The organism is Dehalococcoidia bacterium, from assembly GCA_040902535.1.
Taxonomy (GTDB): domain Bacteria; phylum Chloroflexota; class Dehalococcoidia; order DSTF01; family JACRBR01; genus JBBDXD01.
In genome coordinates, this window is record JBBDXD010000014.1 from 97,162 (window position 1) to 143,966 (window position 46,805).

Annotated in this window: 52 protein-coding genes and 1 pseudogene (1 of these 53 running past the window's edge); 21 read left to right on the top strand and 32 right to left on the bottom strand. The window is 66.6% G+C overall.

What is annotated here, in order from left to right; translation table 11 throughout:
* Both WEB52_06815 and WEB52_06820 read right to left on the bottom strand, forming a co-directional pair.
* Positions 1-440 carry the 5' portion of a hypothetical protein gene (locus WEB52_06815; protein MEX2226142.1) on the bottom strand. Its footprint begins 91 nt before the window's first position, so 440 of the gene's 531 nt are visible here — the first part of the coding sequence; it begins with the start codon at positions 438-440; its stop codon lies off the left edge, out of view.
* Between the two features lie 6 nt (positions 441-446).
* Positions 447-1,292, bottom strand: coding sequence for a PfkB family carbohydrate kinase (locus tag WEB52_06820; GenBank protein ID MEX2226143.1), 846 nt, complete (start codon positions 1,290-1,292; stop codon positions 447-449).
* Positions 1,293-1,401: 109 nt separating this feature from the next.
* On the opposite strand from WEB52_06820, the gene WEB52_06825 reads away from it, so the two are divergent.
* Together WEB52_06825 and WEB52_06830 are read left to right on the top strand one after the other, a co-directional pair.
* Entirely contained in the window at positions 1,402-2,658 is a 1,257-nt protein-coding gene (locus tag WEB52_06825) for a competence/damage-inducible protein A (GenBank protein ID MEX2226144.1), read from the top strand.
* A gap of 54 nt (positions 2,659-2,712) precedes the next feature.
* Positions 2,713-3,057: a cupin domain-containing protein gene (locus tag WEB52_06830; protein MEX2226145.1), complete on the top strand. Its 345-nt coding sequence runs from the start codon at positions 2,713-2,715 to the stop codon at positions 3,055-3,057.
* Positions 3,058-3,331: 274 nt separating this feature from the next.
* On the opposite strand, the gene WEB52_06835 is transcribed toward WEB52_06830, so the two are convergent.
* Complete coding sequence (locus WEB52_06835; protein ID MEX2226146.1) at positions 3,332-3,544, bottom strand: hypothetical protein; 213 nt, start codon at positions 3,542-3,544, stop codon at positions 3,332-3,334.
* On the opposite strand from WEB52_06835, the gene WEB52_06840 reads away from it, so the two are divergent.
* Complete coding sequence (locus WEB52_06840) at positions 3,506-3,745, top strand: ankyrin repeat domain-containing protein (GenBank protein MEX2226147.1); 240 nt, start codon at positions 3,506-3,508, stop codon at positions 3,743-3,745. The two genes, WEB52_06835 and WEB52_06840, sit on opposite strands and share 39 nt — an antisense overlap.
* A gap of 108 nt (positions 3,746-3,853) precedes the next feature.
* On the opposite strand, the gene WEB52_06845 is transcribed toward WEB52_06840, so the two are convergent.
* Entirely contained in the window at positions 3,854-4,333 is a 480-nt protein-coding gene (locus tag WEB52_06845) for an NUDIX hydrolase (protein ID MEX2226148.1), read from the bottom strand.
* Positions 4,334-4,396: 63 nt separating this feature from the next.
* Here WEB52_06845 and WEB52_06850 point away from each other — a divergent pair, with 63 nt between their 5' ends.
* Together WEB52_06850 and WEB52_06855 are read left to right on the top strand one after the other, a co-directional pair.
* Positions 4,397-5,158: a PIG-L deacetylase family protein gene (locus WEB52_06850; GenBank protein MEX2226149.1), complete on the top strand. Its 762-nt coding sequence runs from the start codon at positions 4,397-4,399 to the stop codon at positions 5,156-5,158.
* A 78-nt stretch (positions 5,159-5,236) separates the two neighbouring features.
* Complete coding sequence (locus WEB52_06855) at positions 5,237-5,818, top strand: hypothetical protein (protein ID MEX2226150.1); 582 nt, start codon at positions 5,237-5,239, stop codon at positions 5,816-5,818.
* Between the two features lie 74 nt (positions 5,819-5,892).
* Here WEB52_06855 and WEB52_06860 read toward each other — a convergent pair whose 3' ends face one another.
* On the bottom strand, positions 5,893-7,857 hold the full coding sequence (locus WEB52_06860) for a M3 family metallopeptidase (protein MEX2226151.1): 1,965 nt from the start codon (positions 7,855-7,857) through the stop codon (positions 5,893-5,895).
* Positions 7,858-8,197: 340 nt separating this feature from the next.
* On the opposite strand from WEB52_06860, the gene WEB52_06865 reads away from it, so the two are divergent.
* From WEB52_06865 to treZ, 6 genes are all read left to right on the top strand, one after another.
* Positions 8,198-9,826 (top strand): carbon-nitrogen hydrolase family protein, encoded by a 1,629-nt coding sequence (locus WEB52_06865; GenBank protein ID MEX2226152.1) that lies wholly within the window; start codon positions 8,198-8,200, stop codon positions 9,824-9,826.
* A gap of 22 nt (positions 9,827-9,848) precedes the next feature.
* Positions 9,849-10,463: an RDD family protein gene (locus WEB52_06870; GenBank protein ID MEX2226153.1), complete on the top strand. Its 615-nt coding sequence runs from the start codon at positions 9,849-9,851 to the stop codon at positions 10,461-10,463.
* Entirely contained in the window at positions 10,460-11,302 is an 843-nt protein-coding gene (locus WEB52_06875) for a hypothetical protein (protein MEX2226154.1), read from the top strand. The genes WEB52_06870 and WEB52_06875 overlap by 4 nt, the downstream gene beginning before the upstream one ends.
* A gap of 153 nt (positions 11,303-11,455) precedes the next feature.
* The gene (locus tag WEB52_06880) at positions 11,456-12,001 is read left to right on the top strand and encodes a DinB family protein (GenBank protein ID MEX2226155.1); all 546 of its coding nucleotides are present in this window, start codon (positions 11,456-11,458) and stop codon (positions 11,999-12,001) included.
* Positions 11,998-13,200 carry an alkaline phosphatase family protein gene (locus WEB52_06885; protein MEX2226156.1) on the top strand — a complete coding sequence of 401 codons (1,203 nt, stop codon included), beginning with the start codon at positions 11,998-12,000 and terminating at the stop codon, positions 13,198-13,200. Before WEB52_06880 ends, WEB52_06885 begins: the two co-directional genes overlap by 4 nt.
* Positions 13,201-13,308: 108 nt before the next feature.
* Complete coding sequence (treZ, locus tag WEB52_06890) at positions 13,309-15,282, top strand: malto-oligosyltrehalose trehalohydrolase (protein MEX2226157.1); 1,974 nt, start codon at positions 13,309-13,311, stop codon at positions 15,280-15,282.
* Positions 15,283-15,314: 32 nt separating this feature from the next.
* On the opposite strand, the gene WEB52_06895 is transcribed toward treZ, so the two are convergent.
* Positions 15,315-15,548: a hypothetical protein gene (locus tag WEB52_06895; protein MEX2226158.1), complete on the bottom strand. Its 234-nt coding sequence runs from the start codon at positions 15,546-15,548 to the stop codon at positions 15,315-15,317.
* 100 nt (positions 15,549-15,648) lie between these two features.
* Between WEB52_06895 and WEB52_06900 the strand changes: the two genes are divergently transcribed.
* Genes WEB52_06900 through purL form a run of 3 tightly spaced genes read left to right on the top strand, consistent with a single transcriptional unit; the run spans position 15,649 to position 19,792 of the window.
* Entirely contained in the window at positions 15,649-16,239 is a 591-nt protein-coding gene (locus WEB52_06900; GenBank protein MEX2226159.1) for a DUF4389 domain-containing protein, read from the top strand.
* A 24-nt stretch (positions 16,240-16,263) separates the two neighbouring features.
* Entirely contained in the window at positions 16,264-17,487 is a 1,224-nt protein-coding gene (locus WEB52_06905) for a DUF4389 domain-containing protein (GenBank protein MEX2226160.1), read from the top strand.
* Between the two features lie 37 nt (positions 17,488-17,524).
* Entirely contained in the window at positions 17,525-19,792 is a 2,268-nt protein-coding gene (purL, locus tag WEB52_06910) for a phosphoribosylformylglycinamidine synthase subunit PurL (GenBank protein MEX2226161.1), read from the top strand.
* Here the strand turns inward: purL and WEB52_06915 are convergent.
* The 11 genes from WEB52_06915 to WEB52_06965 form a co-directional block, all read right to left on the bottom strand.
* Positions 19,789-20,379 (bottom strand): hypothetical protein, encoded by a 591-nt coding sequence (locus WEB52_06915; GenBank protein MEX2226162.1) that lies wholly within the window; start codon positions 20,377-20,379, stop codon positions 19,789-19,791. The two genes, purL and WEB52_06915, sit on opposite strands and share 4 nt — an antisense overlap.
* Positions 20,379-21,269 (bottom strand): class I SAM-dependent methyltransferase, encoded by an 891-nt coding sequence (locus WEB52_06920; GenBank protein MEX2226163.1) that lies wholly within the window; start codon positions 21,267-21,269, stop codon positions 20,379-20,381. The genes WEB52_06915 and WEB52_06920 overlap by 1 nt, the downstream gene beginning before the upstream one ends.
* Positions 21,262-21,894, bottom strand: coding sequence for a hypothetical protein (locus WEB52_06925; protein MEX2226164.1), 633 nt, complete (start codon positions 21,892-21,894; stop codon positions 21,262-21,264). The genes WEB52_06920 and WEB52_06925 overlap by 8 nt, the downstream gene beginning before the upstream one ends.
* A gap of 53 nt (positions 21,895-21,947) precedes the next feature.
* On the bottom strand, positions 21,948-22,808 hold the full coding sequence (locus WEB52_06930) for a patatin-like phospholipase family protein (GenBank protein ID MEX2226165.1): 861 nt from the start codon (positions 22,806-22,808) through the stop codon (positions 21,948-21,950).
* A 67-nt stretch (positions 22,809-22,875) separates the two neighbouring features.
* Positions 22,876-24,117 carry an ATP-binding protein gene (locus tag WEB52_06935; protein ID MEX2226166.1) on the bottom strand — a complete coding sequence of 414 codons (1,242 nt, stop codon included), beginning with the start codon at positions 24,115-24,117 and terminating at the stop codon, positions 22,876-22,878.
* 37 nt (positions 24,118-24,154) lie between these two features.
* Positions 24,155-24,862, bottom strand: coding sequence for a DnaD domain protein (locus WEB52_06940; GenBank protein MEX2226167.1), 708 nt, complete (start codon positions 24,860-24,862; stop codon positions 24,155-24,157).
* Positions 24,859-26,235: a replicative DNA helicase gene (gene dnaB, locus WEB52_06945; protein ID MEX2226168.1), complete on the bottom strand. Its 1,377-nt coding sequence runs from the start codon at positions 26,233-26,235 to the stop codon at positions 24,859-24,861. Before dnaB ends, WEB52_06940 begins: the two co-directional genes overlap by 4 nt.
* A 2-nt stretch (positions 26,236-26,237) precedes the next feature.
* Positions 26,238-26,447: a hypothetical protein gene (locus WEB52_06950; GenBank protein ID MEX2226169.1), complete on the bottom strand. Its 210-nt coding sequence runs from the start codon at positions 26,445-26,447 to the stop codon at positions 26,238-26,240.
* 74 nt (positions 26,448-26,521) lie between these two features.
* Positions 26,522-27,148, bottom strand: a complete 627-nt coding sequence (gene rplI, locus WEB52_06955) for a 50S ribosomal protein L9 (GenBank protein ID MEX2226170.1) — start codon at positions 27,146-27,148, stop codon at positions 26,522-26,524.
* 285 nt (positions 27,149-27,433) lie between these two features.
* On the bottom strand, positions 27,434-28,180 hold the full coding sequence (locus WEB52_06960) for a hypothetical protein (GenBank protein ID MEX2226171.1): 747 nt from the start codon (positions 28,178-28,180) through the stop codon (positions 27,434-27,436).
* A 22-nt stretch (positions 28,181-28,202) separates the two neighbouring features.
* Positions 28,203-29,306: an HD domain-containing phosphohydrolase gene (locus WEB52_06965; GenBank protein ID MEX2226172.1), complete on the bottom strand. Its 1,104-nt coding sequence runs from the start codon at positions 29,304-29,306 to the stop codon at positions 28,203-28,205.
* Positions 29,307-29,451: 145 nt separating this feature from the next.
* Here WEB52_06965 and WEB52_06970 point away from each other — a divergent pair, with 145 nt between their 5' ends.
* Positions 29,452-31,023: an ABC-F family ATP-binding cassette domain-containing protein gene (locus tag WEB52_06970; GenBank protein MEX2226173.1), complete on the top strand. Its 1,572-nt coding sequence runs from the start codon at positions 29,452-29,454 to the stop codon at positions 31,021-31,023.
* 3 nt (positions 31,024-31,026) lie between these two features.
* On the opposite strand, the gene WEB52_06975 is transcribed toward WEB52_06970, so the two are convergent.
* Positions 31,027-31,437: an SRPBCC family protein gene (locus WEB52_06975; GenBank protein ID MEX2226174.1), complete on the bottom strand. Its 411-nt coding sequence runs from the start codon at positions 31,435-31,437 to the stop codon at positions 31,027-31,029.
* Positions 31,438-31,714: 277 nt separating this feature from the next.
* Between WEB52_06975 and fusA the strand changes: the two genes are divergently transcribed.
* Entirely contained in the window at positions 31,715-33,796 is a 2,082-nt protein-coding gene (fusA, locus tag WEB52_06980) for an elongation factor G (GenBank protein ID MEX2226175.1), read from the top strand.
* Between the two features lie 37 nt (positions 33,797-33,833).
* On the opposite strand, the gene WEB52_06985 is transcribed toward fusA, so the two are convergent.
* The 4 genes and pseudogenes from WEB52_06985 to WEB52_07000 form a co-directional block, all read right to left on the bottom strand.
* The gene (locus WEB52_06985) at positions 33,834-34,031 is read right to left on the bottom strand and encodes a four helix bundle protein (protein ID MEX2226176.1); all 198 of its coding nucleotides are present in this window, start codon (positions 34,029-34,031) and stop codon (positions 33,834-33,836) included.
* An 86-nt stretch (positions 34,032-34,117) separates the two neighbouring features.
* Positions 34,118-34,240 (bottom strand): annotated as a pseudogene (locus WEB52_06990) (four helix bundle protein).
* 49 nt (positions 34,241-34,289) lie between these two features.
* Complete coding sequence (locus WEB52_06995; GenBank protein MEX2226177.1) at positions 34,290-34,580, bottom strand: hypothetical protein; 291 nt, start codon at positions 34,578-34,580, stop codon at positions 34,290-34,292.
* Positions 34,581-34,582: 2 nt separating this feature from the next.
* Complete coding sequence (locus tag WEB52_07000) at positions 34,583-34,885, bottom strand: hypothetical protein (GenBank protein ID MEX2226178.1); 303 nt, start codon at positions 34,883-34,885, stop codon at positions 34,583-34,585.
* 172 nt (positions 34,886-35,057) lie between these two features.
* Between WEB52_07000 and WEB52_07005 the strand changes: the two genes are divergently transcribed.
* Positions 35,058-36,464, top strand: coding sequence for an LCP family protein (locus WEB52_07005; GenBank protein MEX2226179.1), 1,407 nt, complete (start codon positions 35,058-35,060; stop codon positions 36,462-36,464).
* A 6-nt stretch (positions 36,465-36,470) separates the two neighbouring features.
* Here WEB52_07005 and WEB52_07010 read toward each other — a convergent pair whose 3' ends face one another.
* Positions 36,471-37,544 carry a bifunctional phosphoglucose/phosphomannose isomerase gene (locus WEB52_07010; GenBank protein ID MEX2226180.1) on the bottom strand — a complete coding sequence of 358 codons (1,074 nt, stop codon included), beginning with the start codon at positions 37,542-37,544 and terminating at the stop codon, positions 36,471-36,473.
* Positions 37,545-37,628: 84 nt separating this feature from the next.
* On the opposite strand from WEB52_07010, the gene WEB52_07015 reads away from it, so the two are divergent.
* Both WEB52_07015 and WEB52_07020 read left to right on the top strand, forming a co-directional pair.
* Positions 37,629-38,843, top strand: a complete 1,215-nt coding sequence (locus WEB52_07015) for a CoA transferase (GenBank protein MEX2226181.1) — start codon at positions 37,629-37,631, stop codon at positions 38,841-38,843.
* Positions 38,844-38,856: 13 nt separating this feature from the next.
* Positions 38,857-39,786, top strand: coding sequence for an LLM class flavin-dependent oxidoreductase (locus WEB52_07020; GenBank protein MEX2226182.1), 930 nt, complete (start codon positions 38,857-38,859; stop codon positions 39,784-39,786).
* Here the strand turns inward: WEB52_07020 and WEB52_07025 are convergent.
* From WEB52_07025 to WEB52_07035, 3 genes are read right to left on the bottom strand one after another with little or no spacing between them, the layout of a single operon-like run.
* A complete protein-coding gene (locus WEB52_07025) occupies positions 39,783-40,691 on the bottom strand; it encodes an NAD(P)H-binding protein (protein MEX2226183.1) in 909 nt (302 codons plus the stop codon). The two genes, WEB52_07020 and WEB52_07025, sit on opposite strands and share 4 nt — an antisense overlap.
* Before the next feature lie 10 nt (positions 40,692-40,701).
* Entirely contained in the window at positions 40,702-41,031 is a 330-nt protein-coding gene (locus WEB52_07030; protein ID MEX2226184.1) for an EthD domain-containing protein, read from the bottom strand.
* 57 nt (positions 41,032-41,088) lie between these two features.
* The gene (locus tag WEB52_07035) at positions 41,089-42,444 is read right to left on the bottom strand and encodes an NAD(P)/FAD-dependent oxidoreductase (protein ID MEX2226185.1); all 1,356 of its coding nucleotides are present in this window, start codon (positions 42,442-42,444) and stop codon (positions 41,089-41,091) included.
* Positions 42,445-42,600: 156 nt separating this feature from the next.
* On the opposite strand from WEB52_07035, the gene WEB52_07040 reads away from it, so the two are divergent.
* Together WEB52_07040 and WEB52_07045 are read left to right on the top strand one after the other, a co-directional pair.
* On the top strand, positions 42,601-42,882 hold the full coding sequence (locus tag WEB52_07040) for a hypothetical protein (protein ID MEX2226186.1): 282 nt from the start codon (positions 42,601-42,603) through the stop codon (positions 42,880-42,882).
* Positions 42,879-43,322, top strand: coding sequence for a spore germination protein GerW family protein (locus WEB52_07045; protein MEX2226187.1), 444 nt, complete (start codon positions 42,879-42,881; stop codon positions 43,320-43,322). Before WEB52_07040 ends, WEB52_07045 begins: the two co-directional genes overlap by 4 nt.
* Here the strand turns inward: WEB52_07045 and WEB52_07050 are convergent, their stop codons facing one another.
* The 6 genes from WEB52_07050 to WEB52_07075 all read right to left on the bottom strand — a co-directional run bounded on the left by WEB52_07050 (position 43,323) and on the right by WEB52_07075 (position 46,691).
* Complete coding sequence (locus WEB52_07050; protein ID MEX2226188.1) at positions 43,323-43,511, bottom strand: hypothetical protein; 189 nt, start codon at positions 43,509-43,511, stop codon at positions 43,323-43,325.
* 17 nt (positions 43,512-43,528) lie between these two features.
* Complete coding sequence (bcp, locus tag WEB52_07055) at positions 43,529-44,002, bottom strand: thioredoxin-dependent thiol peroxidase (GenBank protein ID MEX2226189.1); 474 nt, start codon at positions 44,000-44,002, stop codon at positions 43,529-43,531.
* Between the two features lie 65 nt (positions 44,003-44,067).
* Positions 44,068-45,021: a mycothiol synthase gene (gene mshD / locus WEB52_07060; protein ID MEX2226190.1), complete on the bottom strand. Its 954-nt coding sequence runs from the start codon at positions 45,019-45,021 to the stop codon at positions 44,068-44,070.
* 101 nt (positions 45,022-45,122) lie between these two features.
* Complete coding sequence (locus WEB52_07065; protein ID MEX2226191.1) at positions 45,123-45,611, bottom strand: OsmC family protein; 489 nt, start codon at positions 45,609-45,611, stop codon at positions 45,123-45,125.
* Positions 45,612-45,627: 16 nt separating this feature from the next.
* A complete protein-coding gene (locus WEB52_07070) occupies positions 45,628-46,095 on the bottom strand; it encodes a metal-dependent hydrolase (GenBank protein ID MEX2226192.1) in 468 nt (155 codons plus the stop codon).
* An 8-nt stretch (positions 46,096-46,103) separates the two neighbouring features.
* Positions 46,104-46,691 carry a hypothetical protein gene (locus WEB52_07075; GenBank protein ID MEX2226193.1) on the bottom strand — a complete coding sequence of 196 codons (588 nt, stop codon included), beginning with the start codon at positions 46,689-46,691 and terminating at the stop codon, positions 46,104-46,106.
* Positions 46,692-46,805 lie beyond the last annotated feature (114 nt).

The window sequence follows — 46,805 nt, forward strand, 5'->3', positions numbered from 1 at the left end:
TCCGCTAGCAACTGCACTGTCTCCGCTCGCTGCCTTCGCGCCGTGCGCCGATTGTAATCAAGGAAGCTCGCGAGCCGGCGCCAACCGCGGTGGACGTTCGTCCGCGCGAGTTCCGCACGCACGTGTCGCTTGACGATGCGGGCGAGGCATGCACGGAGCGGTACGTCCAGCCACGCGATCGCATCGGCCTCGTCCAGCAGCGGTCTGAGCCATGCGTCGTGGTAAGCGCCCTCCGTGACCCACCCCGGCAGCGATCGTATCTCGTCGACGCGGGCGACGATCTCGTCGTGCGGGCGTTCGCCTTTCTCAACGTCGTACACGACGAAATCGAGGTCATGCGCCACAACGGCGAACGTATCACCGATCCAGCGCGCAAGCGTCGTCTTGCCGCTGCCCGCAATGCCGATGACGTGCACTTTGACGCTGCCGTCGCGAGTCACCCTCTCTCACTCCAATTCCATCTGCCATTCGAGCGGGTTGATGCCGCGCAGGACGGCCCCGCCATGCCTGCCAGCGCGCGTGCAAGCTTCGAGGAGCGGGAAGCCGCGCGCGAGATACCACGTGAGCGCCGCGGCAAACGTGTCACCCGCTCCGTATGCCGCAACGGTCCTGTCCGGTACAACTGGCGCCGGAAAGCGCACGACGCCGTCGCGTGTCTCGATGTAGCCTCCCCGCTCGCCCTCCGTCATCACGAGCGCCGCCGGCGAAGGCGTGTAGTCCGAAAGCACGCTGAACTCGCGCTTGTCCTTCGTGCTGCCGACGACGACGTCGGCGCGCACGCCCGAAGCATCGAGCGCCTGCTTGCGACGCGATGTGACGACGAGCACGCGCGCCTTGCGTGCTTCAATGAGCGTTTCAGGATCTTGGCCGGTGAAGTAGACGGCGTCGCACGTCTCGAGCACCTCCCACGGAAGATCGTCGCGCAGGCGCGGGTGCAGCGGTTCGCCAATGACGAAGATCGTGCGCTCGCCATCAGGCGTGATGACGGCGAGGTCGCGCGTGTGCGGCAGATCGCGGCGCGCGATGTGGATTTCGGCGGGGATCCTCGATAGCGCGCGCTCGACGGCGTGGCCCGCCTCGTCGCTGCCTGTTGCCGTGAAGAGATGCACCTCGCCGGGGCTGCGCGCGAGCTGATGGAACGCGATACCGGCACCGCCGCCGGCGATCGTGCACGATTCGGCGAGATGCGCAATCTCGCCGGGCGCTGGGAGCGCCGGCGCACGCCCAATCGTCACGTGCTCAACGTGGCCGATGACGGCAACGCGCAACTTCTCCGGCGCGACGTCTGTCATGCGGCGAGGATAACAGGATGGGAGAACCTCGAACCTCGAACCCGGAACCATTTGGACTCAGGTTCGAGGTTCTTGGTTCCAGGTTCTTACAAGCTGTACATTCGACGCCATGAAGGCAGAGATCCTCTCGATCGGCACCGAGATCCTGCTCGGCGAGATCACAGACACCAACGCCCAGTACATCGCGTCTCGGTTGCCCGGGCTGGGCATCGACCTGTATTTCAAGGCGGTCGTCGGCGACAACATGGAGCGGCTCACCGAGACCATCGGCCGGGCGCGTGAACGGTCCGACGTCGTGATCTGCACGGGCGGACTCGGGCCGACAGAGGACGACCTCACGCGCGAGGCGATTTCCGCGGTCCTCGGCGAAGAGCCGCACGTCGATCCGGACCTCGAGGCGACCTTGCGGTCGTTCTTCGAACGTCGCGGCTACGCCATGCCCGAAAGCAACGTCAAGCAGTGCTGGCTGATCCCGTCGGCGCGCGCAATACAGAATCCGCGCGGCACGGCGCCGGGATGGTGGGTCGAGCGCGATGGCAAAATTATCGTCGCTATGCCGGGGCCGCCGACCGAAATGACCCGCATGTGGGAGAACGAAGTTGCGCCCGCGTTAAAGGCCCGCAACCCCGGCGGCATCCTCGTCACGCGCACGCTTAAGACGGCCGGCGTCGGCGAAGGCACCGTGGACGAAATGATGAGCCCGCTGCTCAAGTCGCAAAACCCGAGCATCGGCATCTACGCGAGGGCGGACGGCGTGCACGTGCGCCTCGCCGCGAAAGCCGCCGACGAGGAGTCGGCTTGGCGATTGATCGTCCCCGTTGAAGAGGAGGTGCGGCAGATCCTGGGCGCGGCGATCTGGGGCGCTGATGATGACACCTTCGAGAGTGTGATCGGCGACATGGCGAAGGAACGCGGCGTCTCCATCGCGACCATGGAGTCGTGTACGGGCGGCATGCTGGCGAGCACGCTTACGGACGTACCCGGATCGTCAGCATTCTTTCGCAGCGGCCTGGTCTCCTACCAGACGGAAGTGAAGATCGAGTACGGCGTCCCCGCCGAGATCGTCGAAGAGCACGGCGTGATCAGTCCCGAGTGCGCCCGCGCGATGGCCAAAGCGACACGCGAGCGCTTCGAGGCCAGCGTGGGGGTCGGGATCACCGGTGTGGCCGGTCCGGAGGAGCAGGAAGGCAAGCCCGTGGGCACGATCCATATCGCGATCGACGCGATCTGGGCGGCGCCTCAGTCGATGAGTTACGTGTTCCCGCAGGGGCGCACCGCCGTGAAGCGTCGCGCGGTGACGACGGCGCTCGTGCTGCTGCGACAGTCGCTGCTGGAGTACAAGTCGGAGGACCTGCGTGAGTTTTGAGTTGTGAGTGCGTCTGACAAGGCCGATGTCGTTGTGTCTCGTCCCGGAGAGGCGATGTCCGCCACCGGTGCGGCCTTTGCACTACGCGAATGGACAGGGGGACCCGGCGGCGGTCCGCCGTTGCACGTGCACCACCACGACACTGAAGCGTGGTACGTGCTGGAAGGTACGCTTCGCTTCAGGCTCGCGGATCGCACGTTCGACGTCGCGGCCGGCGGCTGCGTGTTCGTCCCGGGCGGCGTAGCGCACACATTCAACAATCCCGGGCCAGGCGACGTGCGCTACCTTATCGTCCTAACACGCCGCATCCTGGACTTAATTGGCGCGTTGCACGAAGACATCACCCCGGATCGCGTCGCCGCGGTATACCGGGACTACGACTCGGAGTTACTCGAGTAGGATGATGGACGACAGAGCCGAACTGTTCCGCCACGTCGGACAGGGAAACCGAGACGCGCCGGCGGAGATGCTCCGCTACAGGCCAGATCCGGCACGCGCGCGCGACGCATCTTCGCTCTCAGTCCTCTCGTTCGCGAAATACATGCGTCGGCATGCGATACTCGACCTACTGCTAATCCAAACCGGCCCTCCGCTCGACATCTTCGAAGCAGCGTCCATCGACCGCGGACGACGCGCGCGACCTGCTCGCGGCGGATCGGGCGCTCGTCTATGCCTACTCTTCGGACGGGTTCACGGCGCTGCACTTCGCGGCGTATTTCGGGGCGACGGCGGCGATCGAAGCGTTGCTCGCGGGCGGTGCGAACATCGAAGCCCGCACGAAGAACTTTCTCGACAACATGCCGCTGCACGCCGCCGCGGCCGGCGGCCGCACGAAGCCGCGCGGCTGTTGCTGTGGCACGGCGCAGACCCGAACGCGCGCCAGCATGGCAAGTATACGTCCCTCATGACGGCGGCGTTCGCCAACAACCGCGAGCTCGCCGAAATGCTGATCGCCCGCAACGCCGACGCCGACATGCGCAACGAGGAAGGCAGGACCGCGGCCGATGTCGCCGCCGGAGTTGGCAACATGGAGCTTGCGGCGCGGCTGCGGCTCGCCGAGCGCGTGGTCGACCGGCGGAATGCCTGAACCGTCCGTCCACACCTGCTGCGCATCGAATCAAGACGCTCTGGATGCGTTACGCATGGACGCATTGTGCGCGACCCGAGCGGAGCAACCGTCGGCGCTCCACCAGCGCTAATCGTCGAGCCGCAGCAGGAGCGGCGTCTGGACGTCCGAGGGCCACACTTTAAGCGCCATGTCCGCCGGGAAGATGCTGAGGGACGCAGCTTCGTCGCGCGTAAACCAGCCGTGGCCGTGGAACGTCGTAATGCCGTCGCGCTCGGGGAGCGCGCACTCCTGCGGCCACCCGTCGGGTCGCGTTAGAAACGTGAAGCCCACCGCGAAGAGTTGATCCGACCGATACATCTCGAACACGGCCACCAGGCGCTCGATGCGCACGCGCAGTCCCGACTCCTCGAAGATCTCGCGGACGGCGCATTCCTCGATCGACTCGCCGTACTCGAGGCCGCCGCCGATGGAGCCCCAGTGGCGGACGTCGCCGCGCTGCTGGTCGATCAGCAGCAGCCGGCCCTCCGGGTCGACGACGTAGCCGCCGGCGCCCAGCTCGACCTTCGGCAGGTTGCGCACGCTGGCGGAAGGGATCGATTCGCTCATGGTGTCCCGATTCTACGCGTGTTCTCGCTGGAACGCGACGGTGCGCCTCGCTACGCTGATCGCATGACATCGAGCCTCGAAACACTCCAATCGACGAAGGAGACCCCCATGACCATGCCGGAGACGGACAATAAGGTCGCGCTCATCGTCGCCGCGCACCCGGATGATGCCGACTTCGGCGCGGCCGGCACTGCGTATCTGTGGTCGAAGGAAGGCTGGACGTTCTACTACCTCGTCTGCACGGACGGCAGCAAAGGTACCGATGACCCGAATATGGACCCCGCCGCACTCATCAAGATTCGGCGTGAGGAGCAGCGCGAGGCCGCCCGGCGCGCAGGCGTGACCGACGTCTTCTTCCTCGACAACGTCGACGGGGAGCTGACGTACACCCGCGGCCTGCTCGGCGACATCGTGCGGTACATCCGGATGCTGAAGCCGTACGCCGTGTTCACGCACGAGCCGGAGGCGTTCATCGTGCGAAACAGCTTCGTGAATCACGCGGACCATCGATGCACCGGTCAGGCGACGATCGACGCTATCTATCCGTCAGCGCGAGACCGGCTGAACTTCCCCGAGCAGATCGCCGAAGGACTCGAGCCGCACAAGGTGAAAGAGATCTACATTTGGGGTTCCGAGCAGGCTAACTTCGATTCCGACATCAGCGATGCCGTCGAACAAAAGATCTTCGCGCTGAACGCACACGTCAGCCAGGGATTGAGCAGCGAAGATCCGAACAGCGACTTCCTGAAGTTCGTGCGTGAACGCTGGCGTGGCGAGGACGGCCGCTACACGGAGCGGTTCCGCCGCGTGGTGCTTTTCCGCTGATCTCCTGATCTCCCCTTCACCTGATCATCGCCGCGTGCTACTATCGCGCGCGGCGGGGCGCTGGAACAGGGGCTGCGGGTGAAGTGGATCGGGACGATCCTCGCCTTCGTGTTTGCGCTCTCGTGGGCGTTCTCTCCTCACATGGCATCCGCACAGGAAGAGCGGGATCCGCTCATCTCCCCGCAGGTGGGTGAGCGCGGCTCGCGCTTTCAGATCGTCGGGCAGTTCGGCTGGACGCCGGGGGAGCAGGTGGCGCTCAGCATCGGCTTCGTGCAGGCGCAGCCGTTCGCGTTCGACGGCCCCTTCGCCTTCGAACAGGAAGTCACCGTGCTGCGAGACGGCACGTGGAGCTTCCCCGTCGTGCTTAACGATGCGCTCGGGCTGCCGCTGGCGGGCGACCCCGGCTACGTGGTCGTGCGGGCACAGAGCCCTTCGAAGACCGCCACCAACGCCTTCGTCTACACGGTCGATGGACGGACGCCCGTAGGCGCCGAGCAGATCGCGGATCTCGGCTTCGGGCCGGGCTTCGCGAACGTCGCGCTGCCGCTGGGCATCGCTCTGTTCGCGCTGGGCATCGGATCCCTGCTTATCGTGAGCGGCGAGTTGCGGCGACGGGATGCGACGCTTCTCGGCGCTGGGCGATACACGGGGCCGAGCTAAAGCGCGGCAGACAACCACCACACCTGCGTCTGCGTCGCGGGCTGAATGCCCGCGCCAACGAGCGGCACACGCACTCAGGCCGGCAGGCCGAGGCTCCGCAGGAACGCGTCCGTGTTGGGCTCCCGCCCGAGGAAGTCGCGCACGAGCACATCGCCGTCCACCGTGCCGCCGCGTTCGAGGATCGTACGCCGGTACTCACGGCCCGTCTCACCATCGAAGACGCCGGCATGCTCGAAGCGCGTGAACATGTCGTCGCCGAAGACGCGCGACCAGAGATACCCGTAGTAGCCCGCGTCGTAGCCGAACAGGTGGCCGAAGCCCGACTGGAAGTGCGTGCCCTCCGGATACGGGAAAGCCGTCGTCGGGTACAGCTCGCGCACGGCTTTGGTGGTGTCGCCGTCGAAGCCGGGGGAGTGGAACTTGAAGTCGAGCCGCGCGAAGAACATCTGACGCAGTTCGCGGAGGCCCGAGCTGACGTTCTTGGCGCGGATCATGGCGTCGAGGAGGTCCGCAGGCAGCGGATCGCCAGACTGGTGGTGCGCGGCGAAGCGATTCAGCACGTCGCGGTCCCAGACCCAGTGCTCGAGCATTTGCGACGGCGCCTCGACGAAGTCGCGCTCGGTCGATGATCCGCTGAACTCCAGGAAGTCCGCCCGCGTGAGCGTCTGGTGCAGGATGTGGCCGAACTCGTGCCAGAACGTCACGACTTCCGTGTGCCGCAGCAGCGAAGGGCTTTCCGCCGATGGCTTGGTGAAGTTCGCGACGATGGCGCTGATCGGCTTCTGGTAGGAGCCATCGTCGAGGCGGCGGCCGCTGCGCAGCGTGAAGGCGGCGGCATGATTGAACTTGTTCGGGCGCGGGTACAGGTCCATGTAGAAGCGCGCGATCGGTTCGCCGCCGGCCTGCGCGTCGAAGATGTCGTATGCCTGCACGTCTTCGTGCCAGATCGGCGCCTCTGGCGCAGCCTCGTACCGGATGCCGAGCAGTTCCTGCGTGACGAGAAAGAGGCCACGGACGGCGGCATCGAGCGGGAAGTAGTTCGCCACTTCAAAGTCGTCGACGGCGTACTCGGTCTTGAGCAGCCGGTTCGTGTAGAACCACCAGTCCCACGCATCGACGGTGGCATTGCCGGCGTGCGCTTGCTTTACGCGCGAGAGGGTCTCGATGTCGGCGGCAGCTTTCGGGCGAAGCTGCTGTTCGAGGTCGCGCAGAAACGTGTCGACGCTGTCACGCGTCTTCGCCATGCGCTTCTCGACGACGTACGCAGCCCACGAGTCGTAGCCAAGCAGTGTCGCGATCTCGTTCCGGGTGGCGATCGCTTCTTCCAGCACCTTGACATTAGGCTCGCCGCCCTTGTTCTGGTTCTTGAGGAACATCGTCCGTCGCAGGTCGCCTGATTCCGCGTTGTCCATGAACGGCATGATCTCGGGGTAGTCGAGCGTGACGCGGTACTTCGTCTCCCCGTCCTCCTCGACCGTCGTGAGCCCGTCGATCCAGCGGTCGGGCATGCCGGCAAGCTGATCGCGAGCCACCGTGATGCCGTCTTCCCAGGTGTCGATCGCCTTACGAAAGTCGGTACCAAGCTCGACGAGGCGCGAGTTGAGGTCCTGTATCCGCTTGCGCCTGTCCTTCGGCAGGTCGAAGCCGGCGCGCCGGTAGTCACGCAGCGTATGTTCCAACAGGCGCTTCCGCTCACCCTGCAACGACGCCGCTTCCGGCGACTCGGAGTACTCCTTGATTGCCTGGTACAGGTCCTCGCGGTAGGTGAGGTCCACGGCGTACTTGCTGATCTTCTCGTCCCACTCGCGGGCGGTCTCGCGCAGGTTGTCATCGAGCGCGACGTAGGCCATGAAGGCGTAGGCGCCCGACGCCTGGCCGACGTAGTCCGCGGCGGTCTCGAGCGCGGCGAAGGTGTTAGCGAAGGTGCGCTCGCCGGCCGGCACCGCCACGATTCTCGTGATGGCGGCGTCGCAGTCGCGCATGGCCTGCTCGCAGCCTGCGGCGACCTTCTCCGGCGTCAGGTTCCCGTATTCGATCATCTCGCGCTCCTTGGTCTGCCGCAGTGCCGGGACAGGCTATCGCGGGTTGAAGCGCCGCACCAACGAGGGCGCCGTTTCCCGTGCCAACTTGATTGTCTGAATTTTCCGGGAGCGATCCGCGGGCTCTCAGATACGAATCTTGATTGTCCGGTTTGATTGAGTGCGGCTCAGGGTTCTGCCGAAACGCCGAGCCGCGATCGCAGCGAACGGCGAGCCATGCGTTGGCTCGCAGTCACCCGGCGCGATCCTAGCAGCAAGGGGCGGTGAACGCCGAGTATCAGACGGCACAGTGCCGCCGCGGCCGTATTCCGGCCAGATCCGCAGGTGTTATCCTCGAACCATGGCACGCTCAGCCCGGATCGCACTGCTGCAGCTTCCGGCGTTCTCCATCGAGGACGCGGCGTCTTCGCTGGAGCACACGCTGCGCCGGATCGACGACGCCGCGCGCGAGAAGCCTGACCTGATTGCGCTGCCGGAGGTCACGTACCCGGCGTACTTCATCGGCGAAGGTGCGGCGCCGGGCGTGATCTCCCCTGGGGACGCGATGGCGCAGTTCGCCGCGAAGGCGCGCCAGCACGGGGTATACATCGCGGCGGGCATGGCGCTCGACGCCGACGGGGGCGGGCTCGCAAACGGCGCTGCGCTGTTCGGCCGCGACGGCACGCTGGCGGGCAGATACGACAAGTCGTTCCTCTGGCACTTCGATACGCGCTGGTTCGCCGGCGGCGCGGCGTATCCGGTGTTCGAGACGGACTTCGGGCGCGTGGGGATGCTGGTGTGCGCCGACGGTCGGCTGCCGGAGATCGCGCGATCCCTGGCGCTCAACGGCGCGCAGATCATCCTCGATTTGACGGCATGGGTGAGCAGCGGCCGCAGCGTCGACGAGTTGACGACGGTGCAGCGCGAATACATGATGCCCGTCCGGGCCGTGGAAAACGGCGTCTGGGTCGCGGCCGCGAGCAAGTTCGGCATCGAAGCGGAGAGCATCGTCTACTGCGGGCGTTCGTGCTTTATTGATCCGCGCGGGCGCATCGTCGCCGAACTGGGGTCGCACGAGGATGCAGCGCTCTGCTACGACGTCCCGCTGCACGACGCTGTCCCGCCGATCACGCGACGGCCGGAGCTGTACGAGGTTTTGGGTCACCCGACGGAATCGCTGCCGGTCATGCGGACGCTCGACGAGGCGACCGTCGTTCCCGAGCAGGAGCGCCGCATCGCGGTCGTGCAGGTGACGATGCCGCCGACGGGCGATGAGTTCCTGCGGTTGGCGCGGCGGCACGTCGAACGGCAGCGGCTGCAGGACGCGGATATCGTGCTCTTCCCGGCGACCCCGAGCCGCGTGCGCGCGGCATATCCGCACGACGCTGTGCTCGACGGCGTGCTGCGCATCGCAGCCGACACGGGCGTCATGGTGGCGTTCACCGTCTCCGAGGACGATGCCGGAAGCGGTAAACGCGCGATGTACCTTGTTTCGCCGCGAGGCGTGCTCGCGAAGCAACACCAGACGCACAAGCCACCCGGGGCGCGCTTCGAGACGATGCCGCTGGGCAATGACGTCTGCGCCGTCGTCAACACGCCGGTCGGGCGCGTCGGCATGATGATCGCCGCGGACGGATACGTGCCGGAAGTGGCGCGCTCGCTGATGCTGCGCGGCGCCGAGATCATTCTCTGGGCGGCGGACGACCCTATTCTGCCGATGGCGCCCGTGGCGCGGTGCCGCGCCGACGAGAACCGCGCGTACGTCGTGTGTTCGGGCGCGCCGACGGCGACGGCGGCATCGATGATCGTCGATCCGGCGGGGCGGCCGCTGGCGGAGGCGCTGGAGGGCGCGGAGCTGGCGGTGTCCGCGACGGTGAATCGTGCGCTCTCGCATCTGAAGGCGATGGCGCCCGGAACGGACGTCGTGAGGAACCGGCGGCCGGCATCGTACGCGGCGCTGACGCAAGCCGGAGCGCTCGCAAGCCCGTGATATAATCGCGCGTTCATTCGCCATGAGGGTCGACACGATTTCCGAACAAGCCATCGCTCGCGCAGCCATCAACCCGGGCGAGCACGCAGGAACACTGCGTGCGCGCGTCGGCGGTTATGTCGTCGACATGGTGATCTTCGCGGCGATCGCGATGCTCGTGATCGTCGCCGCGGGCGCCATGATCCTGCTCCGGACGGATGGCGCCGTCGACGATCCGACGGATGCGGAGTACTACTCGTTCTTTACGATCATCGCGCTGGGGACGCCGCTGGTCTGGTCGCTGCTGAACCTGGCGCTGCTGGTGACGCGCGGGCAGACGGGCGGCCAGTACGTCGCGGGGCTGCGGACGCGGAGCGCGGACGGTGAGGCGCTGCGGCCGGTGACGGCACTGGCATGGTGGTTCTGCTTCAACCCGTTGCTGTTTAGCTGGCCGATGGCACTCGTGGCAGGGATACCGCTGGCGGCGCTGCTGTTCCTTGTCCTGAACGTGTTCGCTCTGTTCGTGCTGACGCTGGTCGTGCTGGTCTGCGTGGCAGCGCCGATCGTGGCGTTCGTTTCGGCACTGCTAGATGCGGACGATCGGGCGCTCCACGATCGCGTGGCGGGGACGGTCGTGCTGCCTGTGAGCGACCGTTGACCTACGCACCCGCCCGCGTGGCGCCGATGCACGCTGACGAGACGGCGACTCACCGCAACGTCACGAAGTGGATCGTGGCGCTGGCGCTGTTCTTCGCGCTGTTCGCGTTTCTTGCTGCGATCCAGATCTTTCAGGTCACCTCCCGGGAGACCTCCGAACGCACGCTGCGCCGCTCGCTCGCCGTCGTCTCCGAGATCGATGTGCTGCTCGACCGGAACTACGAGGACCTGCAGCAACGCGCCGAATCTGCCGGCCCGAACGAGACGCTCGAACTGCGTGACTTCCCGGTGAGCGTGCCCCTGACATCGGAAGAAGTGCGCACGCAGCCGCGCGAGACGATCCGTCAGACGCTCCTCGAACGCGGCGCCGGGACCCTGTACGACGATGGCACGGGCGCGATGCGGGACGAGTCATCGTCGGGTGATGTGGCGGTCTTCAGCCTTGGCGGCAGCGTCGACCGGTCCCTGAACCTGCTGCGAGACGATATCCACCTGGCGGCGGGGGTGCTCATGGCCGTGCTGGGCGTTATCTCTCTGCTGCTCGCAGCATTGCTGATCGCGGCGACGCGCGGATTCGGCCGGGTGGTCGCTGCCGGCGCCGTCCTGCTGGCGTCGTCGACGGCGTTGCTGTTGCTGGCGCTCCTCATGTGGGTGAGCGCCGAGACGGACGACAGTGACGATTACGTGCGCTCGGAGTTCCTTGATATTGCCCGCGAGATAAGTTGGCTGGCGGTCCGCAACGGCTTCATCCTGGTGGCGATAGCGTCGATCATCACTCTGACGGCCGCCGTGGCGGCGCGCGTCACGGACCGCATGCGCGACCGCCCGACGGGGGCGTAAGCTTACGATACGACCCGGTGACCGGCGGGTGATCGCCACCCGACGAGCACGCCCCGAACCACGGTGAGCCCGCCTTGCTCGCTTAGCGACCGAAGGGGCGCCGATCGACGCCATCATGGACTTGCGGGCCATCGATCACCGGCGGGAGGCAGCATGAGCACGAACGCGCTCACGAAGAACGTCGAGTTTTGGCACTGGTATCCGGAGATCCTCGTGCGCGACCTGACGCCCGAGCAGTTGCGATGGCAACCGGAACATCACGACAGCACGATCACCTTCGCGCTCTGGCATGCGTACCGCGCGGGCGACGAACTGGTGCACGGCATGGTGATGCAGCGACCGAGCGTCTTCGCCTCGCAGGGATGGGCAGCGCGACTGCCGGTCGACAAGACGGGGATGACGCCGTTCGGCAACGGGCTTTCCCGCGAACAGATCGCGGACATCGACTTGCCGATCGACGATGTCTGCGCCTACGCGCAGGCGGTCGGCGCGGACATCGTGTCGTACATGCAGTCGGTCTCCGATGAAGATGCCGCGGCGGAAGTCTCTCTACCGTTCTTCACCGAGGTGTATCCCGGCTACGACCGCATGTCGCGCATCGAGACGATCGGCGCGTTCGCGATCGGCCACACGTGCGAGCATCTTGGCGAAGTGCAGTTCATACGCGGGCTGCTGGGACTCAAGGGTGCACCCCTGTGACCGACGTCGCAGCGAGCGACGTCGCGCGCGTACGCGCGGCGCTGAGTAGCGGTTGCCTGTTGCATCCGGCCGAGGGCGCCGCGAATACCGTCGACCTCGCGCAGGCGATGGCGTCGCTGGCGGGCGCCCCGATGGGCACGCCGGGGCCGAAGGCGCGGTTCGTGATGGACCTCGTGGGGCGCGCCGATCACTACGTCTTCGTGCTGGTCGATGGCCTCGGCATGAATCTCGTCGAAGCGCTGCCGAGCGATGCGTTTCTGCGCGCGCGGCTCGTGGTGGAACTTCGGGCGGTGTTCCCGTCGTCGACGGCGCCGGCGCTGACGTCGATCGCGACGGCGCGCTGGCCGGCGGAGCACGCCGTGACCGGCTGGTGGACGTACCTCCCGGATGCCGGCGTGACGGCGACGATCCTGCCGTATATCGAACGCTTCGGACAGAAGCCGCTCGACCAAAGAGCAGTGCCGAGGTCGTACGCGTTTCCAGTCGGGGCTCGCGCACCCGGATTCACGCACGCCTTCATGATGTTCACGCCGAAGTCGATCGCCGGGAGCGTCTACTCACGTTACTCGGCCGGCGACGCTCCGTTCTCTGGCTTCGGCCGTCTCCGTCAGGGCGTGGAGGCGATCGTCGAGCGGATCGCGAGCGCGACGGGGCCCACCTACAGTTACCTTTACGTCTCCGACGTCGATACCGCCGAGCACGTGTACGGACCACGCTCGTCGCAGGTCGCGCGATCGCTGGACGATGTGCAGACGCAGATCGCTGAACTGGCACGCAGGCTCGATGGCCGCGGGCGGGTCGTCGTGACGGCGGACCACGGACAACTTCTCGTCGACGCCTCGATGACGTTGCATCGAGACGATCCGCTGGTGGGGTTACTGAGCGTGCCGCCGACCGGCGACGGCCGGGCGCCGCTGTTTCACGTCGCAGAGGGCCAGGGCGACGCGTTCACGCGGGCGTTCCGCGAGCGTTTCGGCAAAGACTTCGCGCTGCTGCAGGTCGACGAGGCGGCGGCCATGGGCCTGTTCGGACCGACGGCGCTTTCGGCCGAAACGCATCGCCGGCTGGGAGACTTCGTGGGCATCGCGACCGGCGGCGCCGCCTTGCTGTACGAGCCCGCGCCTGAACTCGCGACGATGCCAGGGCACCACGGCGGGCTGTCTCCGGACGAAATGCGCATCCCGCTGATTAGTGCGTAAGCCTGATTATGACGAGCACGTAGCGGCTTACGATGCTTTCGCAATGCACGACGGGTAGCTTCGGGCAACGTCGCGGGTAGACTTTCGCATGGCTCAGGTCACCCGCGCATGATCGAAGAACAGCGGCGTCCGCACGCCGGCGCACCTCAGCCGGGCATTAGTGCCGGTGAGCGATGGCAACTGTCGATGGGCGCGACCGTCGTGGCGGGCGGCGTGGAGTTCCGCGTCTGGGCGCCGGCGGCTTCTCAGATCGACGTGGTGCTGGACGGTGCGGACGTGGCGCTTTCGCGGGATGCGGACGATGTCTGGTCGGGCTTCGTCGGCGGCATCGGCGCTGGCGGGCGCTATCGCTACCGCGTCGATGGCGGCGGCGCGTTCTCCGACCCGCACTCCCGCAGCCAGCCCGAAGGCCCTCACGGCCCGTCCGAGGTCATAGATCCGCGCGCGTACACCTGGCATGACGGCGGCTGGAAGGGGCTGCGCGCGTCCGGGCTCGTCATCTACGAGTGCCACGTCGGCAGCTACAGCGAGGCCGGCACGTTCGATGCGCTCGCCGGCGATCTCGACAACCTTCGCGACCTGGGCATCACGGCGATCGAGATCATGCCGATCGCGGACTTTCCGGGGACGCGCAACTGGGGCTATGACGGCGTCAACCTCTTCGCGCCATCGCGCAACTACGGCGGACCCGACGCACTGCGCCGCTTCGTCGACGAGGCACACAAGCGCGGCATCGGCGTCATCCTCGATGTCGTGTACAACCACTTCGGGCCGGACGGGAACTACCTGCTGCAGTACTCACCCGACTACCTCACGGACCGGCACAAGACGCCCTGGGGCGATGCGATCAATTTCGACGGCACGCATAGCGATCGCGTGCGACGGTACATCATCGATAACGCGAACTACTGGATCAGCGAGTTCCACCTCGACGGGCTGCGGCTCGACGCGACGTTCGCAATCATCGATGACTCGCCGCGGCATATCCTTGCAGACCTGACGGACTCCGTGCGGGCCAACCTGCCGCCGGGGCGGGGCGTCGTGCTGATCGCCGAGACGTACGAGAACGACCCGCGCTACGTGCGGCCGACGAGCGAAGGCGGGTTGGGCTTCGACGCGGTGTGGGCCGATGACTTTCATCACGTCGTACACACGGCGGCGAGCGCCGAGCAGGTCGGCTACTACGCGGACTACGACGGCACGATGGACGAGCTGGCGCGCACGATCAATCGCGGGTGGCTGTTCGAAGGGCAGGTCTCGCGGCACCTCAAGGAGCACCGGGGCGCGCCATCGGATGCCGTGCAGGCGACGAACCTCGTCTATTTCATCCAGAACCACGACCAGGTGGGCAACCGGGCGTTCGGGCGTCGCTTCGCGCACCTGGTGGGGGCTGCGGTGCAGAAGCCGTGGTCGGCGTTGCACGTGCTGCTGCCCTACACGCCGATGCTGTTCATGGGGCAGGAGTTCGTGACCTCCTCGCGGTTCTACTACTTCACGGACCACAACGAGGAGCTGGGGCGCGAGATCACCGAGGGGCGGCGCCGCGAATTCGCGTCGTTCTCCGGGTTCGAGGCGGCGGCGCTCCCCGATCCGCAGGACGACCACACATTCCTCGATTCCAAGCTCAACCTGGAAGAGCGCGAGCAGGGTGTCGGCGCGGAGCGCTTTGCGCTCAATCGCGAGCTGATCGCACTGCGGAAGAAGGACCGGGTGCTGCGGCGCCAGGACCGGCGCAACATGCGCGCGGTGGCGGCCTCGGACAGCATGCTGCTGGTACACATGTGGCACGGGCGCGAGCACCGGCTGATCGTCGCGAACTTCGGCGTGGCTGTCGATGCGCCGCCGTCGGCCGCGGGCGTACCCGAGGGGCTCGCGAACCTCGATTGGCGCGTCGTAGTCTCCACCGAGGAGCGACGTTTCGGCGGCATCGATGACCAGGCGCGCTTCGATGAGCACATGGTCGCCCTGCCGCCCCAGGCGGTGCTGTGGCTGGCGGCCACGTCGCCGTCGGCGGCGGTGCGGGCGTTTCGGTTCGCCAGGAGTGCGGTGCGGGCGGTCCGATCGCGCGTCTCGGGAGGATAAATTGGCCCCGCTGATGCCGCGGCCGGCGACCGCTAGTCGATGTTCGCCTTCCAGCCCAGCCAGACGATCGCGGCCACGGCGACGATAATCGCCGCCCCGGGGAAGAGCATCGCCTCGCCGAAGGCGGACCACCGTTCGCCGGTGGTGGCATCTTCGAGGCGGACGTAGCGCCACGCGGCGTAGCCGGCGGCGCCGATCGCGCCGAGTCCGACCGCGATGGCGATCAGGATCGCCTCGTTTCGTAAAGTCGAGCGGCGGTCGTCCATCGAGCGGCAATCTAGCATCTGGAATCGCCCCGCACCCATTGACAGCAAGAGAGTTCTCTCACAGAGTAAGCGCGTTACACGGTCTGCAAGGAGGTAGAAGATGGCAACGATGGCTGCGGCGCCCCCGGACGCCTATCCGATCCGCGTAGAGGTGCCCTATCCCGAGAGCCTGTCGCGAGGGCTGATCTTCGTGAAGTGGCTGCTGGCGATCCCGCACTTGATCATCCTGTACTTTCTGCAGATCGCGTGGAGCATCGTCACGCTGATTGCCGTCTTCGCGATCCTGTTCACGGAGAAGTACCCGGAGGGGCTCTTCAAGTTCGCCGTCGGCTACCGGCGATGGCAACTGAACGCGGTGGCGTACGTGTTGTTGCTCCGCGATGAGTATCCGCCCTTCTCGCTCGACGCGGGGCAATACCCGGCAGTGCTGGAGGTCGACTATCCGGAACGACTGAACCGTTTCCTGCCCTTCATCAAGTGGCTGCTCGTGCTGCCCAACCTCCTCGTGGCCGCGGTCGTTATGGTCGTTGCGCTGATCCTGACGATCGTCGCCTGGTTCGCGATCCTGTTCACCGGGAAGTATCCGCAGGGCATGTTTGACTTCGTGGTGGGAGCGCTGCGCTGGTCCGAGCGCGCGAGCGAGTACGCGTACCTGTTCACCGACAGATATCCGCCGTTCAGTTTGAAATAGCACGGCAGGCAGGGAGAGTACGACATGAGCGTCGACGCTGACGCGATCCAGCCGCGCTATCCCGTCCAGATGACGATGGAGTACCCCGAGCGGGTCTCGCGGTTGTCGACGGCGTTCCGGATCCTCCTTGTGATACCGGTGCTGATCTTCCTGGCGCTGGTCGGCGGTGGCACGCTCGACGCGGGCTCGTGGGGTGAGGACGGGGCTCGTATGGGCGGCACGTATGCCGGCGGCATCGCGGGCGGGATCGTGCTCGCGATCTGGGCGACGATCCTCGTGCGCGGCAACATTCCTCACTGGCTGTTCGACTTCCAGGTCGGGCTCAACAGGTTTACGTTTCGCGCCTATTCGTACGTCGCGCTACTCACAGACAAGTATCCCGCGTTCGAGGGCGACTGGGCGCTCAACTACGACGTCGTGTACCCGGACCGACTGTCACGATGGAAGCTCCTGTTCTGGAAGCTGATCACGTCGATCCCGCACTTCATCGTGCTGTTGTTCCTGGTGATTGCGGCGGTCGTGGTCGTGATCATCGGCTGGTTCGCGATCCTGTTCACCGGCGCGTTCCCGCGGGGTCTGCACGCGTTCGTCGTGGGCGTGTTGCGCTGGGGCGCGCGCGTCGAGGCGTACTTCCAGTCGCTCACGGATGAGTTTCCCCCGTACTCGCTGGAGGAGGACGCAGGTCCGGGCAGCGACGGGAGCATGATCGCGTCGGCGATCATCGGTGGGCTGATCATGTTGGCCGGGATCGCTGGAGCAGTGGCGCTGGCGGTGTTCCTGTTCATTTATCTCAACGACAGCAAAACGTCGGATGTCGACCTGCAAGACGCGCTGGCCGGCTCAGTCGCGGCGGAGCAGGCGCGTATCGAGCTAGACGGTGAGGAGTTCACGCTGATGGTCGTCGCCGATCCCGCGGACGTCGAGAATCTGCGCGCAAGCGAGGGCAAGCGGCTGGTCGAAGCGGTCGTGAGCTATCTGCCGGATGGCGATCGGCTCGATGACGAGTTCACGTTCGGGCCGGTCGACGACGACGATATCGAGCGGGACACGCTGCGGCTCAAGACCGACGACGGCACCGAGGACCCCGTGCTGCTCACCTTCGACGGCGTGGTGGCGCCGCTCGACCTCGATTCAACCATTGAAGGGGATTTGCGGGCGGTATTCGAGATCGACGAGGATGCCATCATCGAGGAGCTGCGCGCGTACACGGGCGAAGGTGAGCGGCACGTCGCCTGGGAGTTCGACTGAGACTGTCAAGATCGCCGGCGTCGCGCTACGATGAAGGGTGCCACCCGACCAGCGTACGCTTGACCACCTCTCGCTCTCGCGCGACGAGTACGACCGCATCGTCGACCTGCTCGACCGCGAGCCGAACGAGGTCGAACTGGGCATGTTCGGCGCGCTCTGGTCGGAGCATTGCGGCTACAAGAACAGCCGGCCGCTGCTCAAGAACTTCCCGTCGGAAGGCCGTCATGTCCTGACGAAGGCCGGCGAGGAGAACGCCGGCGTCGTCGACATCGGCGACGGGTGGTGCATCGCTTTCAAGATCGAGTCGCACAACCACCCGTCCGCGATCGAGCCGTACGAGGGCGCGGCGACGGGCGTCGGCGGCATCGTGCGGGACATCTTCGCGATGGGCGCGCGGCCGATCGCGATCCTCGACTCGCTGCGCTTCGGGCCGCCGCAGCCGGACGCGCAGACGCCGCCGGACGTGGCAGCGCGCAACCGGCACCTCTTTCACGGCGTCGTCGCCGGTATCGCTGGGTACGGCAACTGCCTGGGCATCCCGACGGTGGGCGGCGAAGTGAGCTTCGCGCCGTCGTACTCCGGCAATCCGCTCGTCAACGCCATGTGCATCGGCGTAGCGCGGACGGACGTCCTGGTGAACGCGCGCGCGGACGGCCCCGGCAACCTGCTGATGCTCGTCGGCGCGGACACCGGCCGCGACGGCATCCACGGCGCGACGTTCGCGAGCGTCGAGCTGGACGAGACGTCGGAGGAGCGGCGGCCGGCGGTGCAGGTGGGCAACCCGTTCCTCGAAAAGCTGCTGATGGAGGCATGCCTGGAACTGACCGAGGAGCACCGCGACTGGATCGTGGGCTTGCAGGATTTCGGCGCCGCCGGTCTGACCAGCTCAGCGGTGGAGTGCGCGGCCAAGGCCGGCACCGGCATCATCATCGACGTGGCGAAGGCGCCGCGACGCGAAGCCGGCATGTCGGCGTACGAAGTGATGCTGAGCGAGTCGCAAGAGCGCATGCTGGTCATCGTCAAGCCGCGCCACGAAGCCGACGTGCGCGCGCTGTTCGAGCGCTGGGAGTTGCACGTCGAGACGATCGGCGTCGTGACGGACGACGGCATGGTGCGCATCCGCGACGGCGACGAAGAGGTCGTGCGCGTGCCGGCGAAGCAGCTCACCGACGCGCCGACGTACGTCCGGGAAGGCGTCAAGCCGCGCTGGCTCGACGAATTGCAGAACTACGACCTGTCGCAGCTACCCGACGTCTCGGACGGCGCGCACAACGGCTCCGAACGGGCGCTTCGCACGAGCGACGTGCTGCTGGAGCTGCTCGCGTCGCCGGAGATCGCGTCGAAGCGCATGGTGTGGCGGCAGTACGACCACCAGGTGGGCACGAACACGCTCATCGGCCCCGGCAGCGACGCTGCGGTGCTGCGGATCAAGGGCACCAGGAAGGCGATCGCCGTCGCGACGGACGGCAACGCCGCGTACACGTACCTCGATCCGTACGCGGGCGGCGCGATCGCTGTCGCGGAGGCGGCGCGCAACGTCGCCTGCACGGGCGCCCGGCCGCTGGCGATGACGAACTGCCTGAACTTCGGCAATCCGGAGAAGCCGGAGGTCTACTACCAGCTCAGCGAGGCGATCCGCGGCATGGCCGACGCCGCGCGGGCGCTCGAACTGCCCGTGATCAGTGGCAACGTGAGCCTGTACAACGAGACGAACGGCGAGGCGATCTGGCCGACGCCGGTCGTAGGGGTAGTCGGGTTGCTCGAAGACGCCGATCGTGCGGTGCCGATGGGGTTTCGGGATGCAGGCGACAGCGTCCTTGTCGCAGGCCCGGCGCCGACACGCGAAGGGTTCGCCGGGTCGGAATATCTCCGAACGAAGCAAGGCGTCGTCGCCGGGAGGCCGTCGTTCGACATCGATGCGGAGTTGCGAGTCCAGCGGTTCCTGCTCGACGCCGCCGAGGCGGGGCTCCTGCGCTCCGCGCACGACGTGTCGACCGGCGGGTTGGGCGTCGCGATCGCCGAGTGCGCGATTCATGGGGCGCTGGGCGTGACGTCGCACCGGCGGTTCGACGCCGTCGCGTTGTTCAGCGAGTCGCAGTCGCGGGTCGTGGTGTCATGCGCAGCCGGTGATCGGGCGGCGCTCGGGGCGGTCGCGGCACGTCATGGCGTGCCGCTCGAGGAGATCGGGGTCGTTGGCGGCGATCGCGTCGTGCTCGGCGATATCGACGTTTCGGTCGATGAACTGCGGGATGCGTACGAGTCGGGATTGCCGAAGGCGATGGCGGGCGTGACGGCGAACGTCTAGGCCACTTCCGCCACGAGCAGGGCGCCTTCGACCGCGGCGGTGACGTCTGATGCGAGGTAGACCATAGCGCGTTTCACGTCGAGCGGCTGCGGGGGTTTGTGCTCTTTCAGCGCCGGGCCGATGGCATCGGCGGACGCGCGCGAGGTGACGAGCGCGTTGGCGCGCAGGCCGGCGTCGGCGAGCGTGCGCGCCCACGCGAGCAGTTCTCGCGACGCGGCAACGTCTTCACCATCGATGATGACGATGATGGCGGGGTCGGAGCGCAGCCCTGCGAGCGCTGCCGGTGGCATCGGCGCGCGGGCGTGGTAGACGAGGATGCTGATCGGTCCGAGATCTGTGCTCGCATCGGCGATGGCTTCTCGAAACGTCGTCTCGCCGCCGTCCGTCGTGAGCACGATGCTCTTGCGGCCGATCGCCCAGAACTCGTTCGCGGTGCTGTTGGCGGCGAACTCGGCGGCGGTGTCTTCGCTCAGTGTGACGAGCGCGACATTCGCGCCGGCTTCGGCGAGCGCGACGGCGGCGTTGCGTCCGGCGGGACGCTCGACGCCGAAGACGAGCGCGGCGCGGTGCGCCAGTTCGTCGGGCATCAGACGCGTACCGCCGTCATCCAGATGTGGTTGCAGAAGAAGCGGTTGAGCGGCGGATACATGCTGAGCGGCCGCAGGAAGCGGATGAAGTCGAGCACGCGCAGTTCGATGTTGAGCCGGCGCGAATCGAAGTAGCCGCCCTTCGACGGCGGCTCCCAGAACTGCGTCGAGCGCACGCGGAAGCCGTGATGCTCGACGTTCATCGCGAGGGCGGGCGCTGACTGCTCGTTGATGTGCATCTCGCGCTCGAACGTGTCGTGCGGGAACTCGCGGCCGGTGGGGAGCATCGTCTCGTTGAACAGTCCGTCGCCGAAGCGGAGCAGGCGGCTCAGGCGGAGCGCGGCCTGGTTCACGCGGCGGCTGTAGTGCGGGTAGACCTTCTCTTCGAAGGTCTTGTTCGGCGATGTGTGCATGACGAGGAGACCGCCGGGGCGGATCGTGCGGTGCAGTTCATCGAACGCGGCGGCAAGCTCGTGCGGGTACAGGTGCTCGACGACGTCCATCATGAAGACGACGTCGAAGAACGCATCATCGAAGCGGAGCGCTTTCACGTCCATCTGGTCGACGTGCATGCGACCGCTCGCCGGGTCGTCGATCTCGGCGAGCGCCTGCGCCGCGATATCAACGGCGGCCTGCGCGTAGTCGATGCCCCACGCTTCGGCGCCGCGCAGGGCTGACTGGATCACCAACTCGCCGCGCCCGCATCCGACATCGAGGACGCGCTTGCCACGCAGATCGCCGGCGAGGGTGAGCGCCTTGATGAAGCGCGGACCGACCTTGCGGCCTTTGCTGACGACGAAGTCCTCGTAGCCGTGGCAGTTCGTCAGGTAGTAGTCGCCGGTGTAGACGTCGGGCTCGACGCGGGGCGGAGTCGCGCGCGTGTCACGCAAGACGCAGCGCCTCCCGCGACGTCCGCAGCGTGCGCTCCCCCAGGCCGTCATCGGCGAGCAGCGCGTCGAGGTAGGCGGCGTCGTAGCCGTGTTCTAGCAGGTGCTGCGCGACGCCGCCGACGCGCTCGGGCCGCGCGAGCAGCGCGTTGGCGACGAGTTGCCATTCGAGCGGCGCGACGGGCACGTGCTGGTCTTCGAAGTGCAGGACGCGCACCTTATCGCTCCACGTCGACCAGTGCTCAGTCAGCGCGATGTGACCATCGTCCTTAGCGATGATCAGGTCGCCCATCACCTCCACCTTGACGCCGTAGACCTCGAAGATGCCGAAGTCGCTGGTGTACGGGCCGGAGGAGCTGTGGGCCACGGGCCGGAGCGTCGGGGCGATGTCGCAGAGGGCGCCTTCCATGATGTACGCCCCTTCGCTCGTCGTCGCGAGGTCGATGTCGGGCGGGCTGTAGCCTTCGAGACCCTGCAGGACGCTGGCCGTGCTCCCGATGAGCGCCCACGGCTGCTGCGCCTTGAACATCGCAGGCACGACGGCGCGCAACACGGCGAGCGTAGCGGTACGCACTTCGTCGGAAAGGCCCGAACCGGGGCGGCACTCTTCGTGTACAGGTGCTGTCATGCGGCAATTCTAGCGGACGGATCCGCGTGGCTCGGACGCATCATGTCACTCCGTCAGCCCCACACCGGACGCAGATCATCTGCGATGCGGCGGCCCTGCGCGCGCCCCGTCTCGGCGACGGCGACGCGCTTCGACGGATCCATGAGGCTGGGGCCGGCGGCTTCCTTCGTGGCGTCATCGAACATGACGACGAGCACCTTCGCGCCGGCGGCTTCGAGTTCGCCCTTCTCACGCGCGATGTCGCGCGCTGCGAGCCCGTTGATGCCGCGATCGGTCGCGCCCATCGTGGCGATGATGAGGACGACGTCCGGTTCGATGCGCTGCGCGAGGTCCGCCGACGTACCGGAGCGGACGCCGCCATCGGTGTAGCGGCGGTTGTTGATGGTGACCGGCGGAAAGAGCGCCGGCACCGAGCATGACGACGCGACCGCGTGCTGGATCGACACGCCGTGCGCCTTCTCCCACGCGGCAAGCTCTCCGCTCGCGCAATCGACGGCGGTGATCAGCATGGGCTTGGCGGGCCAGCCGGGGAAGTCGTGCTCGGCGAAGGACTGCAGCCAGCGCTCCTCGTCGACGGTCTTCGCGTCGAGTGCCATACGGCCGATCTTCGCGGCGTGCGCGGGCGTCATGCGCTCGACGGATGCCCAGAGCTGAAACGTCGCGGCGGCGTGCGCGGGGTCGCTGCTGGTCGCCGCGCTGAGCGGCCGCTCGCGTTCCCGCGTCAGCTCGGTGAGCTGTTCACGCGGATCGTGGCCGTGCGCCAGGTGCGTCCCGACGACGGAGCCCGCAGACGTGCCGACGATCAGGTCGGCTTCGCGCACATCGAGGCCGGCGTCTAGCAGGCCGGCGGCGATGGCCGTCTCCCAGGCGATGCCGACGTTGCCGCCGCCGCCGAGCACGAGCGCTCGCTTCATCCGATCCTCCTCCCGTCGCATGCCTAGACGCCGGCGCATGATAGACGCGGCGAGCGCGGAGGAGCCACTAGCGGCGTGTGCGGGGAGCGCGGCTGCGCTTCGGCGCGGGCGCCTCGAAGTGGGGCGCCGCATCGAGCACGATCTGGCTGCACACGGCGTGATCGAGCAGCCGCGACGCGAGGCGCGGGCCAAGCTCGTCGAGCGTGAGCGCCGTCGTTACGACGGTCGGCATGCGGCGCGTGTATCGATAGTTCAGCACCGAGAACAGGCGGTCCTTGCCCCACGACGTGAGATCGTCGAGCACGAGCAACGGCGCGTCACGCATCTGGCGGAAGGCGAGGTTGCGTTCGCTCGATTCGTCGCCGGCCTGCGTCTCGCGCAGGTACTCGACGAGTTCGGCGACGTCGACGAAGCAGACCGCGTCGCCGCGCGCGCGGCGGTAGTTGGCGATCGCCGCCGCGAGATGCGTCTTGCCCGTGCCATGCGAGCCCATGAACAGCAGCCACCCCGCCGGCGCCTCGCTGAAGGTCAGCGCCTGCCGGTAGGCGTTCTCGAGCCGCTTGCGATCTTCCATCGCCAGGTGGACGCCGCGAAACTCGAAGCTCTCGAACGTCATGTCGCGCATCTGCGGCCGGTCGACAACGTCGAGGGCGCTGATGGCGGTGGATCGCAGCGACTCCAGCGTGTACACGCGCGCCACGCTGGCATCGGTGAGGCGCGTGCGCAGGCGTTCGTCGAGCTGCTCCGGCGCGAGGTTCGTCGTGACGACCATCGGCAGGTGCGCGTTGAAGCGATGATTGATGAGTTGAAACAGTTTTTCCTGCGCCCACGGCGTCGGCGCCTGCGTGCCGAGGTCGTCCAGCACGAGCACCGGCGCGTTGCGAACGCGCTCGAACAGGTCGTCGTAGCCGACGTCGGCGCCGGGCTGGTACGCCGAGCGCAGATGGTCGAGCAGGTCGGGGACGACGACGAACAGCGCGCCCTCGCCTCGCTCGAGCAGCCGATTGACGATCGCCGCCGCGATGTGCGTCTTGCCGCAGCCGCTGGCGCCGGACAGCACGATCCAGCCGGCGGGCGACTCGGCGAACGAGCGTGCGTCTTCGACGCAGCGCGCGTATTGCTCCTGGTCGCGTGCGCCGGGGTTGCGGCCGCGGCCGATCAGGTTGCGAAACGTGAGCCTCGACAGCGGCCCGATGTTCGAGTAGCGGAGCAGCCTGTCGGCGCGGTCCGATACGCTTTCCTCGCGCGAGCAGCGGCACGGCACCGCCTGCCCGAACTCAGGATGGCCGAGCGGGACGTTGACGCGCACGAACCTCGCGCCCGCGCAGTGCGGGCACGCGCCGTCGTCAGGGGTTGAGACGCTGCTTGAGGATGCGGCCGTACTTGCCGGAGAAGTAGCGGTCACTTTCGGGAGCATCTCTTCCAGTTTTCGCATAGTCGGGTCCTTCGACTGCCCAGCGTTCGAGGATGCGGGATACGTATCGCCACGAGCGCGCGTTCTGCGCCGCGGCCTCCCGGAACGCGGCTTCCAGCCATTCGTGGGGATACCGACGTTCCGCTTCGGCCAATTCGTCGGCGACCAGCGGCGAGATGCCGCCGATCAGCGATTCGTACAGCGCGAACACGCTCGACCGCGGCATCGATGCCGGTGGCGGCTGCACGACCGGACCGAGCGCGACGGCGCCACTGCGGATCGCCTCCATGCCGCGCCGGTCGGCGGGCGCGTTGAGGAAGAACAGCGCGACGTCGCTGCCGTCGACCGTGACGCTCAACGTGAGCAGCGCGCCGAGTTCGACGGCGCGCGTCAGCCCGCGCTCGACCGCATCGTCGCCGGCCTGCGCGGTGAGCAAGAACGACGCCACGCCGGGCTCGGCACGGAAGTCGGCCGTCGTGAGGTAGCGCGGATATCCCTTTCTGCGCGCGAGCAGGTTGAAGGCGTACAGCACGACGCCCATCGAAACGGCGTCGTCGGCGAGGCGAGGCAGAACGTCGCTCAAGAAGACGTTCGGGATCGCCGTGGACTGCGGGCGGGCCGGGAAGCCGGCGAAGGTCACGCCGACTCCTCTTCGACCACCATCAAGTCTTCGAAGCGCGAGAGATGGCTACGGAACCGCAGGTGTACGACGCCGGTCGGGCCGTTGCGGTGCTTCGCGACGATCAGCTTGGTGATGCCTTCCGGATACGGCTGGTCGAAGTTGCGCATCTCCCAGTCTTCGCGCGTGACGTACACGTCCTCGCGGTAAATAAACATGACGATATCGGCGTCCTGCTCGATGCTTCCCGACTCGCGCAGGTCACTCAGCATGGGGATGTGCGGCTGCCGCATCTCAGGCGCGCGCGAAAGCTGCGCGGCGGCGAGGATCGGCACGTCGAGCTCACGCGCGAGCATCTTGAGGCCGCGCGAGATCTCGCTCACTTCCTGCACGCGGTTATCGCGGTTGCGGCTGCCGCCGTGCATGAGCTGCAGGTAGTCGATGACTACGAGGTCGAGGTCGCCGAGCTGTTGTTTAAGGCGGCGCAGCTTCGTATGCAACTGTGGCACCGTGACGACCGACGAATCGTCGATGTAGATGTCGAGGGCGGAGAGTTCGCCGGTGGCCTGCATGGCGCGCCGCTCGTCGACGTCATTCATCTGCCCGAGGCGGAGGCGGGACGCGTCGATATTCGACTCTGCGGCGAGAAGCCGCTGCGCGAGCTGCTCGCCCGACATCTCGATGGTGAAGATGGCGACGCGCGCGTTTTGTGCGACGGCGGCGTTGCGCGCGAAGTTGAGCAGCAGCGCCGACTTCCCGACGCTGGGGCGGGCGGCGACGACCATCAGGTCAGAGCGGTGGAAGCCGCCGAGCAGCGTGTCGAGGTCCATGAAGCCCGAACGCACAGAGCCGATCGTGCCGGCGAACGGCGAATCGATGCCCGGCGTCTCCCAGAACGCATCGAGCAACTCCCGCAGCGGCACGAGGTCACTCATGCGCTGCGCCTGGCGCAGTTGCATCGTCAGGTTTTCGGCGCGGGAGATCGCGCCATCGAGGTCGGGGCCGCCCTGGTACGCCATCTGGACGATCTGCGAGCCGACGGTGATCATCGTACGGTACGTTGCGTCGCGCTTGACGATGCCGGCGTAGTGCTCGACGCCGACGGGCGTACCAAGCTCGCCGATGATGCGCGCGAGGAAGGGCAGGCCGCCCGCCTCATCGAGCTTGTCGCGCCGCGACAACTCGTGCGCCAGCGTCACCTGGTTGATCGACTCGCTGCGCTCCCAGAGCGCGAGGCACGCTTCGTAGGCCCAGCGGTTCTGGTCGCGATAGAAGTCCTCGACGTGGACGATCCCCTCGACGCGGCCGATCGCCTCCTCATCGACGAGGATCGAGGCGATCACCGCCTCCTCCGCTTCGACATCGAAGGGTGGAAGTTTATCTGCGGTAACCACGGCTAACCCTCGGAGTCCGGGTGCTTGGCGAGCAGCGCCGACGCGGACTGGCCCATCAACAGGCGTCCGAGTGTGCGGTGCCCGAGCGTGGGGAGGTGGCGCTTCCAGGCGTTCCGGACGTCGCCGGCCGTCTGCGCGTCCTTCAGCGACTTCTCTGCTTCACGGATCGCGAGTTCGTAGTCGACGGCGACGGGCATCGTGGCTGCCTCCATGCGTACTGATCACACCGATGCTCAGAGCGCGCGAGGCAGATGGCTGTGAGCCCGCAGGGCGGGCATCGGGAAGCCTACTCGTCCTCGACGCCTTCGACCGCATCCTCGGCGGCCGCATCGTCCGCGGCCTCATTCGTGGCCGCCGCTTCTTCTTCGTCAGCCGTCGCGTCGTCCTCGATGGTCATGTCGTCCGGCGCGGCGGCGCGAGCGCTCTCAGGCCGCTGCCGGGCGCGGATGTCCGCGGCCGTCGTCCCGTCTTCGCCGACGACGCTGACGCCCACGGTCGCGGTGACGTTCCTGGTGAACTTCACGACGACCGGGTAGTCGCCGAGTTCCTTGATCGGCTCCTGGAGCAGCACGTTCTGGCGCTCGAACTCGGCGCCGATCACTTCGGCGACGCGGGAGGCGATATCCGCCGTGCCGACGGAACCGAAGAGCTTGCCGCTGGCGCCGGCCTTGGCGCGGAACTCGAAGGCCGTGCCGTCGAGCTTGTCGGCGACGCCGCGGGCATCGTTGTCGCGCGCTTCCTGCAGGCGCGATTCGCGCACGGCGCGTGCTTCGGCGGACTTGATCAGCGACGGTGTCGCGGGGGCGGCGAGACGGCGCGGCAGGAGGTAGTTGCGGGCGAACCCGGGCTTCACGTCCTTGATGTCGCCGATCTTCGCGGTGCCCTGCACGTCTTCGAGGAATACGACCTTCACGGGATTCTCCTGACAAAGAGACGCCGTCCTGACGTGCCCGCGGGTGTGGTGGCTGAGGAGCGGGCAGGTAAGGACGCCGTCAGTGGTGATACTACGCCGACTGTGACGCCGGACAAGTTATAACAGGTCAACCGTATTCCCGAAATCATCCCACTGTCCGTGGTGTTGGCGCTTCGATAGGTGGGAAACGCCGTTCGGTCGATGGTAGAACGTATGTGCGGACGCTGTCAAGCGACGGTCGTCGGTGAGTCTGTCAGTATCTCAGTCGGCCAGTGGGGTCGTAGGTCAGCGATCGAGGTGGAGGCACTGCAGATCGAGTGACTCGCAGTCAGCCGCGGACAGATCCGCTTCGTGGACGATGGGCAGTGGGATTTCCACGTCGTCCTTTGTGACTTCGTGTTGCACACTGGTCGCGGTGAAGCTCGCCGGTGAACCGCCGAAGGAATACGATTGTTGTAGTGGTTCGCCATTCGATCCAACACAGAACTCGACTCCATCCGCCAGATCATCCCCTGCCAACTCGTAGCAGCGGGCTTCGAGTCTGGCGATGGAGCGATCGCCAACGGAAGAGACTTCGGCGGCGCCAGGAAGCCCGAATTCATCGATCAGAAGCACAATCGGCGCCAAGGGCGCGAAGACGAGTGTCCATGCTTGATCGTCCTCCACGAGGCAAACCTGTTCTCCTGAGTCCAGGGTTCGTACGCCACACGCGATGCCGTCTGCCTGCTCGCGCAGATCCATCGTCGCATAGACACGCAAATCGACGATCTCCGAAAACCGCATTTCGATTCGCATGAGCGGGCCAGCCTTGTTGATTGCCAGGTCTACCCGCTGAGGGCGGCCGTCGCCATCCGGCATTTCGGCGTCGTAGGTTGCGGCGAAGGAAGCGTCGAGAGAGATCCGCCAGAGCTCATCGATTTGGTCGGCGGTGAGCACGGCGCTATCCGACTGATCATCGCCACAAGAGATCGTCAATATGCCCGCCAAGAGCAGCACAACGGATAGCGTCCACGCGATTCTCTTGCTAATCATGGCAAGAGGATACGCCAGATGATCAATCCAGCCAGCGCCCCGTAGCACCGCGCAGGTAGACGTCGGTGCTGAAGAGCGAACGGCGCGTGAGCTTCGTGCGGGCGATGGCGCGCGTGCGACGCCCGGCGGAGGTGCGCGGCGTCTCTGTAGGGGCGAGTGTTCGCTGTGGGCCGTCAGCGATTCCGTACGCTGGCGGCGCCGGGCGCGCCGACGGCCTTGTGAACGCGCCCGCGTGTGAGCGAGCGACGGTTTCATCGCCGTCCGGCTCTGCCGCTTCGCGCTTCGCGCGGGATGCGTCAGCGTCGGACTGCTGAGCCTGCTGGCCGCGTTGTGCGGCGGCCGCGCTTTCGGCAGTCGCCGCTTCGCTCGCTGATCCGCTATTCGATGCGCGCGGCTCCTTTTCGCCGTAGGTGTTGATCACGTCCACGAACGCATCGACGAGGCCGGGCTCGTAGAGCTGGCCGGCGCCGTCACGGATCGCTTGCAGCGCCTGCTGCGCCGTCATCGGGTGCTCCTGCGGGCGTTGCGATCGCAGCGTGATGAAGTCATCGGCGATGGCGACGATCCGCGCTTCGACGCAGATGTCGTTGCCACTGACCGCGTGGGGATAGCCGGAGCCGTCCCACCGTTCGTGGTGCTGGCCGATCGCGAGCGTCGCCTCGTGCGAGAGGCCGCTGGCGGCGAGCGCGGCGATGCTGTGCGCCGGGTGGGTGTGCATCTGCTGCTCCCATTGGCCGTCCATGAGGTTGCGCGGCTCTTCGAGCACCGACTGCTTGAGCATCATGAACCCGACGTTCATCAGCGCGGCGGCGGTGGCAACGGTGATCAGCCGCGAACGGGGCATGCCTGTGGCGCGCCCGAGCAAAACGGCGGCTTCGGCCGTCTTGGTCGGGTGGACGTAGTGGCCGCCGGGCAGCGGCGCGAAGCCGGCGAAGTCAGCATCGTTGCCGGCGATCGGAAACAGGCAGTCGACGAGGCGCGCCAGGCTATGCTCGAGTTCGACCAGACCTTCGGGGCCGATCGGACGCTGCGCCGTCTGGAAAATCACCATGACGGCGTTCAGCGACTGCATGGCGTGCGCCTCTGCATTGGGATTGAAGACCGGCGTCAGGTGCCCGTCGCCCACGATTGTTCGTCTACCTCCTCCTAGATCATCGGTATGGCGAGGGACGATTCAACCTGAACAATGCGCGGCCTGCGGACGCCGCATGGGTGCCAGCACCCACTGATTCCCGGATGCGGGGGATGACGTCGGCTATCTTGGGAGTCGCATGCTGTACGCAGACGCCGTTTCGAAGTCATTTGGCCCCGTGGAGGTCCTGGAGGACGTCTCGTTCATCGTGGGCGACCGCGAGCGGGTGGGCCTCGTCGGGGCGAACGGGGCGGGCAAGTCGACGATCCTCAAGCTCGTCGCGGGGGAGGACCGTCCCGATCGCGGCCGGGCGGGCCATCGTGGTGGCTCGCTGGGGTATCTGCGGCAGGAAGCGGCGCTCGACCCGGACCGCGCGTTGCTCGATGAGATGTGGACCGCCTTCCCGGAGGCGCGCGCGATCGAATTGCGGCTGCACGAGATCGCCGGCCGCATCGAGCGGGGCGACGCAGAGATCGACGCGCTGATCGACGAGCAGGGCCGGCTGTTCGACGAGTTCGAAGCGATGGACGGCTATCGCATCGAGATGCGGATCAGCAAAGTGCTCGACGGGCTGGGATTCGCGACCGCCGACCGCGACAAGGCATGCGGCGCATTCAGCGGCGGCTGGCAGATGCGCATCGCGCTGGCGAAGATCCTCGTGCGGCGCCCCGACCACGCGCTGCTCGACGAGCCGACGAACCACCTGGATGCGGCGGCGCGCGGGTGGTTGGCGGAGGACCTCGAGAAATACCCGGGGACCGTGCTGATCGTCACGCACGATGCGGAGTTCCTCGATCGCGTGGCGCAGCGCATCCTCGAGCTGCGGGAGAAGTCGGTCGAGAGCTACACGGGCAACTACACGGAGTACCAGCGTCAGAAGGCGGAGAAGTTGCAGTTGCAGGACCGCGCCGCTGCGCGGCAAGAGCGCGAGATCGCAAAGCAGGAGCGATTCATCGAGCGGTTCCGGGCGAAGTCATCGAAGGCGACGCTCGTGCAGAGCCGCGAGAAGGCGCTAGCGAAGGTCGAGCGCATCGAACGGACGCGCAAGGACTCGGAGGTCAACTTCACGCTCTCGGTACACGGCCGCACGGAGCGCGACGTGCTGCTGCTCGATGAGATCGGCCACGCGTACGGCGATCATGTCGTGCTCGTCGACGTGAACCTGCACGTCGAACGGGGGCAGAAGATCGCGTTCATCGGCCCGAACGGGAGCGGCAAGAGCACGCTGCTGAAGATCATCGCGGGCACGATCGCGCCGACGGAGGGCGCGGTGCAGTGGGCGGAGCGGGCGCGGCCCGGCTACTACGACCAGCACCAGGACGAGGCGCTCGACGGCGAGCGCAGCGTCATCGACGAGGTGCGGGCGGTCGCGCCGCAGGAGGGCGACACGCGGCTGCGGACGGTGCTGGGCCAGTTCCTCTTCCGCGGCGACGACGTCTTCAAGCCGATCAAGGTGCTTTCGGGCGGCGAACGCAGCCGCGTCGCGCTGGCGAAGTTCCTCATCCAGCCGACAAACGTGCTGCTGCTCGACGAACCGACAAACCACCTCGACCGCAGCACGCGCCGGAAACTGATCGAGGCGCTGGAGAAGTACGACGGCACGATCGTCTGCGCGAGCCACGATCCGGGCATCCTCGAGCGCGTCGCAACCCGCGTGTACGAGATCGCGGACGGCGGCTGTCGCGAGGTGCTCGAGCGGCGGAAGGACTGACGGTTACGCGGGGCGCGCGGGCTGGCGCTCCAGCGTCCGCTTCGCCGCCTGCGCGCCCTGCTCCATCATCGCGCCGACGACCTCGGCCGCTTCGTGCGGGAGGACGTCGGTGATCCAGACGAAGCGACTGCCGCCGTTCGCGTTGGCCACGATACGCACGGATGCGCTGTGGTGCGCCATCCGCTCGTCGGCGATGCGGTAGGCGATGCGGCGGTCGTCATCGTCGATGCCGATCAGCACCTCGCGCGCAACCATGCCGTTGGCGAACGTGACGATCCTTGCGTCACCGTCCATCTGGAGTCCGGTCAGAAAGCCCGGCGCGACGCGCTCGTGCACGGCGCCGAAGTCCCGGACCGCCGCCCAGACATGATCCGGTGCTGCGTCGATGTCGATTTCTTTTCGGACGATTGCCATCTGCCGTACCTCCCGCGGTGCTTATTCCTCCATGCAGCGTGACGCACCACGGGAACCGGGAGCGGACGGATTCGGACGTACTCGATCGCAGACGGAAATACTCGCCTTCCGATGCGCGCTCCTCAGCAGAACCGAACGAGCCGCGGGCGCCGGAAACGTGGAACGAGCGCCGCCGGCATCGGACGGAAAGCTGCACCACAACGCCGGAATCAGCTATGATCTCGTCCCGCGAATCGGCGTGCAGGCCTAACCTCATCGACAGGAGCACGGACCCGGCATGAAAGAGTACAAGACTGAGCAGATCCGCAACGTCGTCCTCCTTGGCCATGGTGGCACCGGCAAGACATCGCTGTCAGAAGCGGCGCTGTTCGCCAGCGGCGGCACCACGCGTCTGGGCAGAGTGGATGATGGCACGACGACATCCGACTTCGAGCCGGACGAAGTCAAGCGGAAGATATCAATCAGTCTGGCTCTTATCCCGTGCGAGTGGTCCGGCCACAAGATCAACATCATCGACACGCCGGGATATTCGGACTTCGTGGGCGAGGTGCAGAGCGGCATCGCGGCCGCCGATGTCGGCGTGATCGTGGTCGATGCCGTATCCGGCGTGCAGGTGGGCACGGAGCAAGCATGGCGTCACGCGGACCGGGCGGGGCTGCCGCGGCTGATTTTCATCAACCGCATGGACCGCGAGAACGCGAACTTCCAGCAGGCGCTAGAACAACTCCAGGCCCGCTGGGGCAAGAAGATCGCACCGCTGGAGCTGCCGATCGGGTCGCAGGACTCGTTCTCCGGCGTCGTGAACCTGATCGAGCGGAAGGCGTACGTCGGCGACAAGGGCACGCCAGGCGACGTGCCCGCCGACATGGCGGACGCCGTCGCGGCGGCGCGCGAGCAACTGATCGAGGCCGTCGCGGAGGTCGATGACGACGTGCTCAACAAGTACCTGGAAGGCGAAGAGATCAGCGAGGAAGAGCTGACCGCCTGTTTGCGCAAGGGCATCACGGGCAATATCACCTACCCTGTGCTCGTCGGTTCATCGACCAAAAACATCGGCGTATCGAAGTTCCTCGATGCGTTGGTCGCGGACTGTCCGTCGCCGGCAGACATGCCCGGGCGGCCGGCAACCGCCGCCGCCGGCGAGGATCAACTCTCGGCCGATCCATCGGCGCCGCTTGCCGCGCTGGTGTTCAAGACGTCGGCGGACCCGTTCGTCGGGCGGCTGACGTACTTTCGCGTCGTGTCCGGCACCTTCAAGGCCGACTCCCACGTCTGGAACGCAAACCACAAGGCCGATGAGCGCATCGGCCAGTTGATCATCCTCAAGGGCAAGACGCAGGACCACGCGCCGGCGTTGGCGGCCGGGGACATCGGCGCGGTCGCAAAGCTCGCGCAGACCGTGACGAGCGACACGCTGTGCACGAAGGAACGCGCGGTGACGCTGTCGGCGATCGCATTTCCGAAGCCGCCGTTCAACATCGCCGTCACGCCGAAGGGCAAAGGCGACGTCGACAAGCTGGGGCCGTCGCTGCATCGCATCGCCGAAGAGGATCCGACGCTCGACGTACACCGCGACGAGGCGACGGGGGAAACGATCATCTCCGGCATGGGTGAGACGCACGTCGAGGTCGCAGCGGAGAAGATGAAGCGCAAGTTCGGCGTCGAAGTCGACCTGCACGCACCGCGCGTGCCGTATCGCGAGACGGTGACATCGAGGGTGGACTCAGAGTACATCCACAAGAAGCAGACGGGCGGCCACGGCCAGTACGCGCGCGTTTCGATCACCGTCGAGCCGAACCGCGGCGCGGGCTTCGAGTTCGTCGACAAGGTCGTGGGCGGCTCAGTGCCGCGCAACTACATTCCCGCCGTCGAGAAGGGCGTACACGAAGCGATGCAGGAAGGCGCACTCGCCCACTTCCCGATGGTCGACGTGCGCGTGACGCTGTTCGACGGCAAAGAGCATCCGGTGGACTCGTCCGAGATGGCGTTCAAGATCGCGGGATCGCAGGCGCTCAAGCAGGGCGCGCTCAAGGCGTCGCCGGTGCTGCTGGAGCCCGTCGTGGCGCTGACGATCCACGTGCCCGAGTCGCACACGGGCGACGTGATGAGCGATCTCAACTCGAAGCGCGCAAAGGTCCACGGCATGACGCCCGAAGACAACGGCACGACCGTCATCGACGCCGAGGCGCCGCTCGCAGAGGTGCTGCGGTACGCGACGGACCTGCGCTCGATCACGCAGGGGCGGGGCAGCTTCGAGATGGCGTTTCATCACTACGAGGAAGTGCCGTCGCACATTGCGCAGAAGGTGATCGCGGAAGCGCAGGGAGCGCAGGGAGCGCAGGCGGCGAAGGTGCATTAGCGGTCGCTGTCAGCGGTCGGCGGTCAGCGGTCAGCTTTCAGCCGTCAGCTTTCAGTTCTTGGGGTTCGGCGGGTCGCCGGCCATTCGCGGGCTGTTGTAGCTTCGTGATGAGTCCGCTGAGCATGCGTTTGACTTCGGTGACGCCATGGGCGAGCGCTCGTAGCGTTCGTTGGGACAGGAGACGGAGATCACGCGCGAGAATGAGATGGTATTCCAGCTCGCTGGCGGATCCCATTGCGATTTGCAGACAGCGAGCCAGATCTCTGCGTCGCTTCCTCGTCCGCACCCTTCAGCAATGTTCGCTGGGATCGACGATGCACTACGCCGGATCTGGCTCGTTAACCCGTATCGCTCGTCACTCGGAAGATCGGCACTTGCCGAATACACCGACAGGACCAATGCGTGCGCCTTTTGCCATACGACGAGATCCCGGAAGTCCTTCATCGCGCAATTCTCCAAAGCTTGACGGCTGACGGCTGAAAGCTGACCGCTTTTACGCTGGCTTCGCGAGTTCTACGATCTTCCAGGTGCCGTCGATCTGGCGGACGGTTTCGCGCATGGACGCAGTTGCGCCGCCGTCGCCTGAGTACGTGACGTCGAAGATGTAGTCGTCACCGTTCTGGCTCACGGGCACGACGGTGTTCTCCTTCGGCGGGTTGGGGCCGCCGGCCATGAGCGGGCCAAGTTGGCCCATGGCCGCCGGCGTGAGATCCGCCATGATTTCCGGGATGCGGCCAGAACAGGCCTTGGCGGCGTGCTCTCGCATGAATTCTTCTGCAGTCATCGCTATTGCTCCATCTGCAAGGCGGCGATTTTCCATTGGCCGCCGATATCGCGCCACGTCGCGATGGCCATGAACTCCTGGTCGCCGCTGAACTTGATCTTGAAGACGTGGTCATCGCCCTGGGTGTCGTGACTCTGGATATCGAAGCCGGTGAGTTGCGGCATGGCGCCCATATTGCCGCCGGCGGTCGACATGACCTGCGCCATGGCCTCGGGCGTCAGGTCGTTCATGACGCGCATCAGGTCGCCGGTCAGGAGCGCCTGGCAGTTCTCTTTGACGGCCTGTTCTACTTCGGAGTCCGGCATGGAGATTCCTTTCCCGAACATGCGATCTGTTTTCAATCACGCTCCGCACGGGCGATGCGTGACGGATCATAGGGACGCGCCCGCCGTAGTGTCAACGAAATGTGACTGATAGGCCGGCGCCTGCTGATGCGCTTGACATGTTTGATCCTTGGTCGATACGCTCGCTCCAGTTGTGACGACAGGCGAAACCACGGTCCCGCAGTCGACCAAAGGCCAACGAGTGCTCATCGGAGTCGCGTTGCTGCTGTTCGCTGCGGCTTCTGCGTACCTGGCGCTCGTGATCATCACGCGCGTCGATAGCATCTTCTCGCCGTTCCAGCAGGTGACGCTCCCTGGCGCGATTCAGAGCGTCCCGCTTCCCGGCATTGACTCCAAGGGTGAGAGCGGCAACCAGGACCGCGTCAACATCCTCGTCGTCGGGCTGGACAAGCGCGTCGGCGACGGTGACTTCCCGTCGCGGACGGACACGGTGTTCATCGTCACGGTCGATCCCAAGACGAACTCGACGGGCATTCTCGGCATCCCGCGCGACCTGCTCGTCGATATTCCCGGCGTCGGCGGCGGCACGTACGAGGACCGCATCAACAGCGTCTACGTCGCGGGCGAGTTGAACGGTTACGAGCAGGGAGGCATCAAGCTTCTCGAAGAAGTGGTAGAGGACAATTTCGACATCGAGATCGACAAGCACGTTATGGTGGACTTCGAGGGCTTCGAGGAGTTGATCGACGCGCTCGGCGGCATCGACGTGGACGTACCTGACCGTGTCTTCGATCCGTACTATTCGGAGACGGAGAAGCCTGGCGACTATTTTCCGCAAGACTTCGACGCGGGGCGCCACCACATGGACGGGCGGACGGCGCTTGCCTACGCGCGCATCCGCTTCAGCAGCGACGACTTTGACCGCATCCAGCGCCAGCAGCGCGTGATCTTCGCGACGATCGACAAAGCCAAGTCGCTCAACCTCCTGACCGATGCTCCCGACTTGTGGTCGAAGTACAAGGACACGATCGAGACGGACATCAGCGACGTGCTGATCCCGAGCTACGCCCTGCTGGCGAACCGCGTGAAGGACAACATCCACGCCGTGTCCCTCGGGCCGGTTACGGTACCGTATACGACGCGCCAGGGCGCCGCCGTGCTCGTAGGAGACGACGCGGGCATCGAGAAGATCGTCGACTCGCTGTTCAGGGACAAGCCAGGCAGCGCTCCCGTCGTCGTTTCGACGCCCGTCCCCGTGCGCGTGCAGATCCAGAACGGAGCCGGCATAGAAGGACTCGCCGGCGACGTGATGAATTTCGTCGCCACGCTGGGATACTCGATCAACGACCTCTCGACCGACAACGTCTTTGACGGCGAAACGCACATCTCCACGGAGATCCTCGACGTCGACGGCACGCACCAGGGGCCGGGCTACCTGCTCGCCAAGGACCTCGGCCTCGATCCGGCGGTGGTGCGGCAGGCGTCCGCCGCGGAGCAGACGGCGCTTAACGGCATCAACGCCGACATCATCGTAATCCTCGGTACGGACTTTGACTTCGAGAGCGTGCAGTCGCCGGAGACGTCCGCAACGGGCGGCTGATCGCGTCTACCGCTTCGACGCCAGCAGGTCCTTCAGCCGCTCCAGCGCATCCATGCTCGAAGGATTGACGCCGTTCAACACGCCCAGGTAGTAGCTCGCCCAGTCGCCGAGGTGCACCGCGCACAACTGCTGTGCGAGCACACTGGCGCCCGGCACATCGATCACCTCGGCAGCGACGGCATTCATGCGCAACTCGTCGAGCGTTGCGTCGACGCGCAGGCGAATGCGCGGGTGCATCGCCGCATGGCGCAACAACACGACGTGGAGCATCGGTACCAGGGCAGCCGGCGCGCCGAAGCCGAGGGCGGCGTTGTGGTTCATCTCCGGCAACTCGTCGGCGATCGCCCAGCTCTTGGCGTTCTCGTTGATCTGCGTGCGCCACCGGTATGCGACGGGCGCCAGCGCCTCGGCGCCGACGATCGCGATGAGTTTGCCGTACCAGCGCCGGGCGAGCTGCTTGGCGGCGTTGGAGGCCTCCGGCACGTCGATGCCGAGCTGGCCGGCATACGCGCGCAGCTCGACGAGCGCGACGCGCAGGTCGTCCGTCTGATCGGGCAGCAGGCCGAGCCGGCGACAGATCGCGAGCAACGAGACGTAGCTCCACCCGAGCGCCGCCCGCGGCTCGCCGTCCCACCGCACGTTGAGCGCGGGCACGTCGCTCGATGCGGCGATCTCGAGCATGCGGCCGCCTGAGGCGAGCACGATGCACTTCGCGCCGGCGGCGATCGCCTGTTCGAAGCTGGCGACGATCTCCTCGGTGTTGCCGCTGTTGGAGGATGCGAGCACGAGCGTGCGGCTATCGACCCAGGCCGGCAGCCGATAGCCGCGCACGACCGTAACCGGCGTCTTCGCGCCGATGTCGAGCGCGAGCGCACGGAGCAGCGAGCCGCCGATACCGGAGCCGCCCATCCCGAGCACGACGATGCGTTCGGCGCTCCGGTAGTCCGTGGGCAGTTCGAGCGCGCTGGCGGCGGTCCACGCCTCATCGATCTGTGCGGGCAGGCCCGCGATGCGATCGCGTAGTCCTTCGGGGTCGATGCGCGCGTAGAGTTCGGGGCCGTCGAGCGAGGATTCAGGCATGGGCACGTTGTAGGGGATGCCGGATCGCCGGTCAATCGGCGCGGTTTGCTGGACACTGCAACGGCCACGAGTGAGAATCGCCGTATGCAACGCCCGCTCGAAGGCATTCGCGTCCTGGACCTGACGATCTGGCAGCAGGGCACATACGCATCGGCGGTGCTGGCCGACCTCGGCGCGGACGTAATCAAGATCGAGGAGACGGTATCCGGCGACCCCGGGCGGCACTTCTGGATCGCGAAAGAGAGCGGGCTGAGCGCCTACTTCGAGGCGCACAACCGCGGCAAGCGGTCGATCGCGCTGGACCTGAAGCATCCGCGCGGAAACGACGTGTTCATGGCGCTCGCGCAGCATGCTGACGCCTTCCTCAGCAACTACCGCATCAACGCCATCGAACGGCTTGGTCTCGACTACGACTCGGTGTCGAAGGCGAACCCGCGCATCGTGTACGTGCAGGCGTCGGGCTTCGGCCACCTGGGCGAAGAACGCGACGGCGGCGCGTTCGACCTGCTGGCGCAGGCGCGCGGCGGCATCATGAGCCGCACGGGCGAGCCGGACGACCCGCCGCTGCCCGCAGGCGCGCCGATCGCCGACCAGGTGGGCGCGTTGCACGCGTGCGTCGCCTTGCTGACGGGGATCCTCGGGCGCAACGCGACCGGACGCGGCATGAAGCTCGATACGTCGCTTCTGGGCAGCGAGGTGTCCCTGCAGGCGTTCGACATCACGAACTACCTGTTCAGCGGCGTGCTGCCGAAACGGTCGGACCGCGGCGGCTCGCGGCCGTTCTGGCGCGTCTACCGCGGCGGTGACGGCAAGTGGTTCGTCATTGGCATGCTGCTGGACCGCGCGTGGAAGGACGTCTGCGAGGTCGTCGGCCGGCCGGACCTGTGCGACGACGACCGTTTCGACACGTTCGCCAAGCGGACGACGAGCGGCACGCACGAACTGATCGCGCTGCTCGACGATGTGTTCGCCAGCGCGCCCGCCCGCGAGTGGATCGACCGGCTGAACGCCGTCGGCATGTTCTCCGCGCCGGTGCAGGACTATGCGGATATCGCGCAGGATCCGCAGGTGATCGCGAACGCGTACGTACACGAAGTGCCACACGCCGGGCGCGAACCCGTGCGCATGGCCGGCAGCGGCATGGCGATCGACGGCGAGCCGGTGCGGATCGAGCGCCTGGCGCCCGGACACGGCGAGCACACCGAGGAAGTGTTGCTCGAAGCAGGCTATTCGTGGGACGAGATCACGTCGCTGCGCGAGGACGGCATCATCGGCCCGAAGCACAACGCCGTAACGTAGAGGGGAGCCACGCATGGCGCTGACGATGCCGAAAATCTTCGTGCCCGCGGGGTCGGGCGGGCAGGACGCGGGAGGGATCGCGGCGTGGGCGCGCGAGGCCGAGGCGTCGGGCGTCGACGGCGTGTTCGTCGGCGACCACGTGACGTTCTACGGCTCCGGCAGCGACGGGTTGACGCGACTGGCGATGTTCGCCGCCGTGACGGAGCGGCTTGCGCTGCAAACATGCGTGTACCTGCTCGCGCTGCGGCATCCGACGCCGGTCGCGCTCCAGTGCGCGATGATCGACCAGGAGTCGCAGGGACGGCTGATCCTCGGAGTCGGCATTGGCGGTGAGGATCCGAACGAATGGTGGGCGTGCGGCATCGATCCGAAGACGCGCGCGCGGCGGACGGACGAATCGATGCAGATCCTGCGCAGCCTGTGGACGCAAGAAGAAACGACGTTCGAAGGCAAGTACTTTCAGCTCAAGGGCGTGCGCATGCGGCCGAAACCGCACCGCCCTACCGGCGTGACGCTGCAGGTGGGCGGCCGCTCCGACGCGGCGCTGCGTCGCGCGGGGCGCTACGGCGACGGCTGGACCGGCATCTGGGTGTCGACGCGGCGTTTCACAGAGGCGGGCGAGAAGATGAGCGCGGCCGCCGCGGAAGCCGGACGCGGTGATATCTCGTTTCCACGCGGTATGCAGTTCTGGACGGCTGTCGACGGCGACAGGTCCGTCGCGCGCGCCAAAGTCGCCGGCGCCATGCAGGCGTTCTACCGCATCCCGTTCGAGCAGTTCGAGCGCTACACGCCGTTCGGGACGCCGGAGGAGATCGCCGAGTTCATCGCGCCGTACGTCGAGGCGGGCTGCGAGTGGGTGAACTTCGTCATCGCCGATGAGCCGGAGGTGACGCTGCAGCGCGCGCTCGCCCTGCGCGAGGCGCTGCAGAAGCTCTGCGGCTAGCGAAAGTGCTTCGCCAGTTCCGACGCGTATCGCTTGCCGATCGTGTCGCGATGCTCCCGCAGCCAGTCCGCGAGGCGCGTCTTCCCGGCCGGCGGTGACTGCGTCACGAGCAGATCGGCGAGCAGACCGTCAACCTCGTCCGGCGTGAGCACGACGTCGCGCACCACGACGCCGACCACGCGCGACAATGCGAGCGCGACGCGCGGCGGCAGATGCACGATGCGCGCGCGGCTCGCCACCGTGTCCTTCAGCAGCGCGACCAGCTCGTTGAACGAGAAGGTGTCCGGCCCGATCGCATCAATCGTGACGTTGTCGCGGGACTCGCCGCACGAGACCGCGAGTTCGGCCATGTCATCGACGTAGATCGGCTGCAGGCGATACTCGCCCAAGCCGGGCACGACGAATAGCGGAAACCGCCGCAACAGCCACGCGATGTTGTTGATCAGCACGTCCTCGTCGCCGAAGATCACGGCGGGCCGCAGGATCGCGTGCGACAGCGACGACTCCCGGATCGCGCGCTCCAGCAGCGCCTTGCCGCGGAAGTACGGCAGGCTCGACGTCTCAGAGGGGTTCGTGATGCTGACGTGTACGATACGCTCGATGCCGGCCTCCTCGGCGGCGCGGATCAGCGTCCTCGTGTTATTGACGGCGGCGTCGAACGTCGACGCACCGCGCGAGAACCGCACCCAGTAGGTGTTGTAGAGCACGCTCGCGCCGCGCAATGCTTCGACGAGCCGCGACGGGTCTTCGAACGAGAAGGGGTACGCGCGCACGCGGTCACCGAACGGTCCCGGCCGGCCGGGGTGGCCGGTGATCGTGCGGACTTCATCACCGCGATCGAGCAGTCGCCGCGCGATGTACTTGCCCGTGAAGCCCGACGCTCCGGTGACGACCTGCACCGTCACGATGGACGGCTCATTCGACGACCGGCTTCTCGACGGTGATGAACGAGGCAACGCGGCTGTGGTCGATGAAGTTCTTCTCGTCTTCGAGCGCGGCGGCGACTTCCGGCGTGCGCATGGCCGTCCGCATCGCGTCCAGGTCATCGAACCAGAGTTCGGCGGCGCCATCGTACGCCGGGGCGTTCTGCGCGCCATACGTCTCCGGCACGACATGACACTGCACGTAGCGTCGCAGGCCGGGAATCGCGCCGGCGATCGGCGCGTGTACGTTGCGCCAGTACGCCTGGAACTGCTCGACCGTCATATCGGGCTTCTTCGAGATGCAGTAGATGAGCTTGACCATCGCGTCTCCTCCCCTGGTGCGGATGGTTGCACATGCGCGCGCGAGCGTCACGCGATACTACCGCCGGGCGTCTGCGTGCTCTGGCTCATCGAGCGCCGCGAGATCGGCGTCGCGTTCCGGGTCGATCAACTCGCGGTCGGTCACGAGCCGGTTGGCGCGGTCGTAGCGGAAGTAGTTCCAGGTCCAGTTGAGCAGGACGAGCGCCCGATTACGCAGCCCGACGATCTGGATGAGATGGACGAACAGCCACAACGCCCAGGCGATGAAGCCGCTGAACTGGAGCCCGAACACCTGCGCGACGGCCTTGCGGCGGCCGATCGTCGCCATCTGGCCACGGTCCTTGTACGCGAAGGCGCGCAGCGGCTCGCCGCGCAGTTCGCGCATGATGTTCGTTGCCGCGACCTGCGCTTGCTGGATCGCCACGGGCGCCACCATCGGGTAGGCGCGCCCGTGCGAGTCTTCGAGGTATGCGAGGTCGCCGATGACAAACGCATCGAGGTGGCCCGGCACCTGGAGCGTGGGCAGCACCTTGATGCGCCGTTGCGCGCCCATCTCCGCTGACAACGTCTCTCCCAGCGGCTCCCCCCGGACGCCCGCCACCCAGACGACGCTTGCCGAAGCGATCGTCTCTCCGCTCGCCAGCACGACGCTGTCTGCGGTGACTTCGCGCACCGCTGCGTTGAACCGTACGTCGACGCCGAGCGCGCGCAATTGCTGTGCGGCCTTGCGCTGCAAGCGCGCCGGCATGGAGGGAAGCAGCCGGTCCGTCGCTTCGAGCAAGATCACATGCGCCCGCTCGAGGTCGAGGTCCGGATAGTCGCGCGGCAGGACATGGCGCTTCAATTCCGCAAGCGCGCCGGACAGCTCGACGCCCGTCGGGCCGCCGCCGATCACGACGACGCTCATCAGGCGCTCACGCTCTGCGTCGTTCGTCGCGATGACCGCGCGTTCGAAGTTGCGCAGGATGCGGTTGCGCACCGCCGTCGCCTGATGCAGATCTTTCAGGCCGAGCGCGCGCAACTCGACCGACTGCAGGCCGAAGTAGTTCGTCGCACTGCCGGCCGCGACGACGAGGAAGTCGTACGGAATCTCGCCCGCGGCGGTGGTGACGTTCTTCGCCGCGAGGTCGACGCCGGTGACATCGGCCATGAGGAATCGCACGTTGCGGGTGCCGCGAAGGATCGCGCGCACGGGCTGCGCGATATCGTCGGGCTCGAGGCCCGCCGCGGCCACCTCGTACAGCAGCGGTTGGAACTGGTGGTAGTTGTGCCGGTCGATCAGCAGGACGTCGACGGGCGCGCCGGCGAGCGAGCGCGCGACGCGCAGCCCGCCAAAGCCGGCGCCGATGACGATGACGCGCGGCCGCGACCCCGGAAGCAGCACTGACTGTGTCGAAGCCTGATTGTGACTCATTTCACATTCAGTCTGACTCCCGTCGCCTGCTGCCGTCAATGCCTGAATTAACGGAATCGAAGCGAAGCGGCCATTGCACACGTCGCTCTGATGGGCGCATCATCGACAGTACAGCATCCATGCACTGTCGCAGCCATCGCAGGGAGCGTGCGGCGCGTGAAACTGCATAACGAACTGCACAACGTGACCGTCGCCGACGGACCCGGGCGTTCGGTCGAAGGCGTGATCCGCGTGCGAGGGTTGGGTATGCAAGTTCGCGGCCGTGGCGTAACGTTCCGGCAGCAGCAGCCGGTGGGCGTCGTCGTACACACGCGGTCGGGCGTGCAGCGGCTGGCGCTGCCGCGCGACGATGCGGTCCCGGGTGTTGCGGCGGCGCTTGCGGGACCTATCCTGTTTCTCGCGACGAAACGGTTCTTGAAGAAAGGACGCAGACGATGAACTACGTCACGACCACGGACGAGATGGTGCGGCGCATCGGGTCGATCCCCGACGAGTTGAGTGCGGCGGCATGTTTTGGCACGCCCGTCGAACGCGACGGACACACGCTGATCCCGGTCGCGCGCATCAACTTTGGCTACGGCATGGGGTTCGGCGGCGGCAGCGGCGGCAAGGGCGTCCCGGGCGATTTTGCCGCTGAGCCGGAGACTGGCGAAGGCGGTGGCGGCGGTGGTGGCGGCGGCGGATCGGCGACGCCGGTGGCGGTGATCGACCTGACGGAAGGCGCGGTAAACATCAAGGCTGTCGAAGACACGACGCGGATCACGATCGGCGCGTTCATGATGGCGGCGTGGGTGACGTTCTGGCTCTTCCTGACGGTACGCACGATCTCGCACGAGACGGCGAAGACGCGCCGTCACGTCGCCGACAAGCAGTCCTGATCAGCCGGCCTTCTGCGCGTCTTCTCCCGGCTCGTCCGCCTCGGCGGCGACGGGCTGAGGCGGGCCGTGCTTCTCCAGCCATTTGAGCGCAAGAGGCGTACACGCGGTGCAGGCGACCGAATGGATCCCGAGCGCGGTGCCCCCGCTCGTGACGAACGTCCCGCAAAAGGCGCACTTTCCCTGTGGCATGGATCCTCCGTGATGCGTTAGCCCTTGAGTTCTTTGAGCGCCGTCAGAATCTCGATCGCGTGGCCGGCGGGGCTCACTTTCGGGAAGACGCGCGCGATCTTGCCGTCCGGATCGACAATGAACGTCGCGCGGTCGACGCCCATGTATTCGCGCCCCATGAACGTCTTCGGGCCCCAGACACCATACTGTTCCGACACCTTGTGCTCGTCATCGGCGAGCAGCGGAAACGGGAGCGTGTGCTTGTCACGGAACTTCTGGTGCGACGCGACGTTGTCAGGAGAGACGCCGAACAGTTCGGCCTCGCCGGTCATCAACTGCCAGTTGTCGCGGATGTCGCACGCCTCGGCGGTACAGCCCGGCGTGTCGTCCTTCGGATACCAGTAGAGCACGACCCACTTGCCGCGCAGATCCTGGAGACGCACGCTCTCATCGCGGTCGTCCTTCAGTTCAAACGCGGGTGCGGCGTCGCCTTCTTGCAGATTCGTGGGCACAGCGATCTTCCTCCTATCTCAGCAGGACGATCGTAGACGAAACACGAGATGTGAAACAGGCTCGGTCAGGCGGCCGCTTCGTCGCGCGTGGGGAGGGTTTCGGCGGCTCGCAGATCGCGGGAGTAGCACACGTCGACGTGGTGGTAGTGGAAGCCAGACTGTTCGTAGAGCGCGCACGCCGCCACATTCGCCTCGTCGACGTAGATCGCTGCGACGTTCACCTCGCGGCAACGCAGATGCGCGAGGGCCGCGGCAACCAGGTACTTGCCGAGGCCGAGGCCACGATACTGGGGCGCCGTGCCGATGACGTAGATCTCGCCGACGCGCCGCTCCGTGCCGCGCTCTTCGACCTTGAGCCAGCAGTAGCCCGCCATGACGCCGTCCACCTCGAGCACAAGGAAATCCTCGGCGCAGAACCACGGCTGTGCAAGTCGGGCGCGCAGGTCATCGAGCGTCCAGCAGCCGTTTTCGGGGTGGCCGCTGAAGATGCGGTTGTTGAGCGCCAGCCACGTCGCGTCATCCGCGCCGGGCCGATAGGCGCGGATGCCGGCGCCCGCAGGCGTGTCAGGCCGCGGCACCGACGTGAGGTGCCTGTGGAGGTGGAGCAGCCGCCGCTTCGGCGCGAAGCCCATCTCACGCGCCATGTGGGAACTCGTCCTGGAGTCGTTGTACGCCCAGACGTCCATGCTGCGCGCGCCCTGTCCGATCGCGTGCTCGAGGGCCCGTGACAGCAGCAGCCTGCCGACGCCGCGCCCGCGTTCCTGCGGGTGGACCACGAACTCGCAGGACACCCGTCGCGAGGCGGCATCGCCGTAGGCGAGGGTGTGGGCGTAGCCAGCCAGACGGCCAGCTTCGTACGCCACGAGGGCCAGCGCGAGGTCGTCGCCGCTTTGAATGCGGAGAAACTTGTGCTCGCCGAGCGGCTCGTGGCCATCGGCGAGCGTAGATGCTTCGATTAGCTCTGGTAGCTGATCGAGGTGCTGAACGTCCGTGTGCGAAACGACTTCGAGGTGATGCATAGGTAAATCCGGAGGAGTATCGGCAGGCGCAAGGCGCGGGGATATCCTACCACTCAATTGTATTTGCAACTGGTTGCGGCGACAACTCTGCCCTTCGAAGCTTATCGGCCGCCGACCGGAGGGCACGGCTCGGCCAGCGTCACTTCGCCGCGGTGCGGCGGGCCGCCGGACTCGTCGGCGATCTCGTAGGTCTCGCGGACCTGCACGGCCGGAGACAGCGTCGCGAGCACCGGACAGTACTTCGACATGGACAGGTAGATGGCGCGCCGGACGTGCGCCTCGCCGATGCCCCGCCCGCGGAATGAGTGTGCGATCGTGGCGGTCAGGTACTTGCGTGGGTGCTCCGCCGCGCGCTCAGCGGTGACGGCGACTTCGTAGACCGTCACGTCCTGGCGCATTTTGCGGAGGATCGAAAGGACGTCCATGGCGCCGCATCCGCCGAGCGCGACGAGTTGCAGCTCCATCGGGCCGGGCGCGCTGCCCTCGCCGCCGCTCGCCTCCGTCGTGTCGATGCGCAGCGTGTAACCAGACGGCGTGTGCGCGTCGAACTTCAGACCATCGACGAGATTGAGCCGTACGGTTGACGCCATGGCGGTGCTCCCGGCGCTATGTGCGAGCGGGGGCTTCGCGCGGCCAGATCTTCCAGGCGAGCGCACCGTACACGACGCCATCGAGCGCCAAGTTGAGGATGCTGTTGCGGACCTTAACGTTCCTCTGCAAGCTCTTCTTCGTCGAGAGATACGGCACCGGCAGCTTATCGAGCAGGAGGTGCGAGGCAACGATCAGCGCGCCGGCGAATGCGTCTGCCACCAGGTCGCGGTCGCCTTCCGCGTTGCCGGCGCTGACGACGCCGGAGAAGCCCGCGAGCATGCCGGACGATAGCGCAAAGCCGAGTGTGTGCGTGTGTCCGCGGTGCAGCCGCCACGGATCGCGGTGCAGCGCGATGCCTGCGATCACGTCGACATCGGGCAGGCTGGCGGCGACGACGGACGCACCCATGCCGAAGGGCGAGCGGACGCCCAGGCGTCGCGCGAGCGCCACGCCGACTAACGTGTGACCAAGAGGACTTGCCATGAAGATCCTTACTGGCTTGCGTTCGGCTTCACTTCGCCGCCCGGGTTGTCGATGGTCTGCTGATCTTCGAGCGCGAGGGCCGCGCCGTTCCAGCCGTAGGTCGTCTGTCGCAGCAGGCTCGGGCAGCACTCCGGGTCATCGGGCCCAAAGACCGGCTCAAGCATCACGAGTTTGCCTTCGACGACATTGAGCGCGATGCCGCCGGACTCCCGGGGCAGCTCTCGCAGAAGCGTCACTGTGCCGTCGTCGGTCGGCGTCAGGACGACGAAGGCGACGTTGCCGAGCGTCCCGGCCGAAGAGACCGGCACGACTGCGTCATCGATGCCATCGTCGCTGAGGTCGGCGTAGATGACGTTCTCCTGGACGTACTCCCCGCCGGTCTCCTCGATCAGCGACTGGACGGCGGGATCGTTTTCCAGGTCGCGCTCGCGGATCGCACCGGAAGGCGTCGCGCCGGCGCGCGCCGTTCCCGAGGCGGCGACGCTGGGGACGGGGCGCGTCGGCGTCTCGTCGTCGCCGCCATCACCGCCGCACGCGGCGAAGCTGAGAAGCGCGAGAGACGCGGCGATCATCGACGCGAGGACGCGGATGCACATGTCGCGGCAGTGTAGGTGGCGCCGCGAAGGGCGGGCAAGCGGTCAGCAGTCAGCGGTCAGCGGTCAGCGGTCAGCAGTCAGCGGTCAGCGGTCAGCGGTCAGCGGTCAGCGGTC

Excerpts from the sequence above, each read along its gene's own strand:
- WEB52_06820 (MEX2226143.1), bottom strand. The coding sequence starts at position 1,292 with ATGACAGACGTCGCGCCGGAGAAGTTGCGCGTTGCCGTCATCGGCCAC.
- WEB52_06825 (MEX2226144.1), top strand. The coding sequence starts at position 1,402 with ATGAAGGCAGAGATCCTCTCGATCGGCACCGAGATCCTGCTCGGCGAG.
- WEB52_06830 (MEX2226145.1), top strand. The coding sequence starts at position 2,713 with ATGTCCGCCACCGGTGCGGCCTTTGCACTACGCGAATGGACAGGGGGA.
- WEB52_06835 (MEX2226146.1), bottom strand. The coding sequence starts at position 3,544 with ATGCTGGCGCGCGTTCGGGTCTGCGCCGTGCCACAGCAACAGCCGCGC.
- WEB52_06845 (MEX2226148.1), bottom strand. The coding sequence starts at position 4,333 with ATGAGCGAATCGATCCCTTCCGCCAGCGTGCGCAACCTGCCGAAGGTC.
- WEB52_06850 (MEX2226149.1), top strand. The coding sequence starts at position 4,397 with ATGACATCGAGCCTCGAAACACTCCAATCGACGAAGGAGACCCCCATG.
- WEB52_06860 (MEX2226151.1), bottom strand. The coding sequence starts at position 7,857 with ATGATCGAATACGGGAACCTGACGCCGGAGAAGGTCGCCGCAGGCTGC.
- WEB52_06865 (MEX2226152.1), top strand. The coding sequence starts at position 8,198 with ATGGCACGCTCAGCCCGGATCGCACTGCTGCAGCTTCCGGCGTTCTCC.
- WEB52_06870 (MEX2226153.1), top strand. The coding sequence starts at position 9,849 with ATGAGGGTCGACACGATTTCCGAACAAGCCATCGCTCGCGCAGCCATC.
- WEB52_06880 (MEX2226155.1), top strand. The coding sequence starts at position 11,456 with ATGAGCACGAACGCGCTCACGAAGAACGTCGAGTTTTGGCACTGGTAT.
- treZ (MEX2226157.1), top strand. The coding sequence starts at position 13,309 with ATGATCGAAGAACAGCGGCGTCCGCACGCCGGCGCACCTCAGCCGGGC.
- WEB52_06895 (MEX2226158.1), bottom strand. The coding sequence starts at position 15,548 with ATGGACGACCGCCGCTCGACTTTACGAAACGAGGCGATCCTGATCGCC.
- WEB52_06900 (MEX2226159.1), top strand. The coding sequence starts at position 15,649 with ATGGCAACGATGGCTGCGGCGCCCCCGGACGCCTATCCGATCCGCGTA.
- WEB52_06905 (MEX2226160.1), top strand. The coding sequence starts at position 16,264 with ATGAGCGTCGACGCTGACGCGATCCAGCCGCGCTATCCCGTCCAGATG.
- WEB52_06915 (MEX2226162.1), bottom strand. The coding sequence starts at position 20,379 with ATGCCCGACGAACTGGCGCACCGCGCCGCGCTCGTCTTCGGCGTCGAG.
- WEB52_06925 (MEX2226164.1), bottom strand. The coding sequence starts at position 21,894 with ATGACAGCACCTGTACACGAAGAGTGCCGCCCCGGTTCGGGCCTTTCC.
- WEB52_06930 (MEX2226165.1), bottom strand. The coding sequence starts at position 22,808 with ATGAAGCGAGCGCTCGTGCTCGGCGGCGGCGGCAACGTCGGCATCGCC.
- WEB52_06950 (MEX2226169.1), bottom strand. The coding sequence starts at position 26,447 with ATGGAGGCAGCCACGATGCCCGTCGCCGTCGACTACGAACTCGCGATC.
- WEB52_06960 (MEX2226171.1), bottom strand. The coding sequence starts at position 28,180 with ATGATTAGCAAGAGAATCGCGTGGACGCTATCCGTTGTGCTGCTCTTG.
- WEB52_06970 (MEX2226173.1), top strand. The coding sequence starts at position 29,452 with ATGCTGTACGCAGACGCCGTTTCGAAGTCATTTGGCCCCGTGGAGGTC.
- WEB52_06975 (MEX2226174.1), bottom strand. The coding sequence starts at position 31,437 with ATGGCAATCGTCCGAAAAGAAATCGACATCGACGCAGCACCGGATCAT.
- fusA (MEX2226175.1), top strand. The coding sequence starts at position 31,715 with ATGAAAGAGTACAAGACTGAGCAGATCCGCAACGTCGTCCTCCTTGGC.
- WEB52_06985 (MEX2226176.1), bottom strand. The coding sequence starts at position 34,031 with ATGGGATCCGCCAGCGAGCTGGAATACCATCTCATTCTCGCGCGTGAT.
- WEB52_06995 (MEX2226177.1), bottom strand. The coding sequence starts at position 34,580 with ATGACTGCAGAAGAATTCATGCGAGAGCACGCCGCCAAGGCCTGTTCT.
- WEB52_07000 (MEX2226178.1), bottom strand. The coding sequence starts at position 34,885 with ATGCCGGACTCCGAAGTAGAACAGGCCGTCAAAGAGAACTGCCAGGCG.
- WEB52_07010 (MEX2226180.1), bottom strand. The coding sequence starts at position 37,544 with ATGCCTGAATCCTCGCTCGACGGCCCCGAACTCTACGCGCGCATCGAC.
- WEB52_07015 (MEX2226181.1), top strand. The coding sequence starts at position 37,629 with ATGCAACGCCCGCTCGAAGGCATTCGCGTCCTGGACCTGACGATCTGG.
- WEB52_07020 (MEX2226182.1), top strand. The coding sequence starts at position 38,857 with ATGGCGCTGACGATGCCGAAAATCTTCGTGCCCGCGGGGTCGGGCGGG.
- WEB52_07030 (MEX2226184.1), bottom strand. The coding sequence starts at position 41,031 with ATGGTCAAGCTCATCTACTGCATCTCGAAGAAGCCCGATATGACGGTC.
- WEB52_07035 (MEX2226185.1), bottom strand. The coding sequence starts at position 42,444 with ATGAGTCACAATCAGGCTTCGACACAGTCAGTGCTGCTTCCGGGGTCG.
- WEB52_07045 (MEX2226187.1), top strand. The coding sequence starts at position 42,879 with ATGAACTACGTCACGACCACGGACGAGATGGTGCGGCGCATCGGGTCG.
- WEB52_07050 (MEX2226188.1), bottom strand. The coding sequence starts at position 43,511 with ATGCCACAGGGAAAGTGCGCCTTTTGCGGGACGTTCGTCACGAGCGGG.
- mshD (MEX2226190.1), bottom strand. The coding sequence starts at position 45,021 with ATGCATCACCTCGAAGTCGTTTCGCACACGGACGTTCAGCACCTCGAT.
- WEB52_07065 (MEX2226191.1), bottom strand. The coding sequence starts at position 45,611 with ATGGCGTCAACCGTACGGCTCAATCTCGTCGATGGTCTGAAGTTCGAC.
- WEB52_07070 (MEX2226192.1), bottom strand. The coding sequence starts at position 46,095 with ATGGCAAGTCCTCTTGGTCACACGTTAGTCGGCGTGGCGCTCGCGCGA.
- WEB52_07075 (MEX2226193.1), bottom strand. The coding sequence starts at position 46,691 with ATGTGCATCCGCGTCCTCGCGTCGATGATCGCCGCGTCTCTCGCGCTT.